Below are 53,891 nucleotides of genomic sequence, written 5' to 3'. Positions count from 1 at the left end.
CTACGTCGAGCAGCTGCCGACGGCGGGCGAGTTCGTCCTCTTCGACCGCTCCTGGTACAACCGCGGCGTGGTCGAGCATGTGCTGGGCTTCTGCACCCCTGCGCAGCGGGAGCACTTCTTCCGGCAGCTGCCCGGCTTCGAGGCGATGCTCACCGACGACGGCATCCACCTCGTGAAGCTCTGGCTGAACGTCGGGCGGGAGGAGCAGCTGCGCCGCTTCCTCAAGCGCGAGACGGATCCGCTCAAGCAGTGGAAACTGAGCTGGATCGACGTCGAGGGACTGCGGAAGTGGGACGCCTATTCCGCCGCGATCGGCGAGACCCTGCATCGCAGCGACCTGCCCGCCACTCCCTGGACCGTGGTACGGTCCGACGACAAACGCCGGGCGCGGCTCCAGGCGATCCGGACCGTGCTGGGCGCGGTCGACTACTCGGGCAAGCGTCCGGGCCGCGTCGGCGAGATCGACACGGCGATCTGCGGGGGTCTCGACGTCTGGGATGCCTAAGCGCGGCTATCACCACGGCAACCTCCGGCAGGCGCTGGTGGATGCCTCGCTGACCCTGATCGAGGAGCGGGGCCCAACCGGCTTCACCTTGTCGGAGGCCGCCAAGCAGGCCGGGGTGACCCCGGCTGCGGTCTACCGGCATTTCGAGGGACGGGCGGATCTGATCGCCGAGGCCGCCCGGCAGGGCTACGAGATCTTCGCGGACCTCATGGATCACGCCTATGCCGGCGGACAGCCCTCGGCGCTGGCCTCATTCGAGGCCGTGGGCCGGGCCTACCTCGCCTTCGCCCGGAAGTTCCCGGGCCACTACGTGGCGATGTTCGAATCGGGCATATCGATCCAGCGCACCCCCGAGCTGCACGAGGTCGCGACGCGGGCGCTGGGTGTGCTGGAAAGGGCGGCGGAGGAACTGGCGGGTCACATCCCGCCCGAAAAGCGCCCGCCGCCGCAGATGGTCTCCGCCCATATCTGGGCGATGAGCCACGGGGTGGTCGAACTCTTCGCCCGGGGCTCGCCGGGGACGAAATCGCCGTTCCCGCCCGAGGATCTCCTCGAGACGGGAATCGGCATCTATCTCAGGGGCCTCGGCCTCGTTCCGCCGGACGCGTGAGGCTCAGCGCGGGCGGCGCGGGTCGGGCGCGCGCTCGACACGCACCGGGATCGGCCGCGGCGCGGGCGCAGGCAGGACGAGGGCGATGAGGCGGTCCAGAAGAGCGGTCATGGCGATCTCCGAAATACGGTGTGCCGCGGGCGGGCCTGCCCGCTTCGATGCCTCAACGCACCAGGGCGGAACGAGTTGCCTCGGCGCTCTGGAAGAGGCGCAACTCCGCCGCTAGAACGAGGGCGGGCAAGAACACGGGAGAGCAGGATGGACGGCACGCTCGCGGTCATTTTCGTCGTGATGGGCCTTACCGATATGGGGCTGACTTACTGTCCGACAAGCGGTTGCCTGGCCGAGGTGCCGGAAACCGGGCGTCTCGGCATCCAGGCCGGCGCGGTGTCCTACCAGGAAGAGCGCATCGGGCAGGAGATCGCCCTCGACTACGCCCTGCCCCGGAGCTACGGGCCGTTCCAGCCCGCCGTGGGGTTCTCGGTCTCCGACGAGTCCACCGCCTGGGCGGGCTTCGGCCTGCGGACCGACTACGACTTCGGCCGCGGGGTGACCATCGAGGGCTCGCTGATGCCGGGCTTCTACGCCCCCGGCGACGGGCCGGACATCGGCGGCAACCTGCAGTTCCGCTCCTCGCTCGGCGTCTCCTACGAGTTCCTCAACGAGGCGCGGGTCGGGGTCTACTACGACCACCGCTCGAATGCCGGGATACAGGACGACAACCCGGGCCTGGAAACCTACGGGCTCCGGGTCTCCTTCCCGCTGCGGTAAGAGACGGGTCCGAGCACGGTCCCGTCCCTGCGGCTTTCCTGAGCGGACCGCGTGCCGATCGACCACCGCCGCCCCGCACCGGGCGAAGACCTGCGGCGCGCCACAGCATTGCCCATTGCAAGTCGCCGCGTTGCGGTGAAACCTCGGACGGGACGAAGGAAACGGGGGCGGAATGGCTTCACTCGGACGGCTGGGAGACGACGCCAAGCGCGCGATAAAGCTCGTCTCCGTGCCCTTCGCCTATGCCGTGCTCCTGCTGGCGCTGCCGCTGGCGGCGGTCCTACTGTTCTCCTTCTGGACGCAGGACTTTCTCGACATCGACCGGACCTTCACGCTCCGCAACTACCAGGAGGCGCTGGGCGAGCCGATCTATCGCCAGCTGCTCGTGCGCTCGGTCCTCATCGCCGGGTCGGTGACGGTGGTCACGGTGATCCTCGCCTTCCCGATCGCCTATTTCGTGAGCTTCCACGTCGCGCCGAGCCGCAAGTCGCTCTGGCTCTTCCTCATCACGATCCCGTTCTGGACCAGCTACCTGATCCGGGTTTTCCTCTGGAAGGTGATCCTCGGCTACAACGGCGTGCTCAACACCTCGCTGCTAGGGCTGGGCTTCATCGACGAGCCACTGACCTTCATCCTCTATAACGCGAACGCGGTGGTCATCACGCTGGCCCATGCCTTCGCGCCCTTCGCGATTCTGCCGATCTTCGTGGCCTTGGAAAAGATCGACCACTCGCTGATCGAGGCCTCGCGCGACCTGGGTGAATCGCGGGTCACGACCTTTCTGCGGGTCACATTGCCGCTCGCGATGCCGGGTGTAGTGGCGGCCGCGCTCATCGTCTTCATCCCCACCATCGGCGACTACGTCACGCCTCGGCTGGTGGGCGGGCCGAACGGGCTGATGATCGCCAACATGATTCAGACCCAGTTCCTGCGCCTGAACAACGCGCCGCTGGGCGCCGCGCTCGCCATCGTGGCGATGCTCTGCGTCACGGTGATCGCGCTGCTCTTCATCTGGCTGAACCGCAAGTGGCTGAGGTCGCAATGAGTCTGCGCATCTACGCGATAGCCTACCTGATCTTCCTCTACGCGCCGATCGCGTTGCTGCCGATCTTCGCCTTCAACGACGGGACCATCATCGCCTTCCCGCTGCAGGGCTTCACGACCGAGTGGTTCGCGGCGCTGGCCACGACGCCGGCGCTGCACGAGGCCGTGCAGAACTCTCTGATCATCGCGGTGACCTCCGCCGTGCTGGCGACCTGCCTCGGCATGTGCGCCGCGCGGGCGGGAACGATGGAAGACTTCCCGGGCAAGCGCGGGGTGCTGGGATTCATCATGCTGCCTTTGGTGCTGCCGGAAATCATCGTCGCGGTCTCGTTGCTGGTGGTCGTGGTGCGGGTCTTCGGGCTGACGCTGGGCAACTGGACGATCATCCTCGCCCATACGCTGATCTGCGCACCCTTCTGTATCGCGGTGCTGAACGGCGCCTTCCAGAACCTCGACCGCTCGATGGAAGAGGCGGCGATGGACCTCGGCCAGTCGCGCTGGGGCGCCTTCCGGCTGGTGACGCTGCCGCTGGTGGCGCCGGGGATCATCTCCTCGCTGCTGATCTCTTTCACCATCAGCCTCGACGAGTTCATCATCGCCTTCTTCCTCAGCGGCAACTCGCCCACCATGCCCGTCTACATCTGGGGCCTGCTGCGCTTTCCCGAGCGGCTGCCGGTGGTCATGGCGCTCGGGACGATCCTCGTCGCGCTGTCGATCGTCCTGCTGACCGTCGCCGAGCTCATGCGGCGGCGCGGGCTGGCCCGGGCGGGCCTCAAGGATACCGGGGGATTCCTGTGACCGACCTGATCGCCCTCGAAGGGCTCAACAAGTACTACGGCGACTACCACGCGCTGCGGGACATCGACCTGACCATCCCGCAGGGGCAGTTCTTCTCGCTGCTGGGGCCCTCGGGCTGCGGCAAGACCACGCTGCTGCGCACCATCGCCGGGTTCGAGGCCCCCTCCTCCGGCGTGCTGCGGATCGACGGGCGCGACATGAAGGGCGTGGCGGCGAACCACCGGCCGACCAACATGGTCTTCCAGTCCTACGCCATCTTCCCGCATCTCTCCGTGGCCGAGAACGTGGCCTTCGGGCTGCGCAAGGATCCCCGCTCGAAGGAGGAGAAGGGCCGCGCCGTGGGCGAGGCGCTGGAGATGGTGGGCCTCGGGGGCTACGGCAACCGCCGCGCGCATGCGCTCTCGGGCGGGCAGCGGCAGCGGGTGGCTCTGGCCCGGGCGCTGATCCTCCAGCCCAAGGTGCTGCTGCTGGACGAGCCGCTCTCGGCGCTCGACAAGAAGATGCGCGAGCAGATGCAGGTGGAGCTGATCCGCCTGCAGCGGCAGGTGGGCATCACCTTCATCCTGGTCACCCACGACCAGGAGGAGGCGCTGGTCATGTCCGACCGGATCGCCGTGATGTTCGAGGGCGAGATCGGCCAGATGGACGACCCCGAGACGCTCTACCGCCGACCGAAGTCCCGGCGGGTGGCGGCCTTCATCGGACTGATGAACTTCCTCGACGCGCGCGTCGGGGGCGAGGTCTCCGAGCGCAAGACGGCCGCGCCCGAGCGGCCGACGGACGATCCGATGCTCACGCGCTTCCGTCGCCAGATCGGGCTGCTGCCGAAGGCGCCCAAGGCGCTGCCGGAATACGTCTCCGGCATCGAGGTCGAGGTGGCCGGACTGGGCCGGGCCGTTCTGCCGAAGGAGCGCGTGCCCGAGGCGCTGCGCCACACAGGCTGCACGGTCGGCATCCGGCCCGAGACGCTCGCCGTCCTCTTCGAGGGCGAGCAGACCACAAGCCGGACCGTCGACGGGGTCGTCGACGAGGTCGTCTACTACGGTGACATGACCTACTACGACGTCCGCATCGAGGGCGTCGAGAAGCCGCTGACGATTTCCATGAAGAACCTGATCGGCCGCCCGGTTCTCGAGGTGGGCGCGAAGACGCGCGTGGCCTGGGACGAACGCTCGCTGGTGCCGCTGGGGCACTGACCGGGCGTCAGTCGGACGGCGCGCCAATCAAGACGCGCCGCCCGCGGCGGAGGACCCATCGGGGGATGAGTATGACACGGTCCTCCGCACCGGGCCGGGTGATGCGCCCCGGCCCGGATTCGGCAACTCTCAGAATTCGAAGGACACGCGGGCGTTGGCCGTGGTCGCGCTGACGTCGACGCCGCTGTCGTCGAAGTCCTCGAACTCGTGCTTCAGAACCTCGGCGCCCACGCGGACACCGTCGCGCACGCGGTATTCCATGCCGACACCGGCAAAGCGGCCGGTATCCTCGCCGGAGAGCCCGCCGCTGGTCTCGGCCATGGCGGCGCCGGCGGTGACATAGGGCAGGATGCGGCCGGCGTCGTAGCCGAGGCGCAGCTTGGCGCGGGCGATGTCGTCGACCTCGGTGCCGGTGTCCTCGTCCTCGATGTTCGTCCAATCGTAGTCGACCTCGGCACCGGCGACGACCGCGCCGAAGTCATAGAGGTAACCGGCGTGGAGACCGTATGTCGCGCCTTCGCCCTCGGCATCGCCGGAGGGCGCGGCGTCTTCCGCCTCGATCTGGCCGTAGCCCAGCTGGGCACCGCCGTAGAAGCCGCTCCAGTCGCCGCCGGTGCTGACCACCGGCGCGGGGGCGACGGGCTGGACCGGCACCACCGGATCGGCGGCGGGCTGGTCGAGACCGGCAGCGGAGAGGGGACCCGCGGCGACGAGCGCGAGGGCGGAAATCGTGAGAGTTTTCATCTGGGACTGCTCCGTATCTGAACTGGACCTTTGCGCCGGTCGGCGCGTGGCCTCTGCACCGATAACGGCACTGGACGGCCCTGGTTCAATCCACAGGGGAGACACTGAGCAGAGGATTGCCGCCGCGCTCTCCGGCCTGAGCCACATCCCGCCGCGTGACCCGCAGGCAGGGGACGCGCCTGTCGCGAATGGGCTTGCGCGGCGGTCAGCCGGTGGAGAGACTCGCGGGGCGCGCCTCGGGCCGCGAGAGCACGCCACCCCCGACCGCCGCCGCGACGCCAGTGGTTCCGGGCGCCGAGGTGGGCAGCCCCCGAATGACCCGGACGGCGAGATGGGCGAAGGCCTGCGCCTCCAGCATGTCGCCGTCGATTCCTACCTCCTCCACCGGGGCCACCGGGATCCCGGTCCCGGCGGCGATCATCTCCATCAGCGTCGCGTTATGCCGCCCGCCGCCGGTCACGAGCAGCCGCTCGGGCGGGACCGGGCAGTGATCGAGACCCGCCACCACCGAGGCCGCCGCGCAGGCCGTCAGCGTCGCCGCCGCGTCGGCATCCGGCAGCTCCGCCACCGATCCGGCGAGCGCCGGGAAGGCGCCGCGGTCGAGGGATTTGGGCGGAATCCGCAGGAAGTAGGAATCGGACAGGAACCGGTCGAGAAGGTCCTCGCGCACCGTGCCCTCGCGCGCGAGGGCCCCGTTCTCGTCCCGCGCCTGGCCCCGCCGCGACCAGAGCAGATCGTCGACCGGGGCGTTCGCGGGGCCCGTGTCGAAGGCCAGCAGAGCGCCGTCGCTCTCGGGCTTCGGCAGGCGGGGGTCGATCCAGGTCAGGTTGCCGACGCCCCCGAGGTTGAGAAAGGCCAGCGGCTCCTTCGCCTCCAGCCAGCGCGCCAGGGCGAAATGGTAGAATGGCGCGAGCGGCGCCCCCTGCCCGCCGAGCCTCACGTCGGCGCTGCGGAAATCCCAGATCACCGGGATCCCCAGGAAATCCGCCAGGGCCTGGCCGTCGCCCGCCTGGTGGGTTCCGCGCCCCTCCGGCTCATGCGCGAGGGTCTGGCCGTGAAAGCCCACGATCTCGGCCGGGAAACCTTCGAGCGCCGCCATGTGGGTCTCGTCCACGACCTCGGTCGCGGCGGCGACACCCGGCTCGCCCGGCCAGAGGCCCAGGCCCGCACGCAGGATCATCCGGTCGGTCGGCGAATAGGGCCGGTAGGCCGAGGGCCCGAACTCGTGGATTCGCTCGCCGTCGGTCACGATCACCGCGGCATCCACCCCGTCGAGCGAGGTGCCCGACATCGCGCCCAGGGCCTGCACCGGCCCCCTGCCCTTCAGCATCGTCTTTTCCTCGTCCCGCTCGCGCCCTATAGAGTGCCGCGCAGCCAAGGCAGGGACAAGAGCGATGACCTACCATCCGAAATCGGACTTCATGGCGACGATCATGGAGCGCGGCTTTCTCGCCGATTGCACCGATTACCAGGCGCTCGACGACGCGCTCTCGGAGGGACAGGTCACCGCCTACATCGGCTACGACGCCACGGCCAAATCGCTGCATGTGGGGCACCTGCTGAACATCATGCTCCTGCGCTGGTTCCAGAAGACCGGCCACAAGCCGATCACCCTCATGGGCGGCGGCACGACGAAGGTGGGCGACCCCTCCTTCCGCGCCGACGAGCGCCCGCTGCTGACGCCCGAGGCCATCGGCGAGAACATCGCGGGGATGAAGTCCGTCTTCGCCCAGTACCTCGACTACGGCGCCGAGGGGAACGGTGCGCTCATGCTCGACAACGCCGAGTGGCTGGACGGGCTGAACTACCTCGAGTTCCTGCGCGACATCGGCCGGCACTTCTCGGTGAACCGGATGCTCTCCTTCGAGTCGGTGAAGTCCCGCCTCGACCGGGAGCAGTCGCTCTCGTTCCTCGAGTTCAACTACATGATCCTTCAGGCCTACGACTTCCTGGAGCTCAACCGCCGCTACGGCTGCCTGCTGCAGATGGGCGGCTCGGACCAGTGGGGCAACATCGTCAACGGCATCGACCTGACGCGGCGGGTGCTGGACCACGAGATCTTCGGCCTGACCACGCCGCTGCTGACCACCTCCGACGGACGCAAGATGGGCAAGAGCCAGGGCGGCGCGATCTGGCTCTCCTCCGAGATGCTCTCGCCCTACGAGTTCTGGCAGTTCTGGCGCAACACGACCGACGCCGACACCGGCCGCTTCCTCAAGCTCTACACCGAGCTTCCGGTGGAGGAGTGCGAGCGGCTGGGCGCGCTCGGCGGCTCCGAGATCAACGATGCCAAGATCATCCTCGCCAACGAGGTCACGAGCCTGCTGCACGGGCCCGAGGCCGCCGCGGCGGCGGAGGCCACGGCGCGCGAGGTCTTCGAGAAGGGCGGCGTGGGCGCCGACCTGCCGACGCTGACCGTCAGCGCCGAGGAACTCGGCGAGGGCATCTCGGTCGTCCAGCTCATCGTCCGCTCGGGCCTCGCCTCCTCCGGCAAGGAGGCCAAGCGCCTCATCGCCGACAATGGCGCCCGGATCGACGACGCACCGCTGACCGACGCTGGTCTCATGATCGACGCCGAGAGGCTCGCCGCCCCGATCAAGCTCTCCGCCGGCAAGAAACGCCACGCGCTGGTCCAGCTGGGCTGAGCCGGGTCCTCTTCTGGGCGGAAATATCCCTCGGGGGGAGTCTGCGCGCCGCGCGCGCGGACGGGGGGCAGACAGCCCCCCTGTCGCCCGGACCCGCCCACGGCGGGGCCGGGCAGATCCAGCGCGGCCGCAAGGCCGCACCGCGCGGTCGCTGCCCACTGGTCCCGGCGGCGTGGCTGCGCTAAGCGGGACGGACCAGCAACCGCGACCGGGCCGATGGCGAAGACGATCCTGCAGCGCTGCGAGGCCAAGGGCCTGAGGATGACCGGCCAGCGCCGGACCATCGCGGCGGTGCTCGAGGACGCGACCGACCATCCGGACGTCGAGGAGCTCTACGCCCGGGCCTCCGCGGCCGACAGCGCGATCTCGCTGGCCACGGTCTACCGGACCGTGAAGCTCTTCGAGGAGCAGGGAATCCTCGACAAGCTGGACTTCGGCGACGGCCGCGCCCGCTACGAGCGGGCCGAGCGAGAACACCACGACCACCTCATCGACCTCGACACCGGCGACGTGATCGAGTTCGTGGACCCCGAGATCGAGGAGCTCCAGGAGCGCATCGCGCGCAAGCTGGGCTACCGCCTCACCGGCCACCGGCTGGAACTCTACGGCCGACGGCTGAAAGACGACTGACATGGACAACCTGCGCGGCGCGCTCTTCATGACGCTGGCCATGGCCGGCTTCGCGGTCGAGGACGCCTTCATCAAGGCCCTCTCGACGGCGATTCCCACCGGCCAGGTGATGATGCTGATCGGCGCAGGCGGGCTCCTGGCCTACTGGATCCTGCTGGCGGTCCGGAGACAGAAGCTCTTCACCCGCGCGCTGCTTTCGCCGGCGGTCCTGTTCCGGAACCTCTGCGAGCTGCTGGGCACGCTGGGCTACGTCCTGGCCTTCACTCTGGGCGATCTCTCGACCGCCTCGGCGATCCTGCAGGCGGTGCCCCTGGCGGTGGTCATGGGCGCCGCGGTCTTTCTCGGCGAGACCGTCGGCTGGCGGCGCTGGACCGCGGTGGGGCTCGGGTTCCTGGGCGTCCTGATCGTGATGCGGCCGGGCGCGCAGGGGTTCGACCCGGCGACCCTCTGGGCTCTGCTGGGCGTGGCGGGACTCTCGGCACGAGACCTCGCCACGCGGCGCATTCCTGCGGGCGTGCCCTCGATGCAGCTCTCGGCGACCGCCTTCGCGGTGATCGTGCCGGCGGGCGCAGTGATGCTGATTGTCGGCGGCGACGATCTCGTCACGCCCTCACCAATGATCCTGGCGGGCGTAGCCGGGACGCTGCTGGTCGGGATGATCGCCTATTCGACCATCGTCGCGGCCACCCGCATCGGAGAGATGTCGGTGATCGCGCCCTTCCGCTACTCGCGCATCCTCTTCGCGCTCGTCATCGCCGCGGTCTTCTTCGGCGAACGGCCCGACGCCGCGACCTACGCGGGCGCCGCGCTGATCGTGGGCTCGGGGCTCTACGCCTTCTGGCGCGAGGCGCAGCTCAAGCGTCGCACCGCTTCCCTCGCGCGGGGTGCCACGTTATAGGCGGGGGGACAGGTTTCGAGCGCCGTTAGCGCAATCATCCACTCCGGGGAGCCCCATGAGCACCATCATCGACATCCACGCCAGAGAAATCCTCGACAGCCGCGGCAATCCCACCGTCGAGGTGGACGTGACGCTCGAGGACGGCACCATGGGTCGCGCTGCGGTCCCCTCGGGCGCCTCCACCGGCGCCTACGAGGCGGTCGAGCGGCGCGATGGCGACAAGGATCGCTACAAGGGCAAGGGCGTCCGCGACGCCGTGGCCAGTGTGAACGGCGAGATCGCGGAGGCGATCCTGGGCTACGACGCCACCGAGCAGGTCGAGATCGACATGGCGATGATCGAGATCGACGGCACCGACAACAAGGGCCGGCTCGGCGCCAACGCGATCCTGGGCGTCTCGCTCGCGGTCGCCAAGGCCGCGGCGGACTTCTGCGGCCAGCCTCTCTACCGCTACGTCGGCGGCACCTCGGCCCGCACCCTGCCCGTCCCGATGATGAACATCATCAACGGCGGCGAGCATGCCGACAACCCCATCGACATCCAGGAATTCATGATCATGCCGGTCTCGGCCGAGACCGTGGCCGAAGCCGTGCGCTACGGCTCCGAGGTCTTCCACACGCTCAAGAAAGAGCTTTCGGACGCCGGCATGTCCACCGGGCTGGGCGACGAGGGCGGCTTCGCGCCCAACCTCAACGGGACCCGCGACGCGCTCGACTTCATCCTGCGCAGCGTCGAGAAGGCCGGCTACACCCCCGGCGAGGACATCTGCCTCGCCCTCGACTGCGCGGCGACGGAATACTTCAAGGACGGCCAGTACGTCATGGCGGGCGAAGGCAAGACCCTCTCCCCGGAAGAGAACGTGGCCTACCTCGAGGCGCTCGTTAAGGACTACCCGATCATCTCCATCGAGGACGGCTGTTCCGAGGACGACTGGGACGGCTGGGTCGCCCTGACGAAGGCGCTCGGCGACCGGGTGCAGCTGGTGGGCGACGACCTCTTCGTGACCAACCCCAAGCGCCTCGCCATGGGTATCGAGAAGGGCGCCGCGAACTCCATGCTGGTCAAGGTGAACCAGATCGGCTCGCTCACCGAGACGCTGCAGGCCGTCGAGATGGCGCACCGGGCCGGTATGACGAATGTCATGTCCCACCGCTCGGGCGAGACCGAGGACGCGACCATCGCGGATCTCGCGGTCGCGACGAACTGCGGGCAGATCAAGACCGGTTCGCTCGCGCGTTCGGACCGGCTCGCGAAGTACAACCAGCTGATCCGGATCGAGGAAGGCCTCGGCTCGGCCGCCACCTTTGCCGGGCGCTCGATCCTCAAGTCCTGAGGAAGCCCTCAACCGCGCACGAAAAAGGGGGCCGAAAGGCCCCCTTCTCCGTTGGATGATCCGGTTCTAGCGGATTACCACCAGTTTTCGCCGACGTTCTCGAGGTTCTGAAGCTCTTCCTCGGTCATGCGGGTGACGTAGGAATAGGCTTCCACGTCGCCTTCCGGGTTCACGAGCTTCACGTCGTCGAGGTTCACGAGCACGTGGCTGTCGCCGATGTCCAGGAAGCCGCCGGTCTCGACCACGAGGCCGGTCACTTCGCCGTTGGCGGAGAGGGCCACGTCGGTGATGTTGCCGATCTGGTCCCACTCGGTGTTGACGCCGTCGTAGGAGTCCATGTCGGCCCACTCGGCTTCGTCGTACGTCTGCAGCGTGTAGACATCGCCGTCGAGGATTTCGCTCACACGGATGATGTTCTCCATGCTCTGCTCATCCATCGTGCCCGACGGATACTCGTCGGTGGAATCGTTGGAGGCGGTCATGGTCTCGCCCGACTGCTCGCCGGAGTTGGCGCCGTCGGTGTCTTCCATGGTCGCTTCCGCGTTCATGGTGCTTTCAGTGTTCTCGCCGGACATATCCGAGCCGGTTTCGCTCGTGTGGCTCTCGGCAAAGCCCGCGGTACCAAGCGCGGTGGCGAGAGCGGCGGCGGAGGTGGTTAGAGCGATACGCGTAAGCATGTCGTCTCCTTTCATTTGCGTTTCGCCTAACCAACGTGGGCAGTGGGGGTGAATGTTCCGAAGCTGCCCCCCGAATTTTTCAACTTTATTCTCAATGCCTTAAGGGAAGGCCTCGCAGTTTCCCCATTTTGCATGGCGATGGACGGCCGGAATGGAGCTCTCTAACGTAGGGGAATGAACGCGGATCGCATCATCGAATTGCTGGACCTCTCCCCGCACCCCGAGGGCGGGCATTTCCGGCAGACCTGGGAGGCCGGCACCGAAACCGGCGAGCGCCCCGCCGGAACCTGCATCTACTTCCTGCTCGCGGCGGGCGAGCACAGCCATTGGCACCGGGTCGACGCGGCGGAGATCTGGCACTTCTAGGCGGGCGCGCCGCTGACCCTCTCGATCTCCGAACGAGAAACGGGGCCCGCCGTGGATCACCGGCTGGGCCCCGATCTTCTGGCTGGGGAACGGCCCCAGGCCCTGGTTCCCCCGCATCACTGGCAGATGGCGCGCACGATGGGCGACTGGACGCTGGTCGGCTGCACCGTCTCGCCCGGCTTCCGGTTCGAGGGCTTCACCCTCGCAGAGCCGGGCTTCGACATTCCGCGTTAGTCGTCGCCGAAGACTCCGGAGAGATCGTCCTGCTCTTCCAGCTCCTCTTCCGAGAGGCGGGTGACGATCACGAGGTCGTCGTCGCCCTCGGGCACGAGGCGGATGTCGGCGAGCGGCAGGAGCACGTCCTTGTCGCCGATCCCGAGGAAGCCGCCCACGTCGACGGTCACACCGACGACACGGCCCTCGCGGTCTAGGATGACGTCCTCGGCCTCGCCGATCGACTGCAGGTCGCTGAGCATGGGCCCGAAGCTGTCGCCGCTGTCCCAGAAGGCTTCGTCGTAGGATTCGGAGAGCGTGTAGATCTCGGCGTCGGCCACGTCCTCGGCCCGGACCATCTGGGCCATGTCGCTCATCTGGGCGGAGCCGTCATCGATGGCGGCGGCGTCCTGGGCGGTGGCGGCGAGGGGAAACAGGGCGGTGGTCAGCGCGATGGCAAGGCGCATGGAACTAGCTCCTCTATGCAGGAAGACGTTTGCCATAGAACGCCGGGCCCGGCCCCGCCGTTCCCGGCACCGCTGGCATGCCGAAGAAAAAACGGGGCGCCGAAGCGCCCCGTGAGTCTTGCCGTTCAGGCTCGATATTTGATGTACCGCCCGGTTTCTGCCTGCGGCCTGAACGTCATGCCCTCCTCGGAGGGCGGGTACGGAGGGGGCAAATGCCTGTCTGCCCGTCGTCCCCCGTATTCCGTGGTCTCCTAGCTGCAGCCGCTGGTGCCGCCGCAGGTGTTGCACTTCATGCAGGTGCCGTTGCGCACCAGCGTGTAGTTGCCGCATTCGCCGCAGGGGTCGCCCTCGTAGCCCTGCATCTTGGCCTTGTCGCGGGCCGTGATGGCGAGCCCGGAGGTCTGGCCGGCGCCCGAGGCGCTGCAGGTCTCGGGGACCACCGTCTCCAGCGTGGCCACCGCGCCGGCGTCGTAGGCGGTCTCACCGCCCTGCCCGCCCTGGTAGACCATGAGCTCGGTCGGCACCCGCTTGCGGATGTAGCCGGAGGAGGCCACCTGGCGCAGCACGTCGATGGGCGACGCGCCGCGGCTGTCGGGGACCTCGCGGAAGTTGGGCGCGCCCTCTTCCTCGCCACGGCCGATCTCGTCGAAACCGACGCCCTCGGGCTTCACGTGGGCGAGGTCCGTCCGGTCGAGGTAGCTCACCGCCAGCTCGCGGAAGATGTAGTCGAGGATCGAGGTGGCGTTCTTGATGCTGTCGTTGCCCTGCACCATGCCCGCGGGCTCGAACTTGGTGAAGGTGAAGGCGTCGACGAACTCCTCGAGCGGCACGCCGTACTGGAGCCCGACCGAGACCGCGATGGCGAAGTTGTTCATCATCGCGCGGAAGCCGGCGCCTTCCTTGTGCATGTCGATGAAGATCTCGCCCAGTCGGCCGTCGTCGTATTCGCCGGTGCGCAGGTAGACCTTGTGCCCGCCGATGGTGGCCTTCTGGGTGTAGCCCCGGCGGCGCTGGGGCATCTTCGAGCGAGAGGTGCGCTCGACCTCGCGGACGACGATCTTCTCGACGATCTTCTCGGCCAGCACGGCGGCCTTCTCCTGGGTCGAACCGGTCTCCAGCGTCTCGCGGGCGTCGTCGTCATCCTCGATGAGCGCCGAGGCCAGCGGCTGGCTGAGCTTCGAGCCGTCGCGGTAGAGCGCGTTGGCCTTCACCCCGAGGGACCAGGAGAGCTCGTAGGCCTTCTGGCAGTCCTCGATCGTCGCGGCGTTCGACATGTTGATCGTCTTGGAGATCGCGCCGGAGATGAAGCTCTGGGCGGCGGCCATCATGCGGATGTGGCTCTCGACCGAGAGGAAGCGCTTGCCCTTCTTGCCGCAGGGGTTGGCGCAATCGAAGACTGCGTAGTCGGCCTCCTTCAGGTAGGGCGCGCCTTCCAGCGTCATGGTCCCGCAGACGTGGTCGTTGGCGGCCTCGATGTCGGCCTTGGAGAAGCCCAGGTGCCGGAGGAGGTCGAAGCCGGGATCGCCCAGCTCGGCATCGCCGAGGCCGAGGCCCTTTCGGCAGAACTCCTCGCCTAGCGTCCACTGGTTGAACACGAAGCGGATGTCGAAGGCCGAGGGCAGAGCCGCCTCGATCTTCTCGATCTCGGCGTCGCCGAAGCCCTTCTGCCGCAGCAGAGAATGGTTGATGCCCGGCGCGTTGCCCATGGTGCCGTGACCCACGGCATAGGCCACGATCTCCTCGATCTGCGAGGGGCTATAGCCCAGAGTATCAAGCGCTGCAGGGACAGAGCGGTTGATGATCTTGAAGTAACCGCCGCCGGCGAGCTTCTTGAACTTCACAAGGGCGAAGTCGGGTTCGATGCCAGTGGTGTCGCAGTCCATCACGAGGCCGATCGTGCCGGTGGGCGCGATGACGGTGGCCTGCGCGTTGCGGTAGCCGTGCGCCTCGCCGAGGCTCAGCGCCTCGTCCCAGGCCGCGGTCGCCAGCGAGACCAGCCGCGCGTCGGGGCAGTTGCCGTGATCCAGCGCCACCGGCTTCACCTCGAGGCCCTCGTAGCCCTCGGTCTCGCCGCGGGCGGCGCGGCGGTGATTGCGGATGACCCGGAGCATGTGCTCGCGGTTCTTGGCGTAGCCCGGGAACGGGCCCAGCTCGCCCGCGATCTCGGCGGAGGTCGCGTAGGAGACGCCGGTCATCAGCGCGGTCAGCGCGCCGCAGAGCGCCCGGCCCTCCTCCGAGTCGTAGGAGAGGCCCATGTTCATCAGCAGGCCGCCGATGTTCGCGTAGCCGAGGCCCAGGGTGCGGAAGTCGTAGGACCGCTGCGCGATCTCCTTGGAGGGGAACTGCGCCATCATCACGCTAACCTCGAGCGTCAGCGTCCAGAGACGGGTGGCGTGCATGTAGTCCTCGGCCCGGAAGGCGCCGTCGGACTGGAACTGCAGCAGGTTCATCGAGGCCAGGTTACAGGCCGTGTCGTCGAGGAACATGTATTCCGAGCACGGGTTCGAGCCGCGGATCTCGCCGTCCTCCGGGCAGGTGTGCCAGGCGTTGACGGTGTCGTGGAACTGTATCCCCGGATCGGCGCAGGCCCAGGCCGCGTGGCCGACCTGCTCCCAGAGGTCACGGGCCTGGACGGTCTTGGTGACCGAGCCGTCGGTGCGCGAAACGAGGTCCCAGGTTCCGTCCTCGCGGACCGCTTTGAGGAAGGCGTCGGTCACGCGGATCGAGTTGTTCGAGTTCTGGCCGGAGACCGAGTTGTAGGCCTCGCTGTCCCAGTCGGTGTCATAGGTTGGGAAGTGGATGCTGGTATGCCCTTGCTTGGCATAATCCAGCACCCGCTTCACATAGGTCTCTGGAATGGCGACCTTCTTGGCCTCGCGGATCGCCTCTTTCAGGGCCCCGTTGGACTTGGGATCGTAGGCGTCGGCCTCTGCCCCGTCCCAGGTCCGGATCGCGGCGAAGATGGCGTTGAGCCTCTGCTCGTGCATCTTGCTTCCCGCGACGATGGACGCGACTTTCTGCTCCTCGAGGACCTTCCAGTTGATGAAGTCCTCGATATCCGGATGGTCCGCGTCCACGATGACCATCTTCGCTGCCCGACGGGTCGTGCCGCCAGACTTGATGGCGCCCGCCGCGCGGTCGCCAATCTTGAGAAAGCCCATGAGGCCCGACGACTTGCCGCCGCCCGAGAGCTTCTCGCCCTCGGCGCGTAGCGACGAGAAGTTGGTGCCGGTGCCCGAGCCATACTTGAAGAGCCGCGCCTCGCGGACCCAGAGGTCCATGATGCCGCCCTCGTTCACCAGGTCGTCAGCGACGGACTGGATGAAGCAGGCGTGCGGCTGGGGGTGCTCGTAGGCGGTCTTGGACTTCGTGAGCTTGCCGGTCTTCCAGTCCACGTAGAAGTGGCCCTGGGACGGACCGTCGATGCCGTAGGCCCAGTGCAGGCCGGTGTTGAACCACTGCGGGCTGTTCGGAGCGGCCATCTGGGTGGCCAGCATGTAGCGCATCTCGTCGTAGTAGGCGCGCGCGTCCTCCTCGGTCGAGAAGTAGCCGCCCTTCCAGCCCCAGTAGGCCCAGGCGCCGGCGAGCCGGTCGAAGACCTGCCGGGCGGAGGTCTCGCCGCCCATCTCGGCGCCCTTGGCGGGCTTGCCGCGCCACAGGAACTCGGGGACGTCCTTCTCGCGGACGCTCTCGATCTCGGAGGGGACGCCCGCCTTGCGGAAGTACTTCTGGGCGATGACGTCGGAGGCCACCTGGCTCCAGGACGCCGGGACCTCGCAGTTGTCCAGCTTGAAGACCGTGGTGCCGTCGGGATTCCGGATCTCCGAGGACGTCACGCGGAATTCGATCCCGTCGTAAGCGTCGCGTCCGGCCTTGGTGAAGCGGCGTTCGATCCTCATTGTCAGTCGTCCTCTTTGTCCCGGTGGGCCCCCGTTGTGCCGGGCGCCGTTTTCCTGCCTGCCGCGTCGCTGCGACGGCACGGGACACCCGCCCGCCCGGCATGCTGCCAAGCGGCTCCGGTGCGATGGATGGATCGCCTCCGGTTGCGTTTCTGCTAGTGTTCCCGTGTCCGTAGCTACAACATCTGGTGTTGATGCGTCCGGCCAGCACAAGGTGAACCATCTATGTATGGGGGGTCAACGGCATTTTTCGCACCAGATGTGGGATTTTCCGTTTGACCGCTGTTAGCCCCAGATTGTCCTCTGATTCCTCCCGCGATCTATCCCCAGCGACGCCGTTCCGGCGGCCCGCCAAAGCCCTTGTCCCGCCCGTAGCTTAGGCGCTGAGCTTGAGGTACAACTTCAGGCAGAGTCGCGCGGCAGGAGGCCGTCCCGCCCGGCCTTTTCGCGGCGCGGCATCCGTGCAACGCTCAAGTCCCAGGTCCCGCCGAAACCGGAGTCGACCATGCCGATCGCAGCCGCCCGTTCCGCAGTCCTCGCCATTGCCCTTGCAGGCTGCGCGGGAGAGTTGCCCGAGGGCCCCGAACGCGCATCGCCGGTCGCCGCCGAAGACAGCCCCCGCGCCTTCTTCCGCAGCTATCCCGAAGGTCTCTTCGACGCCTTCGCGCTGACCTGCGGCGGACCGGGCCAGTCGACCGTGCGCCCCGCCGACAGCGAGATCCGTTGCGAATCCCTCCCCCCGGTCGAAGCGGCCGCGGCGCTGATCCTTGCCTTCGACGGCACGGTCGACGACCTGCCCAGGGCGGTGACCTCGGTTGCCTCGCAGGAGGCGCAGGGGGGATTCGTCGTGACGGCCGATACCTACATCCGCGTTCCCCAGAAGGACGGCGGCGCGCGCATCGTGCGTCAGCGCAACGCCGAGCGCGACGCGGTGATCCGCCAGCTCCTCACAAGGGCCGGCGGCGATCCGATCTGATCCGGAAGAACTGGTCGGGGCGGCGAGATTCGAACTCACGACCCCCTGTACCCAAAACAGGTGCGCTACCAGACTGCGCCACGCCCCGACCGTGGCGCGTGATTAGTCGCAAGCGTCCGGTTTGAAAAGGCCCCGATGCGTCACTCCGGCTCGGGGCACGGTGCGACCGGATCGGGACCGATCGAGGGATGCTGCATGATGTCGCCCGCCTCGATCCCGAGCTGCTCGGCCAGCCCGCCGTTGATCTCCAGCACGTACTTGATGTCGTCGCTGCCGCCGGGAATCGGCGTCCGGTCGAGCGGCACGGCCTCGGCATGGACCTTGGCGATGGTCCCGTCCTCCTGAGCGAAGATCATGTCGAGCGGGATGAGGGTGTTCTCCATCCAGAAGCTCACCGACTGAGGCCTCGGATAGACGAAGAGCATGCCCGCCATCGTCGGCATGCTTTCGACCTGCATCAGCCCCCTCGCCTGTTCCTGGCGGTCGTCGGCCACCTCGACTCGAAAGCGCGCCTGCCCCCAGTCGCCCATGACCGTCACCCGGTCGTCGGCACAGAGGCCCTGGGCCTGCAGACCGCTCCCGGCGCTCAGGGCGACGGCGAAGGCCAGACCGGCGGCTAGCTGTCCTCTTCGGGGACCGGTTCGCTTCCCACTGCGGTTTCCCATGACAGAACCTCCATCGCCATCTTGCCGCGCTTGCCCTCGATCACGCGCATCGCGACCGCTTCTCCGGGCTGCAGGTCGGCGAAGCCCGACCGGCGCAACACTTCTATATGGATGAAGACGTCCTCGGAAAAGCCGAACACATTGCCGAACCCGAAACCCTTGGCCTTGTCGAACCACTTGACCCGCGCTGGCACCAACGGCGTCTCGCTGATGGTCTCCGGCGGCAGTTCGGCCAGATCGGCCAGCCCGGTCCGCGTCGCGGGCTCCGGCGGCTCGATTTCGAGGACCGCCACGGCCTGCCGGCCCCTCGGCGTGTCCTGGACGGAGATCGTGATCGCCGAACCATCGGCGACGGAGCTCTGGCCGAAGTTCCTTAGAACGTTTGCATGGAGGAGGATGTCAGCTCCGCCTTCGTCGGCAACCACGAACCCGAATCCCTTGTTGGGATCAAACCACTTCACCTGCCCGCGCACGACCGTCGGGTCATTGTCGTTGTCATTCATGGTCTCGTCTTTCGGTCCGGCCATCGAAACAGCCGGCGCGTAAAATGTCGGTCGGTCGGCCCCATGAAAACCGGGCCAGGATCGTAACGGAAATCGACGCTCCACGCGAGACGTCAGGGACTGAGGCGCGTTACTGTCCATCCGTCTTCCATCCCATCCCGCACCCAGCGGAAACGGTCATGAAGCCGAAACGGACCGTCGGCCCAAAACTCCACCTCGACTGGCCTGATCCGGTAGCCGCCCCAGAAGGGCGGTCGAGCCGGATCCGTGCCGTGGCGCGCGGCCTGCCGCGCGACCTCTGCCATGAGAGTGCCCCTACTGTCGAGCGGACGCGACTGTTTTGAGGCCCAAGCTCCGATCCGGCTCTTGAGCGAACGAGAGCGAAAGTAGTCGTCCGCCTTTTGTCCATCCTCGCGCTCAACGGTTCCGCGCACCCGGATTTGCCTGCGCAATGACTTCCAGTGTAGCACGAACGCGGCGGTTCCGCTCGTCTCGATCTCGTGTGCCTTGGCGCTCTCGTAGTTGGTGTAGAAGACGAAGGCGTCGGGCTCGATGTCCTTGAGCAGGACCATCCGGACGTTCGGCAGACCGGAGGCATCGACCGTGGCGAGCGCGATCGCATTCGCATCGGCGGGCTCGGCATCCTCGGCCTCGTCGAGCCACCGCTGCGCCAGCGCGAAGGGGTCCTCGCCCGCGAAAATGCCTGCTCTGTCGCTCATCCTGCCTACGTGCCGTTGAACCCGGTCGTCTCTTCTCACCTTGCCTATGAGCGAAGCCGCCTAGGCAAAAGCCACCCGGCCTGCAACCCCTGCGGGAGAGACCTAGGGCGGCTTGAAGCCCTGTCGTCGATCGCCTATTGGCAACACATCGCCGGTCTGCCCGGGGAACAAGACTGACATAAGGATAGGTGCGTCGGATGGGCTCGGAACTGATGCGGGGGAAACGAGGCCTCATCATGGGTCTCGCGAACGACAAGTCCATCGCCTGGGGGATCGCCAAGGCCTGCGCCGACGCGGGCGCCGAGCTCGCCTTCTCCTACCAGGGCGAAGCCCTTAAAAAGCGGGTCGATCCGCTCGCGGCCCAGCTCGGATCCGACATCGTCCTGCCCTGCGACGTGGGCGACGAGGCCTCGATCGACGGCCTTTTCGAGCAACTCCGCGAGCACTGGGACAAGATCGATTTCCTCGTCCACGCCATCGGTTACTCCGACAAGTCCGAGCTGAGAGGACGTTACGTCGACACCTCCCGGCGGAACTTCGCCATGTCGATGGATATCTCCGTCTACTCCTTCACCGCCGTCGTCCAGCGCGCCGAGAAGATGATGCCCGACGGCGGATCGCTCCTGACGCTGACCTACTACGGCGCCGAACAGGTGATGCCGCATTACAACGTCATGGGAGTCGCCAAGGCCGCGCTCGAGGCCTCGGTGCGCTACCTCGCGGAGGACCTCGGCAAGGACGGCATCCGGGTGAACGCGATCAGCGCGGGCCCGATCCGCACCCTCGCGGCCTCCGGCATCGGCGACTTCCGCTACATCCTGAAGTGGAACGAACTGAACTCGCCCCTGCGTCGGAATGTCACGACCGAGGACGTCGGCGGATCGGCCCTCTACCTGCTCTCGGACCTCGGCAGCGCCGTCACCGGCGAAGTGCACCACGTCGATGCAGGCTACCACGTCGTCGGCATGAAGGCCGTCGACGCGCCCGACATCGACGTCGTGACCAAGCGCAAGGAAGACTGAGACCGTGAGGGGCCGGCCCCGCTCCCGCAGCGCGCGCGGCGCGGCCCGCTGATGGGACCGGCCGCCTTCCTCGCCGTCGCCGCGGCGCATCTCGTCGCCGCGATGAGCCCGGGCCCCTCCTTCGTCGTCTGCGTGCGCACCGCCGTCACCCAGGGATTCCGCCCCGCCGTGGCACTCTCGGCCGGCTTCGGGGCGGGCGCCGTACTCTGGGCCTTTTCCGCCCTGGCCGGGCTCGCGCTCCTCTTCGAGTTGGTGCCGAGCCTCTTCACCGCGCTGCGGCTGGTCGGGGGCGCGTTCCTCGTCTTCATCGCCGTCATGATGTGGCGCCACGCGCCCGAGCCCCTGGAAGAGCCCGACGCCGCCGCCCCGACGAGCGCCGGAGCCGCCTTCCGTCTGGGCTTTCTCACCTTCGCCGCGAACCCCAAGACGGCCGTCTTCTTCGGCGCCGTCTTCGTGGGCCTCGTGCCGCCCAACGCGGGCTGGCCGGCTCTCGCCTTGCTGCTCGCGGTGATCTTCGCCAACGAAACACTCTGGTACATCGTCGTCGCGCGGGTCTTCTCGATGCCCCGCGCCCGCGCCGCCTATGCCCGGGCCAAGACCTGGACCGACCGTCTCTTCGGCTCGGCCCTCGGCCTGCTCGGGATCAAGGTCGCCCTCGGATAGGAGATCGAAGATGCAGGACCGTCTGCCGCACGAAAAGGGCTTTCACGTCAGCTGGGACCAGCTGCACCGGGACGCGCGGGCGCTGGCCTGGCGCCTCGACGGACACGGGCCGGACCCCGAGGGCTGGCGCGCGGTGGTCGCCATCACCCGCGGCGGCATGGCCCCCGCCATGATCGTCGCGCGGGAGCTCGACATCCGCACGGTCGATACGATCAGCGTCAAGAGCTACAACCACCAGACCCAGTCCGAGCCGAGGGTCATCAAGTTCCCGGACATGGAGCTCATGGGCAAGGGCCGCGGCGTGCTCATCGTCGACGATCTCGTGGACACGGGCCGGACACTCGAGGTGGTGCGCGCCCACCTGCCCGAGGCGCATGTTGCCACGGTCTACGCCAAGCCGCAGGGCCGCAACCAGGTCGACAGCTACATCACCGAGGTGAGCCAGGACACCTGGATCTTCTTCCCCTGGGACATGGCGCTGCAGTACGTCCAGCCCTACCGCGGGACCGACTGAGCGGGCCAAGGCTCTTCGAAGAGCCTTGGTTCAAGCGCCTTCGAAGGCGCTTGGCGACGGGCGGTCCAACGCCCGCCGCCAGGGGATTTCGAAATCCCCTACCAGCGCTGGTGCACGTGCGGCGCGATCTTCGTGTCGTAGATCTCGCGCACCGCGGCCATGACGTCTCCCGGCAGGTCAGCCGCCTCGCTCGCCCCTGCGTTGGAGCGCGCCTGGTCGGGGGACTTCGCGCCCGGAATGGCGACGGTCACCGCGTCGTTCATCAGGATCCACTTCAGCGCCGCCTGCGCCATCGGCAGGTCGCCCGGCAGCACTGCCTTCAGGTCCTCCACCGCTTCGAGGGCCGTCTCGAAGGGCACGCCCGCGAAGGTCTCGCCCTTGTCGAAGGCCGCACCCTCGCGGTTGAATGTCCGGTGATCGTCCTCGGCGAAGGTGGTCTCCCGGGTCATCTTCCCCGTGAGCAGCCCGCTCGCCAGCGGCACGCGGACGATGACCGCCACGCCCTTTTCGCGGGCGCGCGGGAGGAAGAGGTCGGCCGGGCGCTGTCGGAACATGTTGTAGATGATCTGGACCGACGCGACGTTGGGGTACTCGATTGCCTTGAGCCCCTCCTCGACCTTCTCGACCGAGACGCCGTAGTGGCGCAGTTTCCCCTTGGACACGAGGTCGTCCATCGTGCCGAAGACCTCGGGCATGTAGTAGACCTCGGTCGGCGGACAGTGCAGCTGCACGAGGTCCAGCGTCTCGACCCCGAGGTTGGAGAGCGACCGGTCGACGAAGCCCTCCATGTTCTCCGGCGTGAAACCCTCGGGCACATGCGGGTCGAGCCGCCGTCCCAGTTTCGTGGCCACCACTGGCGTCTCGCTCCGCTCTTTCAGGACCGAGCCGATGATCTTTTCCGACCGCCCGTCGCCGTAGACGTCTGCGGTGTCGATGAAGGTGACGCCCTCGTCGAGCGCCGTGTGCAGCGCCGCGCGCGCGTCCTCTTCGCTGACCTCGCCCCAGGTGCCGCCGATGGCCCAGGCGCCGAAGCCGATCTCGGAGACCTCGCGGCCCAGCTGCGGAAACTCTCTGCTCTTCACTCTAACCTCCCGTACATGGTTCGCGGCAGAACCTGCGGGCTGCGACGGGAAGGTCAAGGGACCGCGCAGGCGGCCTTCGCGGAAGATCGCCTCAGTGGTAGTGGAACTCGCCCACGACCTGCCGCCACTCGCTGGGGGCCACCAGCTTGCGGTGAGCGTAGCGGACGGAATGCAGCTCTCCCTCGATCTCGGCCTTCCAGTAGTCGATGAAGGACATGAGCCTGTCGTGATCGGGAGCGAGGTCGTAGTCCTGCCAGACGAAGCTGTTGAGAACGCTCGGATAGTCCGGCATCCGGTAGAACATCTCCGCCGTGGTGAGGCCGTAGCCGCTCAGAAGCATCTCGGTCTCGGTCATGTTTTTCTCCTTCTGCTCTTGATCCCGTAGGGAAATCCCAGCAGAAGCGCGGCAGAAGTCAACGATTTCAATGTGTTGGCAGCCGCGTTGATTGGCTGCTGACAAGCGCCGCGACGGTATCGCGCCCCCTGCCATTGCACCCCATCCCTTGGCGGTGGTATAGAAAAATCAACAAGATATAGCGAATACGCCAAGGCGGGCAGCGACGTGAGCGACGACGACCAAACTCCTGATTCCGGTGAAGAAATGGGCGCGCCGCCGCCCCGGGCCGAGGGTCCGAGCATCTCCATCGAGCAGGAGATGCGCAATTCTTACCTCGACTATGCCATGTCGGTCATCGTCGCCCGGGCGATTCCCGACCTGCGCGACGGTCTGAAGCCGGTTCACCGGCGGATTCTCTACACGCTCTGGGAAAACGGCCAGACGAACAGCAAGCCCTACCGCAAATCGGCGACAGCCGTGGGCGACGTCATGGGCCGCTACCACCCGCACGGCGACAGCGCGATCTACGACGCGCTCGTCCGGATGGCGCAGGACTTCTCCATGTCTCTGCCCCTCATCGACGGCCAGGGCAACTTCGGCTCGATGGACGGCGATCCGCCCGCCGCCTACCGCTACACCGAGTCCCGTCTCGACAAGCCGGCCGAGAGCCTGCTGACCGATATCGACAAGGACACGGTCGACTTCGTTCCGAACTACGCCAACGAGCGGCAGGAGCCTCTGGTCCTGCCCGCGCGCTACCCCAACATCCTGGTGAACGGGGCCGAGGGCATCGCCGTCGGCATGGCCACGCGCATTCCGCCGCACAACCTAGGCGAGGTGATCGACGCCACGCTGGCGCTGATCGAGGACCCGGATCTCTCGACCGAGCAGCTGATCGAGTACATCCCCGCCCCCGACTTCCCCACCGGCGGGTTGATCCTCGGCCGCTCCGGCGCGCGAAAGGCCTACATGGAGGGCCGCGGCTCAGTCATCATCCGCGCCAAGACGCGGGTGGAGGAGCTGCGCAAGGACCGCTACGCCATCGTCCTCGACGAGATTCCCTACCAGGTGAACAAGGCCGCGATGATCGAGAAGATCGCCGAGGCCGCCCGCGACAAGAAAATCGAGGGCATCGCCCACGTCCAGGACGAGTCCGACCGTCACGGCGTCCGCGTCGTGGTCGAGCTCAAGCGCGACGCGACGCCGGACGTGGTGCTCAACCAGCTGTTCCGCTTCACGCCGATGCAGGTCTCCTTCGCCTGCAACATGCTCGCGCTGAACGGCGGCAAGCCCGAGACGCTGACGCTGCGCAACTTCCTCACCGCCTTCGTGGACTTCCGCGAGGACGTGGTGGCGCGCCGCACGGCCTTCGAGCTCAACAAGGCCCGTGACCGCAGCCACATCCTCTGCGGTCTCGCCGTCGCGGTCTCCAACGTGGACGAGGTGGTCGCCACCATCCGCTCGTCGGCCGACGCCGCCGAGGCCCGCGCCAAGCTGATGGAGCGCCGCTGGCCGGCACAGGACATCGCCGACTACATCCGGCTGATCGACGATCCGACCCACACGATCAACGACGACGGCACCTACAACCTGTCCGACCGCCAGGTCCGGGCCATCCTCGACCTGCGCCTGCAGCGCCTCACCCAGCTCGGCGTCAAGGAAGTGACCGACGAGCTCGAGGAGCTGGCGGCCAAGATCAAGGACTACCTCGACATCCTCTCCTCGCGGGAGCGGATCCTCGGCATCGTCTCCTCCGAGCTCCAGGAGGTCCGCGACCAGTTCGCCGTCCCCCGTCGCACCGAGATCCACGACTGGTCCGGCGACATGGAGGACGAGGACCTCATCGAGCGCGAGGACATGGTCGTCACCGTCACCCAGGGCGGCTACATCAAGCGGACCGCGCTCGCCGACTTCCGCGCGCAGCGCCGCGGCGGCAAGGGCGTTTCGGGCGGCGGGCTCAAGGAAGAGGACGTGGTCACGACCCTCTTCGTGGCAAATACCCACACCCAACTGCTCTTCTTCACGACAGATGGCATGGTCTACAAGCTCAAGACCTGGCGGCTGCCGCTCGGCGCGCGCACCGCGCGGGGCAAGGCCATCGTCAATATCCTGCCCATCCCGCAGGGCGTCTCCATCGCCGCCATCATGCCGGTGGACCGCGACGAGGAGGAATGGGACGATCTCAACATCGTCTTCGCGACCTCGGCGGGCGACGTGCGCCGCAACCGGCTCAGCGACTTCACCAACGTGATGCGCAACGGCAAGATCGCCATGAAGCTGCCCGAGGACGGCTCCGTCGCGCTGATCGGCGCGCGGATCTGCTCCGAGGACGATGACGTGATGCTGGTGACGGATGCGGGCCGGGCGATCCGCTTCCCCGTCACAGACGTCCGCGTGTTCTCCGGACGATCGTCGACCGGCGTGCGCGGCATCCGCCTTCAAGAGGGCCACCGCGTCGTCTCGATGGCCGTGATCCGCCACTTCGAGGCCGACCCGCAGGAGCGTGCGGCCTACCTCAAGATGCGCCGCGCGGTGGCCGGTCTCTCCGACGACACCGAGGCGAGCGACGACGAGGACGTGCCCGCCGGCTCCATCAGCCAGGAGCGCTACGCCGAGATGTCCGCCGCCGAGAACCTGATCCTGACGATCACCTCCAAGGGCCAGGGCAAGCTCAGCTCGTCCCACGCCTATCCCGTTCGCGGACGGGGCGGTCAGGGCGTCATGGCGATGGACAAGGCGATGCGCGGCGGGCCGCTTGTCTCCGCGTTCCCCGTGGACATGGACGACCAGATCATGTTGGTCACTTCCTTGGGACAGTCGATTCGCGTCCCGGTTGCAGGTATTTCGTTCCGCTCGCGCTCTGCGGGCGGCGTGAAGGTCTTCGACACGCGCGCCGGTGAAGAGGTCGCCAGCGTCGCCTGGATCGCCGAACAGGCCGAGGACGACGAAGACTAAGGTTTCTATTTCCGCCCGAAGCGGTGCTGCGGGTCGGCTGCATGGCCGGCCCGTTCGCGGTTTTGACACGGATGCCTGCGTGGAAGTGGAAGGAAGCTCCAGTGGAAAGCTGGGATGATCTGCGTTTTCTGGTCGCGCTGTCTAAGGCCGGATCGATGACTGGCGCCGCTCGCATTCTCAAGACATCGGTGGCCACGGTCTCCAGGCGTCTCGACCGCCTCGCCGAGGAGCTGGGGACCGAACCCTTCGTCAAGACCGCGCAGGGCTGGCAGCCCTCGCCCGCAGTCGAAGGCCTCATCAAGGTCGCGACGGACTTCGACGGGCAACTGAAGCGCGAGATGAACACCCAGGCTGCCCTAGGCGAGGACGGACGGGCGACGGTGCGCATCGGCTGTCCGCCCGGCATCTCCTCCTTCATGCTGATCCCCACGCTCAACGAGTCCGAGATCGACAGCACGCGGATCAACATCGAATTCCACGACCGCGTGTTCGGAGAGGGGTTGGGTCACGACGACATCGTCATCGCCTTCGAGCGTCCGACGGTCGGGCGGCTCGTGACCCGCAAGCTCGGCACGCTGGGCTTCTCGATCTTCTGTCACGAGGACGGCAACGTCGGGCCGGAGTGGGTGGGCCTGACGGAGGCGCACGATACGAGCGGGTCCATGAAGCTCGGGCTGGAGCATTTCCAGCGCCCGCCCCTCATCCGGGTCGAGACCTTTCTCTCGCTCAGCACCCTGATGTCGGTGTCCCGGTTGCCGGGCCCCCTGCCCCTCTTCGCCGGAAGAGCCAAGCGGGGCTACAGGCGGATAACCGACGCCGAGTACCGCTCCAACTTCTGGCTCTTCTACCACGAGAGCCGCCGGGGAGATCCGGCGATCGACCAGACCATCAGGTGGATCGTCAGCTGCTTTTCCCGGGTCGAGAGGGACGAGACGCCTGATAACGGCGGTGCAAAGGCGTAATTGCAGCCCTGAATTTGTGGCGCAACCTAGTGGTGTGCCGCGACGCGGCACCCTGCGCCGCCACGCGGCATCTTTAGCGCCGAGCTGGGTCTGACCGGACTATGCGCCGTTAACCTCGCCAAGAGCCCTGACCTATCTTTTTGATAGCTTGAGGACCGGCCGTGCCGCCCTCATGCCCATTCGAATCGGCTCGGAAGGGACACGACGACAGGCTGCATTCAAGACAGCTGAGCGATCGACTTGATGGAGCTATCCACGTAAGCCTTTGTTTTTAGGTTTTTAATGCGAAGAAGGCGGCGCATTCGGCCCGGATCCAGTCCTCAGACACATCTTCGACAAACAGCCTGCGCGCCCATGATTGCCCGCCTTCTGCCCCCGTGAGGCCCACATATCCTTTAGGAAAGGCTCGCGAAGGTTAACGCGGCGCTAACCTAAGTATACGCCGTATGGGCGCTTTGGGTTCTCGTTTGTAAACAAAACCGCAATCCACCTTCGGTTGTGGCCTCGGACGGGCGTCCAGTACTGCAATTTTCGCGGAGATGTGCCACTTTCGACTAGGGCTCGTCGCATTTCGGCCAAATTTGGAGGGGCAACTGTACCTGTACTTAAGGACAGGGCAGAACGCTTGTCCATCCTCGAAGAAAACGCGGAGCACGGTCATGACTAACGTGAAGAGAGCCAGCGACGACGCGATCAAGACGACAGGCCTGAACCTCATCAGGATCCTGCTCGCTTCTTACCTGATCGCCTCTGCCCTGGGCCTCGCACAGGGACCGCACGGAGGCCCTCTCGCCGCGCCGTTCCTGGGTGAAGAGCTCGGACGGTCCGTCGGCGGCGGTGTCTATTTCCTCCTCGCCTTCTTCCTTCTGTGCGGCATCAAGCTGCGCGTCATGGCCCTCTCCCTTGCGGCCATGACCCTTGCATCGGGATTTGTCATGATTTTCGCCCACAATGCCCTCCTCGAAGTGTTCTGGCGCGACCTCGCCATCGTCGCGGCGCTGATGCTCACCTATCTCGCCCCCGACCGCCGTGCCCTCAAGCACAGCGCCATCTTCCGCCGCTCGCCCAAGGTCCGCCGGGTCGAGATGAGCGACCGGATCGTGCCGCGCCGCGTCACCGTCAAGGACGGCCTCGCCGCCCGCAGCGAACCCCGCCGCGCCCGCCTGGTGAGCGCCGCCACCGCCGATGCTCCGCTGGGCAAGGGCGATCTGGCCCGCCTCCGCCTGAACTTCCTCGATGTCGAGGACGAGCTCGAGGTCACCAACATCTTCGCCGACCTCGACAAGCGGGCTGTCGCCTGACCCCTTAACAGCGCCCCTCGGGGGCGCTATCTGGGGCCCATGTCCCAGCCCATGACCCAAACGCTCCACATCATCGGTGGCGGAATGGCCGGTTCGGAGGCCGCCTGGCAGGCGGCACGAGCCGGCCTCCGCGTTGTGATCCACGAGATGCGCCCGCAGGTGGGCACCTTCGCCCACCGGACCGGCGACTTCGCCGAGATGGTCTGCTCCAACTCCTTCCGCTCCGACGACGACGAGCAGAACGCCGTGGGTCTCCTGCACTGGGAGATGCGCGAAGCGGGCGGCCTGCTCATGGAGATGGCCGACCGCCACCGCCTGCCCGCCGGCGGCGCGCTCGCGGTGGACCGTGATGCCTTCTCTGCAGGTGTCACCGAGCGCCTTCGCAAGCATCCCCTGATCGAGACACAGCCGGGCGAGATCTCGGAGCTTCCACAGGACGGTCACTGGATCATCGCCACCGGCCCGCTGACCTCCGGCAGCCTCGCCGATGCGATACGCGCCGAGACCGGGACCCAGGCCCTCGCCTTCTTCGACGCGATCGCCCCCATCGTCTATTCCGAGACGATCGACATGGACGTCGCCTGGGAGCAGTCCCGCTACGACAAGGGCGAGACTGAGGCCGAGCAGCGCGCCTACATCAACTGCCCGATGGACCGCGACCAGTACGAGGCTTTCATCGACGCGCTCCTCGCCGCCGACAAGACCGAGTTCCACGAGGGCGAGACCGCCGGCTACTTCGACGGCTGCCTGCCGATCGAGGTCATGGCCGAGCGCGGGCGCGAGACCCTGCGCCACGGGCCGATGAAGCCGCGCGGCCTGACCAACGCCCACGATCCCGACACCAAGCCCTATGCCGTCGTCCAGCTGCGGCGGGACAACGCGCTCGGCACGCTCTACAACATCGTCGGCTTCCAGACGAAGATGCGCTACGGTGCCCAGGCCGAGGTCTTCCGCATGATACCCGGCCTGCAGGACGCGAAGTTCGCGCGCCTGGGCGGCATCCACCGGAACACCTTTCTCAATTCGCCGACGCTGCTCGACGACCAGATGCGGCTCAAGTCGCGCCCCAACGTCCGCTTCGCCGGGCAGATCACCGGCGTCGAGGGCTACGTCGAGAGCGCCGCGATGGGCCTTCTCGCGGGCCGCCTCGCCGTGGCGGAGATGACCGGCCGTCCGCTGCCCATGGTTCCCTCGACCACCGCCACAGGCGCGCTCGTCACGCACATCACCGGCGGGGCCGAGGCCAAGACCTTCCAGCCGATGAACGTGAACTTCGGTCTCTTCCCGCCGGTCGAGGGCCTCAAGGGCGGCCGCAAGGGCCGCGAGGCGCGTTACAAGGCCTATACGGACCGGGCCAAGGCGGACTGGCGGGCCTGGCTGGGGGCCACGGCACTGGACGCCGCCTGAGGGTTCGCTACCCTTAAGGGATGGAAAAAAGCTATCTCGACCAAGTCTACGCCCTGAACGATCCCGAGGCGAAACAGCGCCTCTACGACGAGTGGGGCGCAAGCTACGACACCGACCTGCAGGGCGCGGGCTACGCCACGCCCGCCCGGATCGCGGAGGCTCTGTCGGAAATGCTCCCCGACAAGAGCGCGCCGATCCTCGACTTCGGCTGCGGGACGGGCCTGTCGGGAGAGGCGCTCGCCCACCGCGGGTTCACCGTGATCGACGGCGTAGACCCCTCCGAGGGGATGCTGGCCGAGGCGCGCGCGAAGAACGTCTACCGCGAGCTGATGGCCGTGCCCGCCGGAGAGCCGATCGGCGTGAAGCCCGGGCACTACGCCGCCATCGTCGCCTGCGGCGTGATCTCCGAGGGGGCTGCCCCGCCGGAGACCTTCGACATCGTGACGCCGCTCCTCGCCCCGGGTCAGCTGCTCGCCGTCTCCTACAACGACCATACCCTCGAGAGCGCCGAGTACACCGAGAAGATGGCGGCCCTGATTGACGGCGGCTTCGAGCGGCTCGCCGCCCTCGACGGGCCGCACATTCCCGCTCGCGGCTCGACCTCGCGGATCTATGTCCTCCGACGCAAGGACTGACGCCGGGGCGCGGGAACGCGGCGGGCCGCATCGGGGTTAGCCAAGACGAAACGACCCGGGACAAGAGCCATGAATTACCTCCTCGCCATCCTTCTGCCGCCCGTCTCGATCCTGATCGCGGGACGGCCCATCGTGGCCATCATCACCTTCCTCATCTGGATCCCGGCGATCATTTTCAGCGGCGGGCTCACGCACCCGATGTTCATCCTGCTGGCCTGGTTCATCATTCACCAGAGCAGCACCTCCCGGCTTCGGGACTGAACGCCTCCGGCGTTGACCCGGCCCGGGCGAGCCGCCATGCCTTCCCGGGATGATCACCCGTTTCGCCCCTTCCCCCACCGGGCCGCTGCATCTCGGGCACGCCTTCTCCGCGCTCACGGCCCATGACCGGGCCCGGGCGGCGGGAGGCACCTTCCTGCTGCGGATCGAGGACACCGACCGCGAGCGGTCGAAGCCCGAATGGGAGGAGCTGATCTTCGAGGACCTGCACTGGCTCGGTCTCGACTGGCCCGAGCCCGTATTGCGCCAGTCCGATCACCTTGACGACTACCACGCGGTGATCGACGCCCTCGCGGCGCGCGGTCTCGTCTACCCCTGCTCCTGTTCGCGCGCCGACATCCGCGCCGCCCTCTCCGCCCCGCAGGAAGGCGCGCCGCCCGTGGGGCCGGACGGCATCGTCTATCCCGGCACCTGCCGCGGCCGCCCCATGTCTTCCCGGCAGGAGGGCGACGCCCTTCGCCTCGACATCGCCCGCGCCGTGGCAGAGACCGGACCGCTGCAGTTCACCGAGACCGGCCCGATCCATCCCGGCCAGCACCAGGCCGACCCCGAGGAACTGGTCCAGGGCACCGGCGACGTGATCCTCGCCCGACGCGTCTCCGGCGAGGTCGCCTATCACCTGGCCGTGACCCTCGACGACGCGCGGCAGGGTGTGACCGAGGTGACCCGGGGCGAGGATCTCTTCTCCGCCACGCCGGTCCAGCGCCTATTGCAGGAACTCCTGCGCCTCCCCCGGCCCGACTATCACCACCATCGCCTGATCCGCGACGAACGCGGCCGCCGCCTCGCCAAGCGCGATGACGCGCGCGCGCTCTCGCTCTACCGGTCCGAGGGGGTCACGCCGGAGGAGATCCGGCGCATGGTGGGCCTCTAGAAGAGCGTCAGCCCCAGCGCGATCAGCACCGCGAGGAACACGGTCTCCGAGACCAGCATGCCCATGGCCCGCGGCCCGACCTCGACGACTTCCTTCAGGGAGGTCGCGACGCCCACCGCCCCGATCGCCATGAGCAGAAGCGCCCGCGACGCTCCGCCCGCGAGATCGGAGACGGCCTGAGGCACCAGCCCGAAGGAGGCGAGCGCGGCGAAGCCCACGAAGGCCAGCACGAAGCCCGGCAGCAGCGGCGGCCGCTTGCCCGCTTCCATCGACCGGCGCGAGGCGGCGGAGACCAGAAGCACCACCGGGGCCAGCATCGCGACCCGGATCAGCTTGACCAGCGTCGCGGTCTCGCCCGCCTCTTCGGAGATCGAGAAGCCCGCACCGACGACCTGCGCCACGTCGTGGATCGTGGCCCCGATGTAGATGCCTGCCGTGCGGTCGTCGAAGGCCAGCGCGCTCGCAATCACGGGGTAGATCACCATCGCCACCGTCGACAGAAGCGTGACGCCCACCACGGTGAAGGCCAGCCTCTGCCGCGTGCGCTCGTCGGGCGGCAGCGCGGCGCTGATCGCCATGGCCGCCGAGGCCCCGCAGATCGCCACCGCGCCCGCAGATAGCATTGCGAAGCGGTTGCGGAAGCCGAAGGCGCGGGCCACGAGGAAGCCGAAGCCGATGGTCGATGCGACGCCCAGGACCACCAGCGCTAGCATCGCCGCGCCGAGGTCCATGACCATGCCGGCCGTGATCCGCAGGCCCAGAAGCGCCACGCCCGCCCGCAGCACGCCCTTGGCGGCGAAGGCGATCCCCGCCGCGCAGCGCGGCTCGTCGGCCAGGAAGTTCAGCGCGATGCCGAAGAGCAGCGCCAGAAGCATCGCGGGCGCGCCGTAGTGCTCGGAGACGAAGCTCGCCGCGAGCGCGATCAGGGCCGCGACCATGAGGCCGGGAAAGAGCGCCTCGGCCCGGCCCTTCAGGCGGCGCAGTCGCGGTGTGGTCTCGGTCTCGGCGGACATGCCGGAGTCCTAGCCCGCGGAGACATGGATGAATAGTGTATCAATTCACCCGCAGGCTGGGTTTCCAGCCCGCCGCACGCTCACCCCCGCCCGAGGCGGTGGGTTCGAGAGCCACCCTACGAGCGGGGGGTCGTCTGCAGGATCTGGTCCATGGAGAGCGACGGCTGATCGCAGCCCGCCTCGCCGACGATCTTCGCCGGAACGCCGGCCACCGTCTTGCAGGGCGGGACCTCCGACAGAACGACCGAGCCCGCGGCGATGCGGCTGCAGTTGCCCACCCGGATGTTGCCGAGAACCTTGGCCCCCGCGCCGATCAACACGCCGTCGCCGATCTTCGGGTGGCGGTCGTCGTCCTCTTTGCCGGTGCCGCCCAGCGTCACCGAGTGGAGCATCGAGACGTTGTCGCCGACGCGCGCCGTCTCGCCGATGACGATGGAATGGGCGTGGTCGATCATGATCCCGCGCCCGATGACGGCGTTGGGATGGATGTCGACGCCGAAGGTCTCGCTCACCCGCATCTGGATGAAATAGGCCAGGTCGTGGCGCCCTTGGGTCCAGAGCCAGTGGCCCAGCCGGTAGGCCTGGATCGCCTGCCAGCCCTTGAAGTAGAGCATCGGCTGCATGAACCGGTGGCAGGCCGGGTCACGCTCGTAGACCGCGACGATATCGGCGCGCGCCGCCGCCGTGAGGTCGGGATCGGCGGCAAAGGCCTCGTCCGCGATCTCACGCATGATCTGCTCGCCCATCTCCACGCTCGAGAGCTTCGAGGCCAGGCGGTGCGCCAGGGCCGCGTCGAAGCCCTTGTGGTGCAGGATCGTCTTGTGGATCAGCCCGCCCATGAGCGGCTCGGCCCGAACGGCCTCCTCCGCTTCCTCGGTGATCCGCTCCCAGACCGGGTCGAGCGGCTGGATATGAGATTTCGGGTGCGAGGCCATCGAACGTCTCCCTCTTCGGGCGGCTGCATATCCCAAGCTAGGGAGCCCGCGACAGGAAAAAAGCATCTCGCGCGCTTTTTCTCAATCCACCAGCAGGTCGGTGCAGGCGGCGATGAGGTGCTCCAGCATGTCGCGGTAGGCCCGATCGCAGTGCTCGGGCAGCGGCGACTTTGGGTGCAACTCGGCCGCCTGAAGGAGCGTGCCGCCGCCGTGCCGGGGATGCATCCACCCGGTGCGCCTCCGGTGATCGTCCGCCTCCCGCGCCTCCGCGATGAGCCTGCGGGCGAGCGCGGGGCGCCGCGCCTCCGGCACCGCCAGCAGGACCCTCACGGCCATGTCGAGGTCGGCCGGCATGAGCGGCCTCATCGCGGCAGCTCCGCCCGCGTTGCGGGCCCCGGCCCGTAGAGGTCGGAGACCTGCGCCACCTCGACGGTCGCGGGCGTGCCGTTCAGGGCGTCCGCCGCCTGCATGGCGGCCGTGTAGGTGAAGCCAGGGCTCTCCGTCAGCGCCTCGCGCAGCAGGCCGCCGCCCTCGGACCGGACGCGCAGCAGGTAGCGTTCCTGTCCTTCGGCGAGCGGCACCTCCCAGCCCCGCCAGCCGTCTCCGCCGAGCCGCGCGCGCCGGATCCAGGTGATCGCGATATTCTCTCCCTCCGCGCGCGCCTCCAGGTGGCACACCGGCCAGGGCCGCAGCGCCGCGCCGCCGAGGTCCCGGACCGCCGAGCGGTAAGAGGTATGACCCGGCGGCTGGTCCGCCGGCCCCCAGCGGTAGTCGCGCGGCATCCCGGGCTCCGCCCCCTCGACCCGGCCCAGACGCGGAGTCAAAGGCACGAGGAAGGACCCGGGAGGCCACACCTCGGGCATCGTCCCGTCCGTGCCCCCCTGCCCCCGCAGCCGCATCCTCAACTCGTAGGTGCTCGGCGCGACCAGCTCCGCCTCGCGGAACTGGATCACTTCCCAGGTCTCGCCGTCCCCCACGGCGGCGAGGTTCGCCCCCGAGAGGAGCTCTGCCTGGCCCACCGACGAGAGTTCGCCCGCCAGCATCCTCACCCGGAGGGCCTGTCCCCGGTCCCACCTTCCGGGCCGGGCCGAGGCGAGCGGGGTTTCTGTCAGGCCCACCGCCGCCGGGCGTGACTGCACGAGCTGCAAGGCGTGGTCCTCTCCCGCGCCGGAGGCATAGAGCGCCACCGGTCCCGGCCAGGGCCGCGCGACCGCCACGAAGCGCGGACCCGCCTCCACCCCGGGCACCTGGGGCAGGTCGAGGAAAAGCCCCTCCGCCGGGCCCGGGACGCGCATCTCGGGAAGCTCGAGGGAGAGCGCCCCCGGCGCGGCGGGCCCATAGACGCCCGGCGGGATCCGCGTGGCCTCCACCTGCCGCGAGAGCCCGGTCTCGGCGCGGTCGATCCGGAAGAGCGCCCCCGAATGGCCCTGCAGCCGCACCACGTCGCCAGCCCCCAGCGCACTGAGCGACGGCGGCAGTGCGAAACGCGCCGTGTCGCGGGCGGCCTGAGCCTCGGCCAGCCAGCGCGCCCCGATTCCCCGCGCCTCGTCGCGCGTCAGCACCATCGGCAGCTCGCTCCGGCTCACCTCCCGCGCGAGCTCGCCAGGGCGCGAGACCTCCACCGCCGCCGCCTCGTAACCTGCCCCAGCGGCCACAAAGCTCAGCGACAGCCGCTCGCCCGGCGCAGCGTCGTCGCGCATGCGCTCCAGATCCGGCTCTCCCTCGACCAGATCGGCCAGGGCGACCTCGCCCGAAACCGAGTCCGACCGGCTGGCAAAGACTATCCCGCCGCCGCGCTCCACAGCGTCCACGCCATGCGCCAGCATCAGGGGTTGCAGGGCCGACCGGGCCGAGGCGATGGTCTCGACCGCGTAGCCCCGCACCAGACCCCAAAGCCGGTCGGTCTCCAGTCCCTCCAGCTCCGCCGGGGACACGATCTCCTCCACCACGTCGGAGAGCGGCCGGTGCGCCGTGCGCCCGGTGATCCAGTGACCGCGCTCCCAGTTCGCGCCGTCCGACCAGATCCCGGGCCGCCCGGGAAAGGCCGGCCAGGGCCGGGCATCCCAGGCCCAGTAGTGCGCCCGGTCCATATCGATCATCTGCAGACCGGAGAAATCCGAGACCGGGTTGTTCGCCGGGTCCGACCAGTGCGCGACCATGGCCCGCACGTATTGCAGCTGGATCAGCTCGTCCGGCTCCCCGGTGGAGAAACGTGGCACCGTCGACTCCGAGCTCTTCGGGTCGACGAACTTGTTGGGCTCGTTGGTTCCCTTGTCGATGGCCGGGCAGCCGAACTCGGTGAACCAGATCGGTTTCATTCCCGGCGTCCAGTCCGTTGGAGCCGGGGCGCGCGCGCCGCCCACCCGGTCGTGGTGGTAGTTCGACCACCAGCCGCGCAGGTCCTTCACCCGCCACAGCCACGCCTCGCCGTAGAAATCGGTGATCGGCGTGCGGATCTGGGCCGCGCGGTCGGCCTCGGAGGCATAGTACCAGTCGTAGCCCTCGCCGCCTTCGACGTTGGCGCGCAGGTAGTCGAGGTCGTGGATCGAGCCCCAGCCGGCATCCGCGTGCCCCTCGACGTCACGCCAGTCGGAGAGCGGCATGTAATTGTCGATGCCGATGAAATCGATCGCCGGATCGGCCCAGAGCGGATCGAGGTGAAAGCGCTTGTCCTGCGTGCCCGCGGGCTGGTGCCCGTGATACTCCGACCAGTCGGCGGCATAGCCGATCTTCGCCCCCGGCAGGATCGCCCTCACCTCCTGCGCAAGGGTCCGCAGGCGCTCGACCGCCGGATAACCCGAGGCCCCGCGCACCGTGGTCAGCCCCCGCATTTCCGAGCCGATGCAGAAAGCCTCCACCCCGCCGGCCGCCGCGCAGAGATGGGCGTAGTGGAGGATGAACCGGCGGTACGACCACTCGTCGGGGCCGGCGTAGTCCACCGTGTCCTCTCCCGGCGCGAAGTCCTCCGGGGCGCAGCTTCCGAAGATGGCCGAGACCTCCGCGTCCGCCTGCGCCGTCCCCTGCGGTGTGCCGGTCATTCCCTCAGCAAGAGACGTCGTGATCCGGCCACGCCAGGGCAGATGCGCCTGCCCCGCCTCGCCGCTGTAGGGATCGGGCAAGGCGTTCCCTGCAAGCTGGTCCATGAGGATGAAGGGGTAGAAGGTGACATGCTGCCCCCGCCCGCGCATCTCGCGGATGATCTGCACCACGGACTGGTCGGTGGGCGTGCCGCCATAGACCGGGCCCTCGTCCCCCTCCGGCACCACCTGCGCCGTCTCCCTATCGAGCCCGCCGACCCGCCAGGGCATGGAGCCGTCGTCGCCCGCCCGCTCGACCTTGGGGCGCAGGGTGCAGTCCCCCGCCCTGAGATCGTCGCCGAACCAGGAGACCACCAGCGAGACCGCGCCGCACTCCGGCAGTTCCGCCTCCAACTGATCGAGCGCCACCACGGCATCGGCCCTCCCGTCCGGCGTATGGACGTTCGCCAGAACCGTCTCGCCGTAGCCGTGGGAGACTTCGACCGGCTCGGTGGCGAGAGCGTATTCTCCCGATCCCGGCATGAGCGCCACGCCCTTCACCGCGCGGGCGACGTCGGGCGGCGTGCCTTCCCGCGACGCGCCGGGGCGCAGCACCTCGAAGGAGAAGGCGGGCACCCGATTTCCGAACTGTCCGAGCGGCAGGTCCTCGAAAACCAAGTAGGCGATCCCCCGGTAGGCCGGCGCATGATCCGCCCCCTCCACCGCCGCGATCTTGGGATCGGGGAGCTGGTCCCCCGTGCCCCGGTAGAGCCGCATGTTGAGCCGGTGCGCCGGCACCTCGCGCCCATCGGCCCAGATGCGACCGATGCTCGTGACCTCGCCCTCGCAGAGCGCCACGGCCAGCGACACCGAATAGCTCAGTTCCGTCACCTCCGGCTGGCGGGGCCTGCCCTTGCCGCCGCCGCTCGTATCGCTCTCCTCGCGGAAGGCCGAGGCCCAGATCACCTGGCCCGCCACCCGCATCCGGCCGTAGACCCGCCCCACCGGCGCGCCCTCCGAGGCGGACGGCAGGCGGAAGCGGTCCACCCGGCCCGTCTCCACCGGCTCGGATCCCTGGCCCATGAGCCGCGCATCGATCCATCGGCCGAGCGTCGCGCCCGCCGCCCGGCCGATGACCGAGGAAGAGAGCCCCAGCACGGAGCCTCCGACGGAGCCGCCCACGGCCATGCCGGCCGCGCCCAGAACGATGGTCGCCATGATCTGTCCTTTCTCAGGAGGTCGGAAACGCGAAGCGCGCCACCACACGCCGCGCCCAGGGGGCCGAGAGCGGTGTCTCCACCACGCCATGCCCCTCGTAGGCATGGATGAAGCGCGGCACCGGGGCGGTCTCGGTCCGGATGCCGAGGTGCTTCGCCACCGCCCCCTCACGCATCCGGAAGAGGAGAATGTCGCCGGGGCTCTCGGTCGTGGTCTCCGTCAAGTGTCGGAGAGCCGCGCGCCAGAGCGCCTCGTCTCCGGTCGTCTCCGACCAGTGCGGACCGTAGGGCGGTGGCGTCTCCGGCTCGTCGCCCAGGAACTCTCGCCAGACGCCCCGGACAAGCCCCAGGCAGTCGCAGCCAGCGCCTCGGACGGAGGCCTGGTGGCGGTAGGGCGTCCCGAGCCAGCCGCGGGCGATCTCCACGGCGGCGCTCATCTTTGGCCCCCGTCATTGGCGTCCTCGCGGCGGGGAACGGCGGCCAGCCAGTCTTCGCCCGGGATGTGAGGAAAGCCCCGGAAGTTGAGGAAATTGGAGAACTTCTCCCGGCAGGTTCCGGGCTGCTTGTCGCATCCCGGTACGAGGCGCACCCGGTCCCCCGCCGACACATCCGCCCGCAGCGCGTCCCAGAGCGTGACGAGGCGGTCCGTGCCGTCGGTTCGGTCCTCGCGGATCATCCCCGAAAGCCCCTGCGCGCTGCCGTCAAGCACATCAAGACGTCCGTGGGCGAACCATCCCGGTTCATGCTGCGCCTCAAGTGAAAGACGCAACATGCTGTTTTCGCTGACCTCGACAACCGTTCCCTCGACGACAAGCCCCGACAGATCGACCCCGCAGGCGTCATCCCCCAGCACCGCCGAACAGTCTGGCGTGTAGATCCGCCCCCAGGGCCGGTTCAGCGCCTCGGACTGCCCGCGCAGCTCGGCGTGAAAGGCTCCGCCGCCCCAGGTGATCTCCCCCAGCGTCCCGCGAAAGCGTATGTCGCGCTCCGCCGGAGCCTGCCAGTTCACCAGCCAGGCGCAGACCATCGCGCCATCGTAGCGGCCGGCGGCGATGTCCTCCTCGCGCACCGCGCCGGAGCTGAGCAGTCCCATCGCCTCGGTGTTGTCGACCGAAAGGCCCATGCCCTGAACCAGCTGGCGGGCAGTCATCCCGGTGTCGGCGCGGAAGACATGGCCCGCGAAGGCCAGGTCGCGGTCGTGGTCGGTGAAGCCCATGGCCACTCCGTCGCGCCGCGTGAGCAGCCAGCAGCGGCAGACCGTGGTCAGCCCGGTGGAGAGATGTGCAGCAAGGCTCACAGCCGCACCTCCACCACCGGCACGGCGGGCACCTCACCGGCGGAAAAGCTCTCGACCGAGACCTCCAGCCGGTCGGTGTCGAAGCGTACGGGCACGTCGAACTCGAAGCCCGCCGTGACGGTCACACCCCGGTCCGGCGGATGGGAGAAGGTCACGAGGCCCGTCGTCGCGTCGACGGTGACGTCCACCTCCGGCACCTGCGGTATGCCATCGAGAGCGACCTGCACCGAGCCCTCGACGGGCTTCCGCACCGGACGGTCGTAGGCCAGGCCGCCCGCCCCGTACCGCTTGACCAGTTGGAAGACGGAGGTGATCTCGTCACCTTCGCCGATCACCTGGTCGGTCGCCGCGATCTCCTCGGAGGGGGCGCAGGAGCGGCAGTCGCTCCAGTCCTTCCAGCGGAACCCATAAAGCTGCCCGCGCCGCGCCTCGAAAAAGGCCAGTACCTCCTGCAGCTCGTCGAGCGAGCGCAGCCCCAGCCCCGCGTCGTAGCGGCGGCGCGAGTGGGCCCAGGGGGAGTTGCGCTCTTCCGCGCCGTTGGCGAGCGTCACGATCTCCGTGCGCCGCTCCGGCCCGCCGAGAGAGCCGAAGCTCAGGGCGGCGGGAAATCTCACTTCGTGAAAGCTCATGGGTCCTTCCTCAGCGGTTGCGGGCGCCGTGCGCGACGGCCCGGCCCAGTTCGGCGGCGATCTGCCCGCGGCTGCGGCGAAAGCCCTCGGCGTCGGGCGTGGTGACATGCATGGTGACCTGAACGGGCCGGGTGCCGCCCCCCGCGCGGACACCGAGCGTCCCGTCGGCACCGCGCGAGAGAGGCAGGATCGCTTCGGGCCCCGCCTCTCCCACGAGGCCGCTGCGCCCATCCGTCATGGGAAAGCGCGTGGGTCCGGTGACCACGCCGCCCCGGGCGAAGGGCGTGACGCGGGCCACTGAGCCCTGCGGCATGATACCGGAGACCGCGGCATTCACGCCGCTGGAGAGCAATCCGCCCAGATGGTCCGCCACCGGGTTCACCGCTTCGCGATAGGCAGTGCGGGACATGGCCTGCCCGAGCCCGCGCAGGGTGTCGGTCAGGGTTTTCCCCTCGAAAACAAGCCCCTCGAAGGCGCGTCTCACACCGGTCGAGAACCCGCGCTCCAGGTCGCCCAGGTCCCGCACCGTCGGCGCGAGGGCGCGGCGCGTCCGGTCGAGCTGCTGGGAGAAGCTCTCGGTCAACCGGCCCGTCTGCGCCAGCCCGCGCCCCAGGTCCTCCAGCTCGGCTCCGAAGTCCTCGATGTCGTTCTCGTCCATCTCATCCCTCCTCGTCGGGAAACTGCCGGGTCAGCTCCTCCAGCCGCGCGCGGCCCATGACCGCCTCGCGGCCCGGATCGAGACCGAGCATCATCACCAGCTCGGCCGGGGTCAGCGCCCAGAACTCTGCGGGTCTCAGGCCGAGCCTGTGCAGTCCCGCGCGCATCAGCCCCGGCCAGTCGAGACCGCTCATCAGCCCGCCTCCGGCAAGGCGAAGGCGCGCGCGAGACAGTCGGCGGCCGCGCGAGCGGCCTCGACAGGCCCGCCCTCGATCTCGGCGGTCAGCAGATCGGCTCTCGTGCCGCACCAGCCGCCCCCGCGCAGCCCCGCCGCGACGAGCGCCAGCACGTCACCTGCGGAGAACCCACCGCTCTCGAAGCGCTCCACGAGGTCGACGAGGCTCCCGGTGCCGAGTTTCGCCTCGAGCTCGGCCAGCGCGCCGAGCGTCAGCTTCATCACGCGCGTCTCGCCGTTCAGCGTCAGCGCGACCTCTCCGGCATGGGGGTTCGCCATCACGCCGCCGCCGTGAAGGTGAGCGGACCGGCAGAGGCCAGCGCCATCTCGTAGGTCGCCTCGCCGTCGTAGGTGCCCGCGTATTCGATCGAAGAGACGAGAAACGGCCCCTCGACCACGCCGAACTCCGGGATCACCACCTGGAAGGCGGGCGTCTCGCCGTTCCAGAAGACCTGGCGCAGGCGCTCGTCCGTCGCCGCGTCCTTGAAGACGCCCGATCCGCTGATCGTGGCGCTCTTCACGCCTCCTCCCGCCAGCAGTTCGCGCCAGCCGCCCGAGTCGAGCGCGGTGACGTCGAGCGTCTCGGCGTCGAAGCTGAGCCGCTGGGCCCGCAGGCCCGCCGCCGTCTGGAATGTGCCGGTGCCGGTCATGTCGATCTTGACCAGCAGGTCCTTGCCGTTCTGGGCCGCCATGAGACTATCTCCTAAGCGTTTGAAAAATCAGTCGTCCTCGAGGCGGGCGCGAAAGGTCAGGTCGATCCGCCGGACCTGGTTGCCCTGCGCCCGCGCGGCCCTGGCCCGCAGGAAGCGCAGCCCCACCAGCCGTCCGCGCGAAAGCGCGAGATCGGCGTCGGTCAGCGCCTCGGAGATCGCGCCCGCCGCCCGCTTGGCGGCGGCGAACCCGGCCGCCCCGCTCACCACCGAGACGGTGAAATCGTGCCGCGCGCCCCGGCCCGTCCCATCGGAGCGGTCGCGGGCGGTCTCGTCGCCCAGGACGACGTAGAGAGCGGGCGCGGTGCCCGGGGGGGCCGCGTCGAAGATCGCGCCGCCCACCTCGGCGGCGAGTGCCGCGTCGGCCGAAAGCCGGGCATAGACGGCCTCCTGCAGAGGCGCGGAGAGGGCGTAGCTCATGCGACCACCTCCTCTTCGGCGTAACAGGTCAGGTACCGCCCGAAGGGATCGGCGATCCCCACGGCGCGCAGGCGGTAGACCCTCGCGCCCTCGCGGAACCGCTGGCCGGGTTGAGGCCGGGAAAGGCTCCCCTCGGCCACCGCACGCAGGGTGATCCGCAGCGCCAGCCGCGACTGGGGCACCGCCGGTCCGCGCCGGTCGCCGCCCGAGCGCACCTCGACCTCGGCCCAGAGCGTGCCGAGCGCGGTCCAGCCCTCGGCATGGCCACCGGCCCCGTCGGGCGTGTCCGCCGGCGCCTCGAGCACCAGCCTGCGGGTCAGGAGAGGACGCTTCATCCCGCACCTCCCAGCCGCACGGAGCGGTAGCGTTCGATCAGGGCGTTGACGGAATAGGGCAGCGCGCCGCCCGCCAGTCCGGCCTCGTGCCGGAAGTCGTAGTAGTGGCCCGCCAGCAGCATGACGGCGTGGCGCAGGTCGGCGGGCAGGTCGGACCACTCCGGCCCGAAGCCGGCGAGGAAACCGATCTGCACATGCCCGCCCGGCGGGATCGACGGCAGGCGACCCGCGGCGCCCTCGATGCGGGGGCGTTGCATGTCGGGGACGAGCCGGACGTCGTCCGTCCCCGGGACACCGACCGACCCCGCCCTATCGATCACCGCGAAGTCCTCGATCGCGCTCACCGGCGCGACCGGCAGCACCTGCACCTCCGCGTCGCGCCAGGAGGTGAGGCTCCAGGAAAAGCTCCGCTCGATCAGGATCTTGCCGGTCCGCGCCTCGATCGCCGCCAGCGCCGCGCGCAGGTAGCTTTCGAGCACCGAGTCCTGCAGCCCGTCCTCGCCGAAGCCCGTGCCGAGGCGCAGGTGGTCCCTGAAGCCGGCGACCGGAAGCGCCTGCAGCGCCACGGTGGTCTCTTCGATCAGCATCATCCGGTAGTCTCCGATGTCCGGTCCCCGCCCAGGTGCCGGACGCGCCTTCCCCTGCCGCTCGGACGGAACGGCTCGACAGGGGTCCCCAGGGCGCGCCCGGCTCTCCCGGCCGTCAGGCCGAGAACTGCAGCAGCTTGATCGCCGCGAAGTCGCTCACCCCGCCGCCGACACGGCGGGTCGCGTAGAACAGGACGTGCGGCTTGGCCGAGAAGGGATCGCGCAGCACCCGCAGGTCGGGGCGCTCGGCGATGGTGTAGCCCGCCCCGAAGTCGCCGAAGGCGATGGGCGTCTTGTCGGCGCCGATGTCGGGCATGTCCTCGGCGATGAGCGTGGGATAGCCCAGCAGCCGCGCCGGATCGGCCACCGAGAAGCCGTCCGACCAGAGAAACCGACCGTCGGCATCCTTGAGCTTGCGCACCTCGGAGGCGGTGCGGGAATTCATCACGAAGCTCGCGCCATGCCGGTACTCGGCGGGCAGCGAATAGACCAGGTCGATCAGCGCGTCGCCCGGGTTCGTGGCGGCGAAGGCCCCCGCCGCGCCGGTGCTGACGGTGCCGATCTTGCCCCAGCTCCAGCTGGCGTTGGCGACGGTCTCGTAGTTCATGAGGCCGCGTGGCTTGTCGGTCCCGTCGCCGGTGACGAAGGCCGCGGCCTCGGCCCGGGCGAACTTCGCCGCGATCCGCTGGGCGAGCCAGGTCTCCACGTCGAAGGCGCTGTCGTCGAGCAGCTTCTGGCTCGCCTTGGGCATGGCGTTGAGCTCGTGGAGCGGGATCTGGATGCGGTCGAGCGCGGGCGTCGCCGTCTCGCTGACGGCGGTCGCCTCGTTGCCCCAGCCCGCACCGGCCTCGGCGTGGTCGATGAGAACGTCGAAGGAGGTCGCGTTGACCTGCACCACGTTGGCCACCGCCCGAAGCGAGGCGGTCGAGGAGAGCACCGCGGCCACCGTCTCGGAGGTCTGCGGATCGACGAGGTAGCCGCCGTCGGAATTGACCGCCGTGGTCAGGCCCTTGCCCTCGAGCTCCAGCCCGCGCAGCGCATCGTCGTCACCCGCGCGTAGGTAGCCCTCGAAGGCCTTGCGGTGCGGAGTCTCCGTCTCGGCGGCCGCCGCGAGGGCGGGACGCGAGAGCATCTTGCGGTCGATCCTGGTCATGCGCTCTTCCTGCTGTTGAAGTCTTGCGTGAATGTCGTCGGTGAAAGCCTTGAGATCGCTGACGAAGCCGCCGAGCGTGGCATCGAGCTCCTCGGTCGGAGACAAGGCGTCTCCGGCCCGGGACGAGGTCTCGGGTGTGGTCATGTCTTCGGTCCTTTCGGGTTGCCGGTCAGGGAGTGCCGAGCTGCCGCCGGGCCGCTTCGAGGCTTGCGGCGAGGCTGCGGAGCGGGGTCCCGTCGGTCTCGTCCCGCTTCGCCTGCACACGCGCCTCGGGCAGCATGGGGAATGTCACGAGGGAGACCTCCCAGAGGTCGAGCTCGCTCAGAAGCCTCCGGCCCTTCTCGGTTTTCCGCGCCTTGCGAGTGCGGTAGCCGATCGAGAGCCCATCGATGGCCCCGGCTTCCAGCAGCGCCGCCGCTTCCCGGCCCTGGGCGACGTCGGTCAGCAACCGGCCCCGCACGCGAAGGCCACGGGCATCCTCGGTCACTTGCTCCCAGACGCCGATGGGCCGGGCGGGGTCGTGCTGCCAGAGCATCTTGACCCGTCCCCCCGCCGCCGCGAGCCGGCGCAGCGAGGCGCCGTAGGCCCCGGCCATCACCGTGTCCCCGCCCTGGTCGGCCACTCCGAAGAGCGAGGCGTAGCCCTCGATCACATGGCCGTCGCGCAGGGTGACTTCGCCGCCCAGTCGGCAGAACTTGTGTTCCAATTCCATGTCTTCCGCCCCTTTCCTCACAATCCTGCCAGGGCGCGGAGCCCCTCGATCAGCAGGATGCCCCCGGCCGCGTAGACCAGTCCCCAGATTTGGCGCTCCAGCCGTTCCACCAGCGCCTCGATCTTCGACAGCCGCAGGTCGACCTGGGCGAACCAGAAGTCGGTCACCGGCGCGGCCGGGCGGCGCGTCTCGTCCTTCACCAGCTCCGGTCTCATGCGGCCTCCACCGGCAGACCGAGCAGGCGCCGTTTCTCGGCGTCTGTCAGGAAATCCGCCTCGCCCACGCGGCGCCACTGAGCCTCGCGCTCCTGCGCGAGCGCCGGGATCTGGTCGAGGTCGGGCTTCAGCTCGATCGCCTCCCCGGAGAAATCCATCAGCCAGTCCGACAGCGCCGCGGCGACCTTCTGGGCGAGCGGCAGAACTGTCAGCCGGTAGAAGGCGCGGTTGGCCTCCTGGTAGTTGGCGTAGGTCGCGTCACCGGGGATGCCGAGCATCATCGGCGGGATGCCGAAGGCGGTCGCGATCTCGCGCGCGGCGGATTCCTTGGTTTTCTGGAACTCCATGTCAGAGGGGCTGAAGCCCATCGGCCGCCAGTCGAGCCCGCCCTCCAGCAGCATCGGCCGGCCGGCGTTCCCGGCCCCCTGATGCTGCGTTTCCATTTCCGTAAGGAGTCTGTCGTATTGGTCGGGGGAGAGGTGGCCCTGCCCGTCCACCCCGCGATAGACGATGGCGCCCGAGGGCCTCGCGGCGTTGTCCAGAAGCGACTTCGACCAGCGAGAGGCAGCGCTGTGCACGTCGATCGCCGTCGCGGCGGCCTGCAGCGGCGAGAAGCCGTAGTGGTCGTCCTGCGGGTGGAAGGCCTTGATATGGCAGACCGGGACCGGCCCGTCGCCGAGGGCAAAGCGGTGCGTGGCACTGCCGACCCGGTACTCGTAGCCCACCGGCCAGCCGTCAGGCCCGGGCAGGACGGACATGCGGTCGGAGCGCAGGATATGCAGCTCGGCAGGCAGGGTGGCCTCCTCGCTCCCGGCGGCTTCGACATAGCCGTTCCCGGTCAGGAGGATCTGGCCGAAGAGCGCCTCGAGGAACTCCGCCCGCCCCTGCGCCGGGTTGGGACGGCGCAGCAGGCTCAGGAGCGGGTGCGCCTCGTACCGGGCTTCGGCGTCCTGGGCGACCAGCGGCAGCGCGGCGGCGGCCTCGGCCACCAGCTTGACCGCGCGAAAGCCCACCGGGTTGCCGGAGAAGCCGGCCCTTGTGAGGGAAACCACGTCCCGCGGGCTCCAAGCCACGCGGCCCGGGCTGGTCATCGCGATGAGCGGACCGGTGGCGGAGGTCTTGGCGGCCGGCGGCGTCTCGGCTTTCCGTCTCAGGACGTCGAACATGGTCTCTCCTCGCTCGGCATTCGGGTCCCGCCTCTTGCGGCACGGGAGAGACACTGCCGGAGGAAGGTTAAGAACCTCCGGCGCCACCGTTCGGTGGTGTTGCCTGCGAGGAGTGGCGGAGCATCCGCGCCGTAGGGAGACGGTCGTGGTCAGGGGATAAGGAGCCCGGTGGTGCCGCACGGGAATACCCGTACCTGTCCGACGTGACCGCCGAAGTCGCCCTGCCAGGACAAGGCGGAGCCGGGCTGCGAGGGACCGAGCGCCCCCGCTCGGCAAACCCGTCGATCCTCACGCAAGCGGCGGACCGTCCCCGCAGCGCCGCGGGGAGCGAGCCCAAGGACCGCTCCCCGCTCGGCGCCGAACTCCCTCGCCGCTAGGCCGCGGCGGAGATCGACCCGACGGCGCTGCCGCGCCCGACCCAGGTCCCCGCCTCGTACCGGCGTCCCATCCGTCCGGCCTCGTCCATCGCCACCAGGCTCAGCCAGCCGTTGTCGAAGAGCGCGCGGACCCCCGGACGCCGCTCGAGCACGGCGGAGATCATCTGCTCCGGCGCTTCGACCGTGACGACCAGGCGGCTCGGCACATGCCGCAACGTCTCGCCGTCATGGACCGACTGCCAGGGCAGGCCGACACGCAGCGCGCCGCCATTGCCCTCCAGCACACCGATCCCGCCGACCACGTTGTGCAGGAGCTTGTTGCCCGCGCCGAAGGTCTCGGGCGCGACCGCCGAGCCGTGGTATTGCAGCGCGATCCAGCTCGCGACGACGACCGGCGCGCTCAGGATCAATTCCAGCGTCTTCGCCCCCTCGTCCTGCCGCCAATCGTAGTCGTGCAGGAAGACCGCCCCGCCCAGGTCGCGCCCGGCGGTCCGCGCCCGCGGCGCGGCGACGAAGCCCCGGCACCCGGCGAGGCCCCACTCCGGGCGGATCTCGGACCAGTCGCGGCCCCGGTGGGCCAGCGCATCGGCCGCGCCACGAGGAAGGGCCTGCGCGCGCTCGGTCCGGGCCAGGCCCCCGGCCTTCGACAGCGCGGCGCGCAGGCGGTCGATCTCGGGCGCGTGGTCGTCGGACCAGGCCCCCTCGAAGAGGCGGACCGCGTCCGAGACCGTGTCGTGCACGCCCGCGATGAAACGGGTATCCGGCGGGATATCGATGCCCCGCGCCGCAAGGCCGGACCGCACCTCCCTATCGTTCAGCAGCCCCGCCAGAAGCCGCGCGTTGACGTCGCCCGCGTAGCCCCCGCAGGCCCCGCACTGCAGGGCGCTGGCGTGGGGCGCGTTGGTGACTGTGGCGCCGTGGCCGCAGACCAGGACCAGCCTCGCGAACCCCTCGGTCAGCGACATGGCGCGGAGCACGCCCTCCGCCGCCGCGATGCGCTCCTCCAGCGGAAGGTCCAGCTCGGGCTCCGGCTCGCGGGACGCGTGCCCGCCGAGGCCGAGGCCGTCGCGAAGGAGCTTGCCGACGTAGAGCGGCCCTGCCGCCTCCACGAAGGCGAAGGCCGAGACCGCCGCCCGCTTGAACCGGCCCCAGGCCCGCACCGTCCTCAGGTGCACGCGCGCGCCATGGTCCTCTCCGGGCTCACCAGCCACCCGCGTCTCGACGCCCGGGGACAGCAGGACCGGCGCGCGGGCTTCGACGATGTCGGAGGCATGACGGCGGTGACGGATCGGAAGGCCGAAGAACCCTGCGAAACCGATGGTCCGGATCCCGGGGTCCGAAACTTCGAGAGCCCGGCGAAACCGCTCGGAGCGCACGTCGATACAGAAGGCCGCCTGGATGGCGGGCCTGTCCTGCTTCATGGAGGCGCCCTCGCCCGAGAGCGTTTCCGCAAGCCGCCGCTCCGCACCGCGGTCGACGGCCTCCTGCAGCGCCGCGTCTATGATCGTGTCGCGGTCCGGTTCGACCGGGCGCGCGTAGTCGGCCTTGGCGCGCGCCCATGCCTTGGCGACCGGATGACCACCGGCGTCCAGCAGCGCCACCTCCCACACGAGTCGCAGGGTGAGCAGCGCGAAGAGCGTCTCGTCCCGGCCGCCGTCCCGCTCGGCGGTCCAGCCGAGATGGCGGGCGTATTGGGCCCATCCCCCGAGCGTGACGAGCAGCCGGTGAAGGTAGAGCGGGGCGGCCTCGGGCGTCAGCCCAAGGGCGGCGCAGGCCTCGGCGAAGGCGGCTCGCGGATCGGTCGGCAGGGCCTCGACCCGGGCGGCGAAGCCCGTGAGCCCGGCGAGCCCCGGCGTCAGGTCGCGGCTGGCGTAGGCGCGCCACGAGGCCCAGGGCCCCGCGGCGGGCGCGGGCCAGAAGGCCTGCCCCCGGTCGAACTGCGCCGCCGCCCAGTGGCCGATCCGCTCCTCGACGAGGGCCGGCCAGTCGACACCGTCCTCGCGCCGGGCGAGGTCCGCCAGCGTGGGAAGCGGCCCCGCCTCCGGTCCCCTGACGCTCACGGCGCGGGCCAGGTCCTCGGGACCGATGCCATGCGCCGATCCGGCTTGCGCGAGGTCCTCCTGCGTCAGCTCCCCCGCGTCGATCATCGCGGCCACGGTGGCGCGCGGCAGGAGCAGGCTCCCGCCGCCGACGCGGGCCATCCGGGCAGAGGCTGTCGTGCGGTCCTCACCGATCTGGCCCAGCCAGGGATTGACCGCGACGGTCGCCTCCAACGGGAAGGCGGGCGGGACCTGGCGCATGGCCTCCTCGGCAGCCGCGAAGAGTTCGAGGGTCTGGCCGGGCCAGTGGATCTGCGCGTTCATTGCATCGCTCCGGGCTTGGGGGTCCAGCGGCCGGTCAGCCGCTCGAAGACCGCGTTGAGGTAGAGGCCGTTCATCAGGTGCACCCGCATGCCCGCCGCGGCCGGATGACCGGCCCAGAGCGGGAAGGTGATCTGCGCCACCGCGGCGACGGCGAAGCTCGCGAGGGCCAAGACGATCGTCGCCCACATCAGCCCGTCGGGCGCCGGAGGCGGCGGCAGCGTCCCGGCCGAGACCCAGGTCGCCCCCTGCTGGAAGGCGAAGTAGGCCACGGTCGCCGCCACCGAGAGCGCGACCGTCCGCCAGGCGAGCGCCCGTGGCGCGAGGTCCGCGAGGCCCTGGGCGATCAGGTAGACCACGCCGAAGATCAGGATCGCGCCGAGCGCCACGGTCTGCGGCGGCTTGGACAGGAGACCGAAAGCGAGCCCCACGAGCAGGTAGAGCGCGAGGGCGAGGCCGAAGGCCCGCGCCACCGCGGCGAGGCCCGGCACGGCGACCGGACCGGGCCGGCGGATCGAGGCCACATCCCGCACCGCGTCCCCCGAAGCGAGGAAGGCATGCGCCTTGTAGAGCGAGTGCGCCACGATGTGCAGGAGCGCCAGCGGGAAGAGCGCGAGGCCGCATTGCAGCACCATGAAGCCCATCTGCGCGCAGGTGGACCAGGCGAGCGCCGTCTTCACCGCCGGCTGGGTCAGCGCCACTGCCGCGCCGACGAGCGCGCTGAAGCCGCCCACGAGCGCCAGCAGGGCCAGCACGCCGGGTGCGGCGACCAGGACGTCGGCGAAGCGGATGAGGAGGAAGCCGCCCGCGTTCACGACGCCCGCGTGAAGCAGGGCCGAGACCGGCGTCGGCGCTTCCATGACCTCCGTCAGCCAGCCGTGCGTCGGCACCAACGCCGACTTGAAGACCGCCGCGAGAGCCAGCAGCAGCGCGGCGAGCGCGAGGGTGCCCGTCCCCTCGCCGGAGCGTGCCGCCGCGTTGATCGCCGCGATGTCCGAGGTGCCGAAGCCCGCGACCAGCAGGCCCACCGCCAAGACGAGAGCCGCGCTCGCGATGATCCCGCTCACCGCCTTCTTCCGTGCCGCCCGGCGGGCGCGCGGCCGCTCGGGATAGAACAACAGCAGGCGATGCAGCGTGACTCCGACCGCGACCCAGCCGACAGCGAGCTGCACCACGTTGCCCGCGCCAACCAAGAGGAGCACGCAGGCGACGGTGGCCGCCATCCAGCCCATGAAGGCAGCCTGCCGCCCTTCCCCGTCGAGGGCCACGCGCGAAAACCTCAGGACGATCCAGCCCACGAAGGCAACCGTCAGCGTCATCGCCACGCTGACGATATCTATGCGCGCCGAAAGCCCGATGGACGCTGCCCCGAGCAGCGGGCTCGTCGAGGGTCCCGCGAGCGCGAGGTCGGCAGCCGCCAACCCCCCGACGGCCAGTGCGACAAGGGCGGCCCATTCCGGCAGGCGCAGGCGCCAGTGTGCGCGGGTCGGTGGGCGCAGATGCATGACGAGGGCCGAAGCGGCCAGCGCGAGCGGGGCGAGCAGGAGCAGCAGACTCATCCGAAAACCTCCGAGACAGGATCTCCCGGCGATCTAGATGGGTCATGACTTCAATAAAAATACATTGTCTGCATCGTATCGTTCTATTTAATGGAACCCATGCGTCTCAACTATCATCACCTGCGGTACTTCCAGGAAGTCGCGAAAGAGGGAAACCTCACCCGCGCCGCCGCCCGGCTGAACCTCTCCCAGTCCGCGCTTTCCACGCAGATCCGCCAGCTCGAGGAGCGGTTGGGCCACAGCCTCTTCGACCGGACCGGCCGCGCGATGACCCTGACGGAGGCGGGACGGATCGCGCTCGATCACGCGGAGCGGATCTTCGACGTGGGCGAGGATCTCGTCGCGACGCTCACCTCCGGCGGGTCGGCCGCGGCCCCGCTTCGGGTGGGGGCGCTGTCGACCTTGTCGCGCAACTTCCAGCTGCGCTTCCTCCGGCCCGCGCTGGACGAAGGGATCGAACTGGTCCTGACCTCGGGCAACAGCCAGACGCTTCTGCGGGGGCTCGAGGACCTGGCCCTCGACGTGGTGCTGCTCACCGACCCGCCGCCGCGCGAGACCTTCCCCGGTCTCGTGGCGCACCGCATCGCCGAGCAGCCGGTCGGGATCCACGGCAGGCCCGAGCGTCTGTCGCACGGGACCTTGGCCGAGCTCCTGACCTCCGAGCCGGTCATCCTCCCAACCGAGAGTTCGATCCGCACCGGGTTCGACAGCCTTGTCGCCCGGCTCGGCGTGACGCCGAGAATCGCCGCCGTGGTCGACGACATGGCGATGGTCCGACTGCTCGCGCGCGACGACGTCGGGCTGGCGGTCACGCCCGCCGTCGTGCTGGCTGATGAACTGGCGCAGGGCCGTCTCGCCAGCGCGCCCTTCGAGCTCGACATCGTGGAGAGCTTCTATGCCGTCACCGCGCCGCGCACCTTTCCGCATCCCGTCCTCGGGCGGCTGATCGAGGCGCGGGCGCCGTGAGCTCGCGCGGCGCGGGATTTTTCGTTTCCGCAGCGGCAGATTTTCGCGCTAGGGTTGTGCGACGTCCGGGGAGACCGCCATGCGCCGCACCTTCGCCCTCCTGTCGCTTGTCGCCCTCGTCGGCTGCGACGTCACGATAACGCGCCAGGGCTGGGGCTTCTTCCCGCGCCATGTACAGCACTTCGTGGAATACAGGACCGATGTCAGTTGCAGGCCGACAGCGGACGCCCTGCCCTTCCCGGACCTTTCGACCCTCGAGTACAACGAGGCCGTCGTCGGAACCGACTGCCTGAACGGCACGCGGCGCGACATTCACCTCTACCTCGAGTTCAACGTGAGCTCGATCTACCGGCGCGGCCCGCCGGGCAGGCTGGTTCAGGCGGCGATCTACATGCAGCCCGATCCCGAGAGCGGGTGCTCCCCGGATACCGCCGCCATCTCCGACATCAATTTCGCCGCGGGCCCGATCTCCCGCCGCGACCGGTCCCGGCTGCTGCCGGCTCCGGGGACCATGGTGGACGACGAACGATGGTCCTTCCGCCGGTGGCACAGCTTCCAGGGCCGGGGCGACAGCCTCCCGGGGCGGCTGAGCGGCACCGGATCGGACCGCTACGTCTACCCGACCAGCGCGAGAGGGGTCGAGGAGGTGCGCTTCGACCTGCGCGACGACATCCTTTCGGTGGTCATCCTGGCCGCCGATCCGGTCGGCTCCGAGCTCTGCCTCGAGCGCCTCTCCCCGGTGGGCCTGTCGCTCACCTTCGGCCTGCGGGAGGAGACCTAGAGGCCGCCCTGCCGGACCTGTTGCGGCGGGAAGAGCGTGTCGTAGCCCCATGTGAAAACGAAGGCATAGACCATGTAGAAGGTCGCGAAGGAGATCTCCATCACCAGCGCGGCCAACAGCGAGACATCGAGCCACCACGCGAAGAGGGGCAGCAGAAGGACCAGTAGGGTTGCCTCGAACAGCACGGCATGAACGACCCGGAGAGGCAGGGTCTTGCGAACGTCGCCGCGCCGCCAGTTCAACAGGTGGTCGAAGCCCAGATTGAAGAGGTAGTTCCAGGCTGTCGCGGCCGTGGCGCCGAGCACCACGAGTATGCCCATGTCACCCATCGGATGATCGAAGGCCCAGGCAAAGAGGGGCGTGACGATCAGGATGCCGATGAGCTCGAAGCTGACGGCCTGACGGATACGGTCCGGGGTGCTGCGCATGGAGGGGCTCCGATTGTTGGTCGGGCCGTCCCGCGTGTTGACCGTCTGGCCGAGCAAGGTCGTCCTCGCCTATCTCGATAATGCGCACCGACCGCGGGCCTTTCAAGTCGAGCCTTATTCCGCCGATCGCTCGTCCGCGCCATGAAGCGGCAAGCGGATGATATCGGAGTGAGTGAGAGGGCCGCCACCGAAGCCGGTGACGGCCGAGGTGCACATGGCGCGATGGCCCAGCATCTCGGGACCGTCAGCACTGCGAAGGGGGTCCGCGATCCAGAGCGGTAGCACAAGCGAAAGCGATTCTCGTGGATGGCTAGACGGTCGGGGACGCCCTTGCGGAAAAGCTGCCGCTCCCGAAGGAACCGGTTCGGAACGGCGCGAGCGACAGAGGTGTCCACGGCGCAGAGGCCGCTCAGGTTTCAATTCTGCTCAAAAATTAGTCGCTTATGAGTTGCATTGGGCGGACGCCGTTTGCTACCAAGATCACGAACAGGTGAGTCCTTGAGTATGTGTTAGCAGGCGGAGGTGGCCGATGGCGCAATCCGACCAAGCCCAGGTTTCAGACCATAGCCCGTCAAAGCGGCATGAGACCCTGGCCTTCCTGTTTCTCGCCTTCGTGCTCTTTCCGCTGCTCAGCGTGATCTTCGTCGGCGGCTTCGGCTTCCTGATCTGGATGCAGCATCTCATGTTCGGCCCCCCCGTCTACTGATGGGGCGCCGGGACCGCACATCCAGCCTCCCGGGCCGCAGAGCGCTCCTGGGGCGGGGCGAGCCGGTCTCTCTCCCCTGGTCCGACCCCCAACGAGTCATGGAGCACTGCACCGCCTGCGGAGCCTGCGCCGAGGCCTGTCCGCAGAACATCCTGAGGATCGCCGGCGGCCGTCACGCGGTCATCGATTTCACAGCCGAATGCACCTTCTGCGGCGCCTGCGCGGAGGCCTGTCCCGAGGAGGTCTTCGACCTGAAGCGCGATCCCCCGTGGGAGGCCGTGGCCTCGGTCGGAGAGGGCTGCTTCGAGCCTCGCGGCATCGCCTGCCGTGCCTGCGAGGATGTCTGCGAAGCCCGCGCGCTCCGGGCCCGACCACAGCTCGGCGGCACGGCCGTGATGACAGTGGACGAGGAGAGCTGCACCGGGTGCGGCGCCTGCGTCCCCATCTGTCCGGCAAACGCGATCACGATCCGCCAGCCAGACCCGCACCGGAGGTCCCATGCCGCGTGAACTCCACCTCGCCAGCATCGTCGTTCATGCCCGCCCCGACCGCGTCGACGACGTGAGCCAGACCATCGTGGGGATGGGGCTCGAACGTCATCTCGCCAGCCCCGAAGGCAAGCTGGTCTTCACCCACGAGAGCGAGAGCGCGCGCGACCTCGGCGATACGCTCACGCAGCTCCAACTGCTCGACGGCGTGCTCGCCGCCACGATGGTCTACCACCAC

General features: G+C 68.8%; 57 protein-coding genes, 1 tRNA gene and 1 pseudogene (2 of these 59 cut by a window edge). 27 read left to right on the top strand and 32 right to left on the bottom strand.

The window, feature by feature from the left end:
* The 6 genes from ppk2 to F3S47_RS19545 all read left to right on the top strand — a co-directional run.
* A protein-coding gene (gene ppk2, locus F3S47_RS07410) for a polyphosphate kinase 2 (RefSeq protein WP_223877753.1) crosses the window boundary here: on the top strand, positions 1 to 505 show its 3' portion. The gene continues 410 nt to the left of window position 1, outside the view; the window shows 505 of its 915 coding nt (coding positions 411–915); the start codon falls outside the window, past its left edge; it ends in the stop codon at positions 503 to 505.
* Positions 498 to 1,115 (top strand): TetR/AcrR family transcriptional regulator, encoded by a 618-nt coding sequence (locus F3S47_RS07405; protein ID WP_150444606.1) that lies wholly within the window; start codon positions 498 to 500, stop codon positions 1,113 to 1,115. The genes ppk2 and F3S47_RS07405 overlap by 8 nt, the downstream gene beginning before the upstream one ends.
* Positions 1,116 to 1,373: 258 nt before the next feature.
* Positions 1,374 to 1,886, top strand: coding sequence for an acyloxyacyl hydrolase (locus F3S47_RS07400; RefSeq protein WP_150444605.1), 513 nt, complete (start codon positions 1,374 to 1,376; stop codon positions 1,884 to 1,886).
* A 172-nt stretch (positions 1,887 to 2,058) separates the two neighbouring features.
* Positions 2,059 to 2,931, top strand: a complete 873-nt coding sequence (locus F3S47_RS07395; protein ID WP_150444604.1) for an ABC transporter permease — start codon at positions 2,059 to 2,061, stop codon at positions 2,929 to 2,931.
* A complete protein-coding gene (locus F3S47_RS07390; RefSeq protein WP_150444603.1) occupies positions 2,928 to 3,728 on the top strand; it encodes an ABC transporter permease in 801 nt (266 codons plus the stop codon). The genes F3S47_RS07395 and F3S47_RS07390 overlap by 4 nt, the downstream gene beginning before the upstream one ends.
* Positions 3,725 to 4,924 (top strand): ABC transporter ATP-binding protein, encoded by a 1,200-nt coding sequence (locus F3S47_RS19545; protein ID WP_223877752.1) that lies wholly within the window; start codon positions 3,725 to 3,727, stop codon positions 4,922 to 4,924. Before F3S47_RS07390 ends, F3S47_RS19545 begins: the two co-directional genes overlap by 4 nt.
* A gap of 129 nt (positions 4,925 to 5,053) precedes the next feature.
* Here the strand turns inward: F3S47_RS19545 and F3S47_RS07380 are convergent, their stop codons facing one another.
* Together F3S47_RS07380 and F3S47_RS07375 are read right to left on the bottom strand one after the other, a co-directional pair.
* Positions 5,054 to 5,668: an outer membrane protein gene (locus F3S47_RS07380; RefSeq protein ID WP_150444602.1), complete on the bottom strand. Its 615-nt coding sequence runs from the start codon at positions 5,666 to 5,668 to the stop codon at positions 5,054 to 5,056.
* Positions 5,669 to 5,873: 205 nt separating this feature from the next.
* The gene (locus F3S47_RS07375) at positions 5,874 to 6,998 is read right to left on the bottom strand and encodes an anhydro-N-acetylmuramic acid kinase (protein WP_150444601.1); all 1,125 of its coding nucleotides are present in this window, start codon (positions 6,996 to 6,998) and stop codon (positions 5,874 to 5,876) included.
* Positions 6,999 to 7,062: 64 nt separating this feature from the next.
* Between F3S47_RS07375 and tyrS the strand changes: the two genes are divergently transcribed.
* The 4 genes from tyrS to eno all read left to right on the top strand — a co-directional run bounded on the left by tyrS (position 7,063) and on the right by eno (position 11,174).
* A complete protein-coding gene (gene tyrS / locus F3S47_RS07370; protein ID WP_150444600.1) occupies positions 7,063 to 8,313 on the top strand; it encodes a tyrosine--tRNA ligase in 1,251 nt (416 codons plus the stop codon).
* 216 nt (positions 8,314 to 8,529) lie between these two features.
* Positions 8,530 to 8,943, top strand: a complete 414-nt coding sequence (locus F3S47_RS07365; protein ID WP_150444599.1) for a Fur family transcriptional regulator — start codon at positions 8,530 to 8,532, stop codon at positions 8,941 to 8,943.
* Between the two features lies 1 nt (position 8,944).
* Positions 8,945 to 9,841, top strand: coding sequence for a DMT family transporter (locus F3S47_RS07360; RefSeq protein WP_150444598.1), 897 nt, complete (start codon positions 8,945 to 8,947; stop codon positions 9,839 to 9,841).
* A gap of 55 nt (positions 9,842 to 9,896) precedes the next feature.
* Positions 9,897 to 11,174: a phosphopyruvate hydratase gene (gene eno, locus F3S47_RS07355; RefSeq protein ID WP_150444597.1), complete on the top strand. Its 1,278-nt coding sequence runs from the start codon at positions 9,897 to 9,899 to the stop codon at positions 11,172 to 11,174.
* A 74-nt stretch (positions 11,175 to 11,248) separates the two neighbouring features.
* Here the strand turns inward: eno and F3S47_RS07350 are convergent, their stop codons facing one another.
* Positions 11,249 to 11,851: a PRC-barrel domain-containing protein gene (locus tag F3S47_RS07350; RefSeq protein ID WP_191090113.1), complete on the bottom strand. Its 603-nt coding sequence runs from the start codon at positions 11,849 to 11,851 to the stop codon at positions 11,249 to 11,251.
* 174 nt (positions 11,852 to 12,025) lie between these two features.
* On the opposite strand from F3S47_RS07350, the pseudogene F3S47_RS07345 reads away from it, so the two are divergent.
* Positions 12,026 to 12,451, top strand: a pseudogene (locus tag F3S47_RS07345) (cupin domain-containing protein).
* On the opposite strand, the gene F3S47_RS07340 reads toward F3S47_RS07345, so the two are convergent.
* Entirely contained in the window at positions 12,448 to 12,897 is a 450-nt protein-coding gene (locus F3S47_RS07340; RefSeq protein WP_223877751.1) for a PRC-barrel domain-containing protein, read from the bottom strand. The pseudogene F3S47_RS07345 and the gene F3S47_RS07340 sit on opposite strands and share 4 nt — an antisense overlap.
* 251 nt (positions 12,898 to 13,148) lie before the next feature.
* Positions 13,149 to 16,796: a vitamin B12-dependent ribonucleotide reductase gene (locus F3S47_RS07335; protein ID WP_150444594.1), complete on the bottom strand. Its 3,648-nt coding sequence runs from the start codon at positions 16,794 to 16,796 to the stop codon at positions 13,149 to 13,151.
* 505 nt (positions 16,797 to 17,301) lie between these two features.
* Here F3S47_RS07335 and F3S47_RS07330 point away from each other — a divergent pair.
* Complete coding sequence (locus tag F3S47_RS07330) at positions 17,302 to 17,772, top strand: hypothetical protein (protein WP_150444593.1); 471 nt, start codon at positions 17,302 to 17,304, stop codon at positions 17,770 to 17,772.
* A gap of 11 nt (positions 17,773 to 17,783) precedes the next feature.
* Here F3S47_RS07330 and F3S47_RS07325 read toward each other — a convergent pair.
* The 4 genes from F3S47_RS07325 to pdxH all read right to left on the bottom strand — a co-directional run bounded on the left by F3S47_RS07325 (position 17,784) and on the right by pdxH (position 19,659).
* A tRNA-Pro gene (locus F3S47_RS07325) sits at positions 17,784 to 17,860 on the bottom strand.
* Between the two features lie 52 nt (positions 17,861 to 17,912).
* The gene (locus tag F3S47_RS07320; protein WP_150444592.1) at positions 17,913 to 18,437 is read right to left on the bottom strand and encodes a DUF192 domain-containing protein; all 525 of its coding nucleotides are present in this window, start codon (positions 18,435 to 18,437) and stop codon (positions 17,913 to 17,915) included.
* Positions 18,389 to 18,940, bottom strand: a complete 552-nt coding sequence (locus tag F3S47_RS07315; protein ID WP_150445034.1) for a cold-shock protein — start codon at positions 18,938 to 18,940, stop codon at positions 18,389 to 18,391. Before F3S47_RS07315 ends, F3S47_RS07320 begins: the two co-directional genes overlap by 49 nt.
* Positions 18,941 to 19,053: 113 nt before the next feature.
* The gene (gene pdxH / locus F3S47_RS07310; RefSeq protein ID WP_150444591.1) at positions 19,054 to 19,659 is read right to left on the bottom strand and encodes a pyridoxamine 5'-phosphate oxidase; all 606 of its coding nucleotides are present in this window, start codon (positions 19,657 to 19,659) and stop codon (positions 19,054 to 19,056) included.
* A 197-nt stretch (positions 19,660 to 19,856) separates the two neighbouring features.
* Here pdxH and fabI point away from each other — a divergent pair, with 197 nt between their 5' ends.
* From fabI to gpt, 3 genes are read left to right on the top strand one after another with little or no spacing between them, the layout of a single operon-like run.
* On the top strand, positions 19,857 to 20,681 hold the full coding sequence (fabI, locus tag F3S47_RS07305) for an enoyl-ACP reductase FabI (protein WP_150444590.1): 825 nt from the start codon (positions 19,857 to 19,859) through the stop codon (positions 20,679 to 20,681).
* 51 nt (positions 20,682 to 20,732) lie between these two features.
* On the top strand, positions 20,733 to 21,344 hold the full coding sequence (locus F3S47_RS07300; protein ID WP_150444589.1) for a LysE family translocator: 612 nt from the start codon (positions 20,733 to 20,735) through the stop codon (positions 21,342 to 21,344).
* A 10-nt stretch (positions 21,345 to 21,354) separates the two neighbouring features.
* Positions 21,355 to 21,858, top strand: coding sequence for a xanthine phosphoribosyltransferase (gene gpt / locus F3S47_RS07295; protein WP_150444588.1), 504 nt, complete (start codon positions 21,355 to 21,357; stop codon positions 21,856 to 21,858).
* 98 nt (positions 21,859 to 21,956) lie between these two features.
* Here the strand turns inward: gpt and F3S47_RS07290 are convergent, their stop codons facing one another.
* Entirely contained in the window at positions 21,957 to 22,940 is a 984-nt protein-coding gene (locus F3S47_RS07290) for an aldo/keto reductase (RefSeq protein ID WP_150444587.1), read from the bottom strand.
* A gap of 91 nt (positions 22,941 to 23,031) precedes the next feature.
* Complete coding sequence (locus F3S47_RS07285; RefSeq protein WP_150444586.1) at positions 23,032 to 23,295, bottom strand: usg protein; 264 nt, start codon at positions 23,293 to 23,295, stop codon at positions 23,032 to 23,034.
* 246 nt (positions 23,296 to 23,541) lie between these two features.
* On the opposite strand from F3S47_RS07285, the gene gyrA reads away from it, so the two are divergent.
* The 7 genes from gyrA to gluQRS all read left to right on the top strand — a co-directional run bounded on the left by gyrA (position 23,542) and on the right by gluQRS (position 31,690).
* Complete coding sequence (gyrA, locus tag F3S47_RS07280; protein ID WP_150445033.1) at positions 23,542 to 26,232, top strand: DNA gyrase subunit A; 2,691 nt, start codon at positions 23,542 to 23,544, stop codon at positions 26,230 to 26,232.
* Between the two features lie 41 nt (positions 26,233 to 26,273).
* Positions 26,274 to 27,194, top strand: a complete 921-nt coding sequence (locus F3S47_RS07275) for a LysR family transcriptional regulator (RefSeq protein WP_150444585.1) — start codon at positions 26,274 to 26,276, stop codon at positions 27,192 to 27,194.
* A gap of 659 nt (positions 27,195 to 27,853) precedes the next feature.
* Complete coding sequence (locus F3S47_RS07270; RefSeq protein ID WP_150444584.1) at positions 27,854 to 28,495, top strand: hypothetical protein; 642 nt, start codon at positions 27,854 to 27,856, stop codon at positions 28,493 to 28,495.
* A 51-nt stretch (positions 28,496 to 28,546) separates the two neighbouring features.
* Positions 28,547 to 29,902, top strand: coding sequence for a methylenetetrahydrofolate--tRNA-(uracil(54)-C(5))-methyltransferase (FADH(2)-oxidizing) TrmFO (gene trmFO / locus F3S47_RS07265; protein WP_150444583.1), 1,356 nt, complete (start codon positions 28,547 to 28,549; stop codon positions 29,900 to 29,902).
* 20 nt (positions 29,903 to 29,922) lie between these two features.
* Complete coding sequence (locus F3S47_RS07260; protein WP_150444582.1) at positions 29,923 to 30,537, top strand: class I SAM-dependent DNA methyltransferase; 615 nt, start codon at positions 29,923 to 29,925, stop codon at positions 30,535 to 30,537.
* 69 nt (positions 30,538 to 30,606) lie between these two features.
* Positions 30,607 to 30,798: a hypothetical protein gene (locus F3S47_RS07255; protein WP_150444581.1), complete on the top strand. Its 192-nt coding sequence runs from the start codon at positions 30,607 to 30,609 to the stop codon at positions 30,796 to 30,798.
* Between the two features lie 49 nt (positions 30,799 to 30,847).
* Entirely contained in the window at positions 30,848 to 31,690 is an 843-nt protein-coding gene (gluQRS, locus tag F3S47_RS07250; RefSeq protein WP_150444580.1) for a tRNA glutamyl-Q(34) synthetase GluQRS, read from the top strand.
* Here gluQRS and F3S47_RS07245 read toward each other — a convergent pair.
* The 20 genes from F3S47_RS07245 to F3S47_RS07150 all read right to left on the bottom strand — a co-directional run bounded on the left by F3S47_RS07245 (position 31,687) and on the right by F3S47_RS07150 (position 50,284).
* Positions 31,687 to 32,703, bottom strand: coding sequence for a YeiH family protein (locus F3S47_RS07245; RefSeq protein ID WP_150444579.1), 1,017 nt, complete (start codon positions 32,701 to 32,703; stop codon positions 31,687 to 31,689). The two genes, gluQRS and F3S47_RS07245, sit on opposite strands and share 4 nt — an antisense overlap.
* A 116-nt stretch (positions 32,704 to 32,819) precedes the next feature.
* Positions 32,820 to 33,638, bottom strand: a complete 819-nt coding sequence (gene cysE / locus F3S47_RS07240; RefSeq protein ID WP_150444578.1) for a serine O-acetyltransferase — start codon at positions 33,636 to 33,638, stop codon at positions 32,820 to 32,822.
* An 81-nt stretch (positions 33,639 to 33,719) separates the two neighbouring features.
* Positions 33,720 to 34,004, bottom strand: a complete 285-nt coding sequence (locus F3S47_RS07235; protein ID WP_150444577.1) for a DUF7742 family protein — start codon at positions 34,002 to 34,004, stop codon at positions 33,720 to 33,722.
* On the bottom strand, positions 34,001 to 37,873 hold the full coding sequence (locus F3S47_RS07230; RefSeq protein ID WP_150444576.1) for a baseplate multidomain protein megatron: 3,873 nt from the start codon (positions 37,871 to 37,873) through the stop codon (positions 34,001 to 34,003). Before F3S47_RS07230 ends, F3S47_RS07235 begins: the two co-directional genes overlap by 4 nt.
* 13 nt (positions 37,874 to 37,886) lie before the next feature.
* Positions 37,887 to 38,309 carry a C40 family peptidase gene (locus F3S47_RS07225; RefSeq protein WP_150444575.1) on the bottom strand — a complete coding sequence of 141 codons (423 nt, stop codon included), beginning with the start codon at positions 38,307 to 38,309 and terminating at the stop codon, positions 37,887 to 37,889.
* Positions 38,306 to 39,169, bottom strand: coding sequence for a DUF2163 domain-containing protein (locus tag F3S47_RS07220; protein WP_150444574.1), 864 nt, complete (start codon positions 39,167 to 39,169; stop codon positions 38,306 to 38,308). Before F3S47_RS07220 ends, F3S47_RS07225 begins: the two co-directional genes overlap by 4 nt.
* A complete protein-coding gene (locus F3S47_RS07215; protein ID WP_150444573.1) occupies positions 39,166 to 39,798 on the bottom strand; it encodes a DUF2460 domain-containing protein in 633 nt (210 codons plus the stop codon). Before F3S47_RS07215 ends, F3S47_RS07220 begins: the two co-directional genes overlap by 4 nt.
* 10 nt (positions 39,799 to 39,808) lie before the next feature.
* Positions 39,809 to 40,456 carry a phage tail tape measure protein gene (locus F3S47_RS07210; RefSeq protein WP_150444572.1) on the bottom strand — a complete coding sequence of 216 codons (648 nt, stop codon included), beginning with the start codon at positions 40,454 to 40,456 and terminating at the stop codon, positions 39,809 to 39,811.
* A 1-nt stretch (position 40,457) separates the two neighbouring features.
* A complete protein-coding gene (locus tag F3S47_RS07205; RefSeq protein ID WP_150444571.1) occupies positions 40,458 to 40,649 on the bottom strand; it encodes a rcc01693 family protein in 192 nt (63 codons plus the stop codon).
* Positions 40,649 to 40,969, bottom strand: coding sequence for a gene transfer agent family protein (locus F3S47_RS07200; RefSeq protein WP_150444570.1), 321 nt, complete (start codon positions 40,967 to 40,969; stop codon positions 40,649 to 40,651). Before F3S47_RS07200 ends, F3S47_RS07205 begins: the two co-directional genes overlap by 1 nt.
* Positions 40,969 to 41,382, bottom strand: a complete 414-nt coding sequence (locus F3S47_RS07195; RefSeq protein ID WP_150444569.1) for a phage major tail protein, TP901-1 family — start codon at positions 41,380 to 41,382, stop codon at positions 40,969 to 40,971. Before F3S47_RS07195 ends, F3S47_RS07200 begins: the two co-directional genes overlap by 1 nt.
* A 27-nt stretch (positions 41,383 to 41,409) precedes the next feature.
* Positions 41,410 to 41,820, bottom strand: coding sequence for a DUF3168 domain-containing protein (locus F3S47_RS07190; RefSeq protein ID WP_150444568.1), 411 nt, complete (start codon positions 41,818 to 41,820; stop codon positions 41,410 to 41,412).
* Positions 41,817 to 42,155 (bottom strand): head-tail adaptor protein, encoded by a 339-nt coding sequence (locus F3S47_RS07185; RefSeq protein ID WP_150444567.1) that lies wholly within the window; start codon positions 42,153 to 42,155, stop codon positions 41,817 to 41,819. Before F3S47_RS07185 ends, F3S47_RS07190 begins: the two co-directional genes overlap by 4 nt.
* Complete coding sequence (locus F3S47_RS07180; protein WP_150444566.1) at positions 42,152 to 42,745, bottom strand: head-tail connector protein; 594 nt, start codon at positions 42,743 to 42,745, stop codon at positions 42,152 to 42,154. Before F3S47_RS07180 ends, F3S47_RS07185 begins: the two co-directional genes overlap by 4 nt.
* Before the next feature lie 112 nt (positions 42,746 to 42,857).
* A complete protein-coding gene (locus F3S47_RS07175; protein WP_150444565.1) occupies positions 42,858 to 44,039 on the bottom strand; it encodes a phage major capsid protein in 1,182 nt (393 codons plus the stop codon).
* Between the two features lie 25 nt (positions 44,040 to 44,064).
* The gene (locus tag F3S47_RS07170; RefSeq protein WP_150444564.1) at positions 44,065 to 44,607 is read right to left on the bottom strand and encodes an HK97 family phage prohead protease; all 543 of its coding nucleotides are present in this window, start codon (positions 44,605 to 44,607) and stop codon (positions 44,065 to 44,067) included.
* Positions 44,608 to 44,624: 17 nt separating this feature from the next.
* Positions 44,625 to 44,822 (bottom strand): hypothetical protein, encoded by a 198-nt coding sequence (locus F3S47_RS07165; protein WP_150444563.1) that lies wholly within the window; start codon positions 44,820 to 44,822, stop codon positions 44,625 to 44,627.
* A complete protein-coding gene (locus F3S47_RS07160) occupies positions 44,819 to 45,988 on the bottom strand; it encodes a phage portal protein (protein ID WP_150444562.1) in 1,170 nt (389 codons plus the stop codon). The genes F3S47_RS07165 and F3S47_RS07160 overlap by 4 nt, the downstream gene beginning before the upstream one ends.
* Positions 45,989 to 46,361: 373 nt before the next feature.
* Positions 46,362 to 48,728 carry a YbcC family protein gene (locus F3S47_RS07155; RefSeq protein WP_150444561.1) on the bottom strand — a complete coding sequence of 789 codons (2,367 nt, stop codon included), beginning with the start codon at positions 48,726 to 48,728 and terminating at the stop codon, positions 46,362 to 46,364.
* Positions 48,725 to 50,284 carry a proton-conducting transporter transmembrane domain-containing protein gene (locus tag F3S47_RS07150; RefSeq protein WP_150444560.1) on the bottom strand — a complete coding sequence of 520 codons (1,560 nt, stop codon included), beginning with the start codon at positions 50,282 to 50,284 and terminating at the stop codon, positions 48,725 to 48,727. Before F3S47_RS07150 ends, F3S47_RS07155 begins: the two co-directional genes overlap by 4 nt.
* 90 nt (positions 50,285 to 50,374) lie before the next feature.
* Between F3S47_RS07150 and F3S47_RS07145 the strand changes: the two genes are divergently transcribed.
* Both F3S47_RS07145 and F3S47_RS07140 read left to right on the top strand, forming a co-directional pair.
* Positions 50,375 to 51,250: a LysR family transcriptional regulator gene (locus F3S47_RS07145; protein WP_150444559.1), complete on the top strand. Its 876-nt coding sequence runs from the start codon at positions 50,375 to 50,377 to the stop codon at positions 51,248 to 51,250.
* A 79-nt stretch (positions 51,251 to 51,329) separates the two neighbouring features.
* Positions 51,330 to 52,031, top strand: coding sequence for a hypothetical protein (locus F3S47_RS07140; protein WP_150444558.1), 702 nt, complete (start codon positions 51,330 to 51,332; stop codon positions 52,029 to 52,031).
* Here the strand turns inward: F3S47_RS07140 and F3S47_RS07135 are convergent.
* A complete protein-coding gene (locus F3S47_RS07135; protein ID WP_150444557.1) occupies positions 52,028 to 52,459 on the bottom strand; it encodes a PACE efflux transporter in 432 nt (143 codons plus the stop codon). The genes F3S47_RS07140 and F3S47_RS07135 overlap by 4 nt on opposite strands.
* A 529-nt stretch (positions 52,460 to 52,988) precedes the next feature.
* Here F3S47_RS07135 and F3S47_RS07130 point away from each other — a divergent pair.
* The 3 genes from F3S47_RS07130 to F3S47_RS07120 all read left to right on the top strand — a co-directional run.
* The gene (locus tag F3S47_RS07130; protein WP_150444556.1) at positions 52,989 to 53,165 is read left to right on the top strand and encodes a periplasmic nitrate reductase, NapE protein; all 177 of its coding nucleotides are present in this window, start codon (positions 52,989 to 52,991) and stop codon (positions 53,163 to 53,165) included.
* A gap of 98 nt (positions 53,166 to 53,263) precedes the next feature.
* Complete coding sequence (locus tag F3S47_RS07125) at positions 53,264 to 53,674, top strand: ferredoxin-type protein NapF (RefSeq protein ID WP_191090111.1); 411 nt, start codon at positions 53,264 to 53,266, stop codon at positions 53,672 to 53,674.
* Positions 53,664 to 53,891, top strand: the 5' portion of a protein-coding gene (locus tag F3S47_RS07120) for a chaperone NapD (protein WP_150444554.1). The gene runs 60 nt beyond the window's last position; 228 of the gene's 288 nt are visible here — the first part of the coding sequence; it begins with the start codon at positions 53,664 to 53,666; its stop codon lies off the right edge, out of view. The genes F3S47_RS07125 and F3S47_RS07120 overlap by 11 nt, the downstream gene beginning before the upstream one ends.

Source organism: Histidinibacterium aquaticum, from assembly GCF_008710275.1.
Taxonomy (GTDB): domain Bacteria; phylum Pseudomonadota; class Alphaproteobacteria; order Rhodobacterales; family Rhodobacteraceae; genus Oceanicola; species Oceanicola aquaticus.
This window is presented reverse-complemented; position numbering and strand designations above follow the sequence as displayed.

What these genes read in the sequence shown, in the direction of transcription:
- F3S47_RS07405 (WP_150444606.1), top strand. Translation starts at nt 498, where the DNA reads ATGCCTAAGCGCGGCTATCACCACGGCAACCTCCGGCAGGCGCTGGTG.
- F3S47_RS07400 (WP_150444605.1), top strand. Translation starts at nt 1,374, where the DNA reads ATGGACGGCACGCTCGCGGTCATTTTCGTCGTGATGGGCCTTACCGAT.
- F3S47_RS07395 (WP_150444604.1), top strand. Translation starts at nt 2,059, where the DNA reads ATGGCTTCACTCGGACGGCTGGGAGACGACGCCAAGCGCGCGATAAAG.
- F3S47_RS07390 (WP_150444603.1), top strand. Translation starts at nt 2,928, where the DNA reads ATGAGTCTGCGCATCTACGCGATAGCCTACCTGATCTTCCTCTACGCG.
- F3S47_RS07380 (WP_150444602.1), bottom strand. Translation starts at nt 5,668, where the DNA reads ATGAAAACTCTCACGATTTCCGCCCTCGCGCTCGTCGCCGCGGGTCCC.
- F3S47_RS07375 (WP_150444601.1), bottom strand. Translation starts at nt 6,998, where the DNA reads ATGCTGAAGGGCAGGGGGCCGGTGCAGGCCCTGGGCGCGATGTCGGGC.
- tyrS (WP_150444600.1), top strand. Translation starts at nt 7,063, where the DNA reads ATGACCTACCATCCGAAATCGGACTTCATGGCGACGATCATGGAGCGC.
- F3S47_RS07365 (WP_150444599.1), top strand. Translation starts at nt 8,530, where the DNA reads ATGGCGAAGACGATCCTGCAGCGCTGCGAGGCCAAGGGCCTGAGGATG.
- F3S47_RS07360 (WP_150444598.1), top strand. Translation starts at nt 8,945, where the DNA reads ATGGACAACCTGCGCGGCGCGCTCTTCATGACGCTGGCCATGGCCGGC.
- eno (WP_150444597.1), top strand. Translation starts at nt 9,897, where the DNA reads ATGAGCACCATCATCGACATCCACGCCAGAGAAATCCTCGACAGCCGC.
- F3S47_RS07350 (WP_191090113.1), bottom strand. Translation starts at nt 11,851, where the DNA reads ATGCTTACGCGTATCGCTCTAACCACCTCCGCCGCCGCTCTCGCCACC.
- F3S47_RS07340 (WP_223877751.1), bottom strand. Translation starts at nt 12,897, where the DNA reads ATGCGCCTTGCCATCGCGCTGACCACCGCCCTGTTTCCCCTCGCCGCC.
- F3S47_RS07335 (WP_150444594.1), bottom strand. Translation starts at nt 16,796, where the DNA reads ATGAGGATCGAACGCCGCTTCACCAAGGCCGGACGCGACGCTTACGAC.
- F3S47_RS07330 (WP_150444593.1), top strand. Translation starts at nt 17,302, where the DNA reads ATGCCGATCGCAGCCGCCCGTTCCGCAGTCCTCGCCATTGCCCTTGCA.
- F3S47_RS07320 (WP_150444592.1), bottom strand. Translation starts at nt 18,437, where the DNA reads ATGGGAAACCGCAGTGGGAAGCGAACCGGTCCCCGAAGAGGACAGCTA.
- F3S47_RS07315 (WP_150445034.1), bottom strand. Translation starts at nt 18,940, where the DNA reads ATGAATGACAACGACAATGACCCGACGGTCGTGCGCGGGCAGGTGAAG.
- pdxH (WP_150444591.1), bottom strand. Translation starts at nt 19,659, where the DNA reads ATGAGCGACAGAGCAGGCATTTTCGCGGGCGAGGACCCCTTCGCGCTG.
- fabI (WP_150444590.1), top strand. Translation starts at nt 19,857, where the DNA reads ATGGGCTCGGAACTGATGCGGGGGAAACGAGGCCTCATCATGGGTCTC.
- F3S47_RS07300 (WP_150444589.1), top strand. Translation starts at nt 20,733, where the DNA reads ATGGGACCGGCCGCCTTCCTCGCCGTCGCCGCGGCGCATCTCGTCGCC.
- gpt (WP_150444588.1), top strand. Translation starts at nt 21,355, where the DNA reads ATGCAGGACCGTCTGCCGCACGAAAAGGGCTTTCACGTCAGCTGGGAC.
- F3S47_RS07285 (WP_150444586.1), bottom strand. Translation starts at nt 23,295, where the DNA reads ATGACCGAGACCGAGATGCTTCTGAGCGGCTACGGCCTCACCACGGCG.
- gyrA (WP_150445033.1), top strand. Translation starts at nt 23,542, where the DNA reads ATGGGCGCGCCGCCGCCCCGGGCCGAGGGTCCGAGCATCTCCATCGAG.
- F3S47_RS07275 (WP_150444585.1), top strand. Translation starts at nt 26,274, where the DNA reads ATGGCCGGCCCGTTCGCGGTTTTGACACGGATGCCTGCGTGGAAGTGG.
- F3S47_RS07270 (WP_150444584.1), top strand. Translation starts at nt 27,854, where the DNA reads ATGACTAACGTGAAGAGAGCCAGCGACGACGCGATCAAGACGACAGGC.
- trmFO (WP_150444583.1), top strand. Translation starts at nt 28,547, where the DNA reads ATGACCCAAACGCTCCACATCATCGGTGGCGGAATGGCCGGTTCGGAG.
- F3S47_RS07260 (WP_150444582.1), top strand. Translation starts at nt 29,923, where the DNA reads ATGGAAAAAAGCTATCTCGACCAAGTCTACGCCCTGAACGATCCCGAG.
- F3S47_RS07255 (WP_150444581.1), top strand. Translation starts at nt 30,607, where the DNA reads ATGAATTACCTCCTCGCCATCCTTCTGCCGCCCGTCTCGATCCTGATC.
- gluQRS (WP_150444580.1), top strand. Translation starts at nt 30,848, where the DNA reads ATGATCACCCGTTTCGCCCCTTCCCCCACCGGGCCGCTGCATCTCGGG.
- F3S47_RS07245 (WP_150444579.1), bottom strand. Translation starts at nt 32,703, where the DNA reads ATGTCCGCCGAGACCGAGACCACACCGCGACTGCGCCGCCTGAAGGGC.
- cysE (WP_150444578.1), bottom strand. Translation starts at nt 33,638, where the DNA reads ATGGCCTCGCACCCGAAATCTCATATCCAGCCGCTCGACCCGGTCTGG.
- F3S47_RS07235 (WP_150444577.1), bottom strand. Translation starts at nt 34,004, where the DNA reads ATGAGGCCGCTCATGCCGGCCGACCTCGACATGGCCGTGAGGGTCCTG.
- F3S47_RS07230 (WP_150444576.1), bottom strand. Translation starts at nt 37,873, where the DNA reads ATGGCGACCATCGTTCTGGGCGCGGCCGGCATGGCCGTGGGCGGCTCC.
- F3S47_RS07225 (WP_150444575.1), bottom strand. Translation starts at nt 38,309, where the DNA reads ATGAGCGCCGCCGTGGAGATCGCCCGCGGCTGGCTCGGGACGCCCTAC.
- F3S47_RS07215 (WP_150444573.1), bottom strand. Translation starts at nt 39,798, where the DNA reads ATGAGCTTTCACGAAGTGAGATTTCCCGCCGCCCTGAGCTTCGGCTCT.
- F3S47_RS07210 (WP_150444572.1), bottom strand. Translation starts at nt 40,456, where the DNA reads ATGGACGAGAACGACATCGAGGACTTCGGAGCCGAGCTGGAGGACCTG.
- F3S47_RS07205 (WP_150444571.1), bottom strand. Translation starts at nt 40,649, where the DNA reads ATGAGCGGTCTCGACTGGCCGGGGCTGATGCGCGCGGGACTGCACAGG.
- F3S47_RS07200 (WP_150444570.1), bottom strand. Translation starts at nt 40,969, where the DNA reads ATGGCGAACCCCCATGCCGGAGAGGTCGCGCTGACGCTGAACGGCGAG.
- F3S47_RS07195 (WP_150444569.1), bottom strand. Translation starts at nt 41,382, where the DNA reads ATGGCGGCCCAGAACGGCAAGGACCTGCTGGTCAAGATCGACATGACC.
- F3S47_RS07190 (WP_150444568.1), bottom strand. Translation starts at nt 41,820, where the DNA reads ATGAGCTACGCCCTCTCCGCGCCTCTGCAGGAGGCCGTCTATGCCCGG.
- F3S47_RS07185 (WP_150444567.1), bottom strand. Translation starts at nt 42,155, where the DNA reads ATGAAGCGTCCTCTCCTGACCCGCAGGCTGGTGCTCGAGGCGCCGGCG.
- F3S47_RS07180 (WP_150444566.1), bottom strand. Translation starts at nt 42,745, where the DNA reads ATGATGCTGATCGAAGAGACCACCGTGGCGCTGCAGGCGCTTCCGGTC.
- F3S47_RS07175 (WP_150444565.1), bottom strand. Translation starts at nt 44,039, where the DNA reads ATGACCACACCCGAGACCTCGTCCCGGGCCGGAGACGCCTTGTCTCCG.
- F3S47_RS07170 (WP_150444564.1), bottom strand. Translation starts at nt 44,607, where the DNA reads ATGGAATTGGAACACAAGTTCTGCCGACTGGGCGGCGAAGTCACCCTG.
- F3S47_RS07165 (WP_150444563.1), bottom strand. Translation starts at nt 44,822, where the DNA reads ATGAGACCGGAGCTGGTGAAGGACGAGACGCGCCGCCCGGCCGCGCCG.
- F3S47_RS07160 (WP_150444562.1), bottom strand. Translation starts at nt 45,988, where the DNA reads ATGTTCGACGTCCTGAGACGGAAAGCCGAGACGCCGCCGGCCGCCAAG.
- F3S47_RS07155 (WP_150444561.1), bottom strand. Translation starts at nt 48,728, where the DNA reads ATGAACGCGCAGATCCACTGGCCCGGCCAGACCCTCGAACTCTTCGCG.
- F3S47_RS07150 (WP_150444560.1), bottom strand. Translation starts at nt 50,284, where the DNA reads ATGAGTCTGCTGCTCCTGCTCGCCCCGCTCGCGCTGGCCGCTTCGGCC.
- F3S47_RS07145 (WP_150444559.1), top strand. Translation starts at nt 50,375, where the DNA reads ATGGAACCCATGCGTCTCAACTATCATCACCTGCGGTACTTCCAGGAA.
- F3S47_RS07140 (WP_150444558.1), top strand. Translation starts at nt 51,330, where the DNA reads ATGCGCCGCACCTTCGCCCTCCTGTCGCTTGTCGCCCTCGTCGGCTGC.
- F3S47_RS07135 (WP_150444557.1), bottom strand. Translation starts at nt 52,459, where the DNA reads ATGCGCAGCACCCCGGACCGTATCCGTCAGGCCGTCAGCTTCGAGCTC.
- F3S47_RS07130 (WP_150444556.1), top strand. Translation starts at nt 52,989, where the DNA reads ATGGCGCAATCCGACCAAGCCCAGGTTTCAGACCATAGCCCGTCAAAG.
- F3S47_RS07125 (WP_191090111.1), top strand. Translation starts at nt 53,264, where the DNA reads ATGGAGCACTGCACCGCCTGCGGAGCCTGCGCCGAGGCCTGTCCGCAG.